Origin of the sequence: Methylobacterium symbioticum (assembly GCF_902141845.1) — a bacterium.
Taxonomy (GTDB): domain Bacteria; phylum Pseudomonadota; class Alphaproteobacteria; order Rhizobiales; family Beijerinckiaceae; genus Methylobacterium; species Methylobacterium symbioticum.
Genome location: NZ_CABFPH010000011.1, coordinates 1 through 56,111 on the forward strand (window position 1 = coordinate 1; position 56,111 = coordinate 56,111).

50 protein-coding genes and 1 tRNA gene (1 of these 51 running past the window's edge) are annotated in these 56,111 nt (G+C 68.7%); 25 read left to right on the forward strand and 26 right to left on the reverse strand.

The genetic code is table 11. The features are described from left to right. Positions 1-1,446 (forward strand): NAD(P)H-hydrate dehydratase (locus tag MET9862_RS05940; protein WP_142582190.1); only part of this gene is annotated, 1,446 nt, incomplete at its 5' end. Here the strand turns inward: MET9862_RS05940 and MET9862_RS05945 are convergent. Further along, positions 1,439-3,022, reverse strand: a complete 1,584-nt coding sequence (locus MET9862_RS05945; protein WP_142582191.1) for a multicopper oxidase family protein — start codon at positions 3,020-3,022, stop codon at positions 1,439-1,441. The two genes, MET9862_RS05940 and MET9862_RS05945, sit on opposite strands and share 8 nt — an antisense overlap. 222 nt (positions 3,023-3,244) lie before the next feature. Here MET9862_RS05945 and MET9862_RS05950 point away from each other — a divergent pair. The 6 genes from MET9862_RS05950 (at position 3,245) to MET9862_RS05975 (ending at position 10,644) form a co-directional block, all read left to right on the forward strand. Next, positions 3,245-3,329 (forward strand) — tRNA-Leu (locus tag MET9862_RS05950). 168 nt (positions 3,330-3,497) lie between these two features. After that, positions 3,498-4,886, forward strand: a complete 1,389-nt coding sequence (gene tig / locus MET9862_RS05955; RefSeq protein WP_142582192.1) for a trigger factor — start codon at positions 3,498-3,500, stop codon at positions 4,884-4,886. A 132-nt stretch (positions 4,887-5,018) separates the two neighbouring features. Next, positions 5,019-5,645 carry an ATP-dependent Clp protease proteolytic subunit gene (locus MET9862_RS05960; protein WP_142582193.1) on the forward strand — a complete coding sequence of 209 codons (627 nt, stop codon included), beginning with the start codon at positions 5,019-5,021 and terminating at the stop codon, positions 5,643-5,645. Positions 5,646-5,857: 212 nt separating this feature from the next. Then, on the forward strand, positions 5,858-7,129 hold the full coding sequence (gene clpX / locus MET9862_RS05965; protein WP_142582194.1) for an ATP-dependent Clp protease ATP-binding subunit ClpX: 1,272 nt from the start codon (positions 5,858-5,860) through the stop codon (positions 7,127-7,129). A 288-nt stretch (positions 7,130-7,417) separates the two neighbouring features. Continuing rightward, positions 7,418-9,838: an endopeptidase La gene (gene lon, locus MET9862_RS05970; protein ID WP_142582195.1), complete on the forward strand. Its 2,421-nt coding sequence runs from the start codon at positions 7,418-7,420 to the stop codon at positions 9,836-9,838. 74 nt (positions 9,839-9,912) lie between these two features. After that, on the forward strand, positions 9,913-10,644 hold the full coding sequence (locus MET9862_RS05975) for an aspartate/glutamate racemase family protein (RefSeq protein WP_142582196.1): 732 nt from the start codon (positions 9,913-9,915) through the stop codon (positions 10,642-10,644). Here the strand turns inward: MET9862_RS05975 and MET9862_RS05980 are convergent, their stop codons facing one another. Next, on the reverse strand, positions 10,645-11,241 hold the full coding sequence (locus MET9862_RS05980; protein WP_142582197.1) for a nitroreductase family protein: 597 nt from the start codon (positions 11,239-11,241) through the stop codon (positions 10,645-10,647). A gap of 70 nt (positions 11,242-11,311) precedes the next feature. Next, complete coding sequence (gene mepA, locus MET9862_RS05985) at positions 11,312-12,235, reverse strand: penicillin-insensitive murein endopeptidase (RefSeq protein WP_142582198.1); 924 nt, start codon at positions 12,233-12,235, stop codon at positions 11,312-11,314. 108 nt (positions 12,236-12,343) lie between these two features. Between mepA and MET9862_RS05990 the strand changes: the two genes are divergently transcribed. Further along, positions 12,344-12,739: a PRC-barrel domain-containing protein gene (locus MET9862_RS05990; RefSeq protein WP_142582199.1), complete on the forward strand. Its 396-nt coding sequence runs from the start codon at positions 12,344-12,346 to the stop codon at positions 12,737-12,739. 225 nt (positions 12,740-12,964) lie between these two features. On the opposite strand, the gene MET9862_RS05995 is transcribed toward MET9862_RS05990, so the two are convergent. Together MET9862_RS05995 and MET9862_RS06000 are read right to left on the reverse strand one after the other, a co-directional pair. Then, positions 12,965-13,582, reverse strand: a complete 618-nt coding sequence (locus MET9862_RS05995; RefSeq protein WP_142582200.1) for a ParB-like protein — start codon at positions 13,580-13,582, stop codon at positions 12,965-12,967. A 98-nt stretch (positions 13,583-13,680) separates the two neighbouring features. Beyond that, entirely contained in the window at positions 13,681-14,400 is a 720-nt protein-coding gene (locus tag MET9862_RS06000; RefSeq protein ID WP_142582201.1) for a cytochrome c biogenesis CcdA family protein, read from the reverse strand. A gap of 165 nt (positions 14,401-14,565) precedes the next feature. On the opposite strand from MET9862_RS06000, the gene MET9862_RS06005 reads away from it, so the two are divergent. Next, complete coding sequence (locus MET9862_RS06005) at positions 14,566-16,323, forward strand: carbamoyltransferase family protein (RefSeq protein WP_142582202.1); 1,758 nt, start codon at positions 14,566-14,568, stop codon at positions 16,321-16,323. Between the two features lie 47 nt (positions 16,324-16,370). Here MET9862_RS06005 and MET9862_RS06010 read toward each other — a convergent pair whose 3' ends face one another. The 5 genes from MET9862_RS06010 to MET9862_RS06030 form a co-directional block, all read right to left on the reverse strand. Then, positions 16,371-16,727, reverse strand: a complete 357-nt coding sequence (locus MET9862_RS06010) for a hypothetical protein (protein WP_142582203.1) — start codon at positions 16,725-16,727, stop codon at positions 16,371-16,373. Between the two features lie 93 nt (positions 16,728-16,820). Continuing rightward, a complete protein-coding gene (locus tag MET9862_RS06015) occupies positions 16,821-17,495 on the reverse strand; it encodes a haloacid dehalogenase type II (RefSeq protein WP_142582204.1) in 675 nt (224 codons plus the stop codon). A gap of 62 nt (positions 17,496-17,557) precedes the next feature. Beyond that, positions 17,558-19,087: a murein biosynthesis integral membrane protein MurJ gene (murJ, locus tag MET9862_RS06020; protein ID WP_142582205.1), complete on the reverse strand. Its 1,530-nt coding sequence runs from the start codon at positions 19,085-19,087 to the stop codon at positions 17,558-17,560. A gap of 177 nt (positions 19,088-19,264) precedes the next feature. Then, positions 19,265-19,933: a sigma-70 family RNA polymerase sigma factor gene (locus MET9862_RS06025; protein ID WP_142582206.1), complete on the reverse strand. Its 669-nt coding sequence runs from the start codon at positions 19,931-19,933 to the stop codon at positions 19,265-19,267. Positions 19,934-20,245: 312 nt separating this feature from the next. Continuing rightward, the gene (locus MET9862_RS06030) at positions 20,246-20,845 is read right to left on the reverse strand and encodes a superoxide dismutase (RefSeq protein ID WP_142582207.1); all 600 of its coding nucleotides are present in this window, start codon (positions 20,843-20,845) and stop codon (positions 20,246-20,248) included. A 314-nt stretch (positions 20,846-21,159) separates the two neighbouring features. On the opposite strand from MET9862_RS06030, the gene MET9862_RS06035 reads away from it, so the two are divergent. After that, complete coding sequence (locus tag MET9862_RS06035; RefSeq protein WP_142582208.1) at positions 21,160-22,047, forward strand: hypothetical protein; 888 nt, start codon at positions 21,160-21,162, stop codon at positions 22,045-22,047. A gap of 19 nt (positions 22,048-22,066) precedes the next feature. On the opposite strand, the gene MET9862_RS06040 is transcribed toward MET9862_RS06035, so the two are convergent. The 6 genes from MET9862_RS06040 to MET9862_RS06065 form a co-directional block, all read right to left on the reverse strand. Then, positions 22,067-23,791, reverse strand: coding sequence for a sensor histidine kinase (locus tag MET9862_RS06040; protein WP_142582209.1), 1,725 nt, complete (start codon positions 23,789-23,791; stop codon positions 22,067-22,069). Positions 23,792-23,906: 115 nt separating this feature from the next. Then, a complete protein-coding gene (trmB, locus tag MET9862_RS06045) occupies positions 23,907-24,653 on the reverse strand; it encodes a tRNA (guanine(46)-N(7))-methyltransferase TrmB (protein ID WP_142582210.1) in 747 nt (248 codons plus the stop codon). A 7-nt stretch (positions 24,654-24,660) separates the two neighbouring features. Continuing rightward, complete coding sequence (gene metK / locus MET9862_RS06050; RefSeq protein WP_142582211.1) at positions 24,661-25,839, reverse strand: methionine adenosyltransferase; 1,179 nt, start codon at positions 25,837-25,839, stop codon at positions 24,661-24,663. A gap of 144 nt (positions 25,840-25,983) precedes the next feature. Further along, positions 25,984-26,394, reverse strand: a complete 411-nt coding sequence (locus tag MET9862_RS06055; RefSeq protein ID WP_142582212.1) for a helix-turn-helix domain-containing protein — start codon at positions 26,392-26,394, stop codon at positions 25,984-25,986. Between the two features lie 643 nt (positions 26,395-27,037). Next, the gene (locus MET9862_RS06060; protein WP_142582213.1) at positions 27,038-27,253 is read right to left on the reverse strand and encodes a hypothetical protein; all 216 of its coding nucleotides are present in this window, start codon (positions 27,251-27,253) and stop codon (positions 27,038-27,040) included. A gap of 1,088 nt (positions 27,254-28,341) precedes the next feature. Next, on the reverse strand, positions 28,342-28,572 hold the full coding sequence (locus MET9862_RS06065; RefSeq protein ID WP_142582214.1) for a hypothetical protein: 231 nt from the start codon (positions 28,570-28,572) through the stop codon (positions 28,342-28,344). A 350-nt stretch (positions 28,573-28,922) separates the two neighbouring features. Here MET9862_RS06065 and MET9862_RS06070 point away from each other — a divergent pair, with 350 nt between their 5' ends. Beyond that, positions 28,923-29,465, forward strand: coding sequence for a DUF4142 domain-containing protein (locus MET9862_RS06070; RefSeq protein WP_142582215.1), 543 nt, complete (start codon positions 28,923-28,925; stop codon positions 29,463-29,465). 78 nt (positions 29,466-29,543) lie between these two features. Here MET9862_RS06070 and MET9862_RS06075 read toward each other — a convergent pair whose 3' ends face one another. Continuing rightward, positions 29,544-29,801 (reverse strand): hypothetical protein, encoded by a 258-nt coding sequence (locus tag MET9862_RS06075; protein ID WP_142582216.1) that lies wholly within the window; start codon positions 29,799-29,801, stop codon positions 29,544-29,546. A 78-nt stretch (positions 29,802-29,879) separates the two neighbouring features. Then, positions 29,880-30,170 carry a hypothetical protein gene (locus tag MET9862_RS06080; RefSeq protein WP_185156760.1) on the reverse strand — a complete coding sequence of 97 codons (291 nt, stop codon included), beginning with the start codon at positions 30,168-30,170 and terminating at the stop codon, positions 29,880-29,882. Between the two features lie 170 nt (positions 30,171-30,340). Here MET9862_RS06080 and MET9862_RS06085 point away from each other — a divergent pair, with 170 nt between their 5' ends. The 3 genes from MET9862_RS06085 (at position 30,341) to MET9862_RS06095 (ending at position 32,872) form a co-directional block, all read left to right on the forward strand. Continuing rightward, positions 30,341-30,547: a hypothetical protein gene (locus MET9862_RS06085; RefSeq protein ID WP_142582217.1), complete on the forward strand. Its 207-nt coding sequence runs from the start codon at positions 30,341-30,343 to the stop codon at positions 30,545-30,547. Between the two features lie 857 nt (positions 30,548-31,404). Further along, positions 31,405-31,578: a hypothetical protein gene (locus MET9862_RS29185; protein WP_185156761.1), complete on the forward strand. Its 174-nt coding sequence runs from the start codon at positions 31,405-31,407 to the stop codon at positions 31,576-31,578. 727 nt (positions 31,579-32,305) lie between these two features. Then, positions 32,306-32,872, forward strand: a complete 567-nt coding sequence (locus MET9862_RS06095; RefSeq protein WP_142582219.1) for a recombinase family protein — start codon at positions 32,306-32,308, stop codon at positions 32,870-32,872. 69 nt (positions 32,873-32,941) lie between these two features. Here the strand turns inward: MET9862_RS06095 and MET9862_RS30570 are convergent, their stop codons facing one another. Beyond that, entirely contained in the window at positions 32,942-33,211 is a 270-nt protein-coding gene (locus MET9862_RS30570) for a hypothetical protein (protein WP_142582220.1), read from the reverse strand. A gap of 739 nt (positions 33,212-33,950) precedes the next feature. Here MET9862_RS30570 and MET9862_RS29190 point away from each other — a divergent pair. The 8 genes from MET9862_RS29190 (at position 33,951) to MET9862_RS06130 (ending at position 43,421) form a co-directional block, all read left to right on the forward strand. Further along, positions 33,951-34,100 (forward strand): hypothetical protein, encoded by a 150-nt coding sequence (locus tag MET9862_RS29190; protein ID WP_185156762.1) that lies wholly within the window; start codon positions 33,951-33,953, stop codon positions 34,098-34,100. 228 nt (positions 34,101-34,328) lie between these two features. Beyond that, positions 34,329-35,492, forward strand: a complete 1,164-nt coding sequence (locus tag MET9862_RS06110) for a hypothetical protein (protein WP_142582222.1) — start codon at positions 34,329-34,331, stop codon at positions 35,490-35,492. Positions 35,493-35,543: 51 nt separating this feature from the next. After that, positions 35,544-35,885, forward strand: a complete 342-nt coding sequence (locus MET9862_RS29195; protein WP_185156767.1) for a hypothetical protein — start codon at positions 35,544-35,546, stop codon at positions 35,883-35,885. A 215-nt stretch (positions 35,886-36,100) separates the two neighbouring features. Beyond that, entirely contained in the window at positions 36,101-36,922 is an 822-nt protein-coding gene (locus tag MET9862_RS06115) for a tyrosine-type recombinase/integrase (RefSeq protein ID WP_244612593.1), read from the forward strand. A 627-nt stretch (positions 36,923-37,549) separates the two neighbouring features. Further along, positions 37,550-37,699, forward strand: coding sequence for a hypothetical protein (locus tag MET9862_RS29200; protein WP_185156763.1), 150 nt, complete (start codon positions 37,550-37,552; stop codon positions 37,697-37,699). A 751-nt stretch (positions 37,700-38,450) separates the two neighbouring features. After that, the gene (locus MET9862_RS06120) at positions 38,451-39,143 is read left to right on the forward strand and encodes a hypothetical protein (RefSeq protein WP_142582224.1); all 693 of its coding nucleotides are present in this window, start codon (positions 38,451-38,453) and stop codon (positions 39,141-39,143) included. Positions 39,144-39,467: 324 nt separating this feature from the next. Next, complete coding sequence (locus MET9862_RS06125) at positions 39,468-43,187, forward strand: TIGR02594 family protein (RefSeq protein ID WP_142582225.1); 3,720 nt, start codon at positions 39,468-39,470, stop codon at positions 43,185-43,187. A gap of 21 nt (positions 43,188-43,208) precedes the next feature. Continuing rightward, positions 43,209-43,421, forward strand: coding sequence for a hypothetical protein (locus tag MET9862_RS06130; RefSeq protein ID WP_142582226.1), 213 nt, complete (start codon positions 43,209-43,211; stop codon positions 43,419-43,421). A gap of 85 nt (positions 43,422-43,506) precedes the next feature. Here the strand turns inward: MET9862_RS06130 and MET9862_RS06135 are convergent, their stop codons facing one another. From MET9862_RS06135 to MET9862_RS06155, 5 genes are all read right to left on the reverse strand, one after another. Next, the gene (locus tag MET9862_RS06135; protein WP_142582227.1) at positions 43,507-44,175 is read right to left on the reverse strand and encodes a hypothetical protein; all 669 of its coding nucleotides are present in this window, start codon (positions 44,173-44,175) and stop codon (positions 43,507-43,509) included. 48 nt (positions 44,176-44,223) lie between these two features. Beyond that, the gene (locus tag MET9862_RS06140; protein WP_142582228.1) at positions 44,224-44,610 is read right to left on the reverse strand and encodes a hypothetical protein; all 387 of its coding nucleotides are present in this window, start codon (positions 44,608-44,610) and stop codon (positions 44,224-44,226) included. Positions 44,611-44,946: 336 nt separating this feature from the next. Next, positions 44,947-45,642, reverse strand: a complete 696-nt coding sequence (locus MET9862_RS06145) for a hemerythrin domain-containing protein (RefSeq protein WP_142582229.1) — start codon at positions 45,640-45,642, stop codon at positions 44,947-44,949. Positions 45,643-46,151: 509 nt separating this feature from the next. Beyond that, a complete protein-coding gene (locus MET9862_RS06150) occupies positions 46,152-47,540 on the reverse strand; it encodes an ATP-dependent nuclease (protein ID WP_142582230.1) in 1,389 nt (462 codons plus the stop codon). A 41-nt stretch (positions 47,541-47,581) separates the two neighbouring features. Next, complete coding sequence (locus tag MET9862_RS06155; RefSeq protein ID WP_142582231.1) at positions 47,582-49,387, reverse strand: site-specific integrase; 1,806 nt, start codon at positions 49,385-49,387, stop codon at positions 47,582-47,584. A gap of 509 nt (positions 49,388-49,896) precedes the next feature. On the opposite strand from MET9862_RS06155, the gene MET9862_RS06160 reads away from it, so the two are divergent. The 3 genes from MET9862_RS06160 to MET9862_RS06170 are packed head-to-tail and all read left to right on the forward strand — an operon-like array spanning position 49,897 to position 52,934. After that, on the forward strand, positions 49,897-50,727 hold the full coding sequence (locus MET9862_RS06160; protein WP_142582232.1) for a hypothetical protein: 831 nt from the start codon (positions 49,897-49,899) through the stop codon (positions 50,725-50,727). Between the two features lie 5 nt (positions 50,728-50,732). After that, positions 50,733-52,223, forward strand: a complete 1,491-nt coding sequence (locus MET9862_RS06165) for a M48 family metalloprotease (RefSeq protein WP_142582233.1) — start codon at positions 50,733-50,735, stop codon at positions 52,221-52,223. A gap of 30 nt (positions 52,224-52,253) precedes the next feature. After that, positions 52,254-52,934: a glutathione S-transferase family protein gene (locus MET9862_RS06170; RefSeq protein WP_142582234.1), complete on the forward strand. Its 681-nt coding sequence runs from the start codon at positions 52,254-52,256 to the stop codon at positions 52,932-52,934. A 122-nt stretch (positions 52,935-53,056) separates the two neighbouring features. Here the strand turns inward: MET9862_RS06170 and zwf are convergent, their stop codons facing one another. Both zwf and MET9862_RS06180 read right to left on the reverse strand, forming a co-directional pair. Next, positions 53,057-54,589: a glucose-6-phosphate dehydrogenase gene (gene zwf / locus MET9862_RS06175; RefSeq protein WP_142582235.1), complete on the reverse strand. Its 1,533-nt coding sequence runs from the start codon at positions 54,587-54,589 to the stop codon at positions 53,057-53,059. A gap of 101 nt (positions 54,590-54,690) precedes the next feature. Further along, positions 54,691-56,111, reverse strand: partial view of an efflux transporter outer membrane subunit gene (locus MET9862_RS06180; RefSeq protein WP_142582236.1) — the 3' portion only. Its footprint extends 85 nt past the window's final position; only the last 1,421 of its 1,506 coding nucleotides appear in the window; its start codon lies beyond the right edge, outside the window; the stop codon is at positions 54,691-54,693.

Below are 56,111 nucleotides of genomic sequence, written 5' to 3' on the forward strand. Positions count from 1 at the left end.
GCCGCCCGCGCCCGCGCGCGCCTCGCGGAGGGGGGCGCCGCGGAGAGCGCCCGCGAGGGCGGCGCCGTCCTTGTCCTGTGCGGGCCCGGCAACAACGGCGGCGACGGCTTCGTGGCCGCGCGCCACTTGGCGAAGGCGGGCTTCGCCGTGGAGGTGATCCTGCTCGGGCACCGTGACCAGCTTTCCGGCGACGCGGCCGGTGCGGCCGCCGCCTGGGCCGGGCGGGTGCGCGAGGGCGTGCCGGAGACGCTGCCGCCCTGCAGCCTCGTGATCGACGCCCTGTTCGGGGCCGGGCTCTCGCGCGACCTCGACGGGGAGGCCCGCGCCCTGGTCGAGCGCGTGAATGCCTCGGGCCTGCCTGTCCTCGCGGTGGACGTGCCGAGCGGCCTCGACGGCGATACCGGAGCGGTGCGCGGCGCTGCCATCCGCGCCACGGAGACCGTGACCTTCGTCGCGTTCAAGCCCGGCCATCTGCTCCAGCCGGGACGGGCGCTCTGCGGCGACTTGCACTGCGCCGAGATCGGCACCGGGGCGGCGCTCTCGGCCGGGCTGGCGGCGTGTCCCGCGCTCTTCCGCAACGGGCCGGATCTCTGGGGGGCGGCCTTCCCGCAACTGACGGGCGAGAGCCACAAATACACGCGCGGCCACGCCCTCGTCCTGTCGGGGCCGGCCTGGCGCACCGGCGCCGCCCGGCTCGCCGCCCGCGGGGCGCTCCGCGTGGGCGCCGGCCTCGTCACCGTGGCCTCGCCCGCCGACGCGCTGCCCGAGAACGCCGCGCAACTCACCGCGATCATGCTGCGCCCCTGCGAGAGTGCCGACGATCTCGACGATCTGCTCACCGACGAGCGCCTCAACGCGGTCCTGCTCGGCCCCGGCCTCGGCAGCGGCGAGCCGGCCCGGGAGCGCGTGATGGTGGCGGCCTCGGCGGGCCGCGCCCTCGTCCTCGACGCGGATGCGCTGACGAGCTTCAAGGGGCAGGCCGCCACCCTCGCCGCGCATATCCGGGACGGGGAGGCGCGGGCGGGGCTGACCCCGCATGCGGGCGAGGTCGCCCGGCTCTTCGCCGGGGCGGGGGCTGGGGGGGAGGGGCGCGGTAAGGCCGAGCAGACCCGCCGCGCCGCCGCCCTCAGCGGCGCCGTGGTGGTGCTCAAGGGGGGCGACACCGTGATCGCGGATCCGGACGGGCGCGTCGCCATCAACGACCACGCCACGCCCTGGCTCGGCACTGCGGGGGCGGGCGACGTGCTCGGCGGCCTGATCGCCGGGCTGCTCGCGCAGGGCATGGCACCGTTCGAGGCGGCCTGCGCCGGCGTCTGGCTCCACGGCGATGCGGGCCTGCGCCACGGGCCGGGGCTGATCGCGGAGGACATCCCCGAGCTGATGCCGCAGGTGTTGTCCGCCCTGCTATCGGGCTTGTCGTGCGGCCTCCCGCCGCGGGTCAGGTGACCTCGAAACAGGTCCACAGGCCCGTATCGAACCGCTCCAGCACCGTGGCGCTGATCAGCCAGCGCCCGGGATTGTCGGCGAGGAAGGCGATGCGGGCGGTGCGGCCCTCGAGCAGCTGGAAGGTGTCGAGCCAGTAGGGCTCCCAGCCGTCGTCGAGGGGGTGGAGCAGGCGGAAGACGTGGCCGTGCAGGTGCAGGCCCTGCGGGAAGGCGGTGTCGTTGCGCAAAGCCAGCACCACCACCTGTCCACGCTTCACCGAGAAGATCGGCGCGAGGCCCGGCGCGCCGCTCGCTCCGTTCACCGACCAGACCTTGGCCGGGTCGCCCGTGAACACCGGCTCCGGCTGCGGCCTGTCCTTCGGCGCGTCCTTCGATATGTCCTTGGGCGCGTCCTTGCCGGGATTCTGGGCCCCGTCCTTGGGGACGATCGCCCCGCCCGTGAGGATGACGTCCCGGCGCACGGCGTTCTGCAGCTTGATCTCTGCGGGGAGCAGCTTGTTCTCGCCGATCGGAGCGATCGGACCGCGCTTCTCGGAGATGGGTTCGCCCTTGGTGACGACGCTCGCCAGGACGAGTCCCTGGCCGATCAGGGCGCTGATCGCCCCCTTGGCGCCCGGTTCGGGGGGCAGGTCGACCAGGAGGTCGTAGCGCGTGCCCGGCGGAAACGGCAGCGTGGCGCGTAGGGGCTCGAACGTGTCCGTCGGTTGCCCGTCCACCGCCGCGACATAGACCTTCATCCCGTCGAAGCGGATGCGGGTGCCCCGTGCATTGCAGGCATTGGCGATCCGCACGCGCACGCGCGCGCCGGGGCGCGCCTCGAAGATGTCGGGGACCGGCCGGCCGTTGACGGTGACGAGGTTGCCGAGCCGGCCGTTGGAGGCGGCAAGCAAGGTCTGCCCGAAGGGCATCAGGCTCGCATCGGACTCCAGGCGCCAGTCCTGCATCAGCAGCGCGACATCCGCATCGACAGCCGGCGGCGCCTTCTCCTCCACGATGAGCAGCCCTGCGAGGCCCCGTCCCGAGGGCTCGCTCGAGCCGCCCACCACGAGCGGGCGCATCAGGAAGGTGCCGGCATCGGGCGGCGTGAAGGCGTAGGTGAAATCGCCGCCGGGCGCGATCGGCGCCTGGGTCACCCCGCCGACGCCGTCCATGGCGTTGCGGTTGCGCACCCCGTGCCAGTGCAGCGAGAGCGGCTTGTCGGTGCCGTTCTCGACCTTCAGGCGCAATTCCTCGCCGAGCTTGATCCGCAGCACCGGCGGTGCGGCCTTGCCGTCGAAGCGCCAAGCCGCAGTCTCGGCGGCGGGCTCGTCGCGCAAGCGGAGCTTGCCGGGCCCGGCGGTCAGCGTGCGGGCCGGCGCCTCGGCGGCGGCCTCGGGCTTCGGGGGCTCGGGCTTGGTCTCTTTCGCCGCATCCCCGGCGGCGGGCCTGCGTCCGCCCTGGGCCAGGGCCGCGCCCGGCGCCAGCCCGAGCAGCGCCGCCCCCTGGAGGAGCGTCCGGCGCGTGGGTGTGCCTGTGGGCTCTTCTGCGATCGTCTCTGAAGCCGGATCTGCGGGCCTGCCAGCGGAGGAGAGCCGCATTGTGCAAGGCGGCGTCTGACGAGGCGGCGTCTGGCGAGGCGGCATCGGAATCCTTGCGCGAGCGGGGCCGTCGCTTGTAGCCGCGGCGTCCCTCCGGCGCCACCGCCGCTGCTCCTTCGCGAAGCCCATCGACGCCCGGTGCAAGTTTTTTGCTGCTTGCCGCGGCGCGCGTGCTATAGAGCCGCCCTCCGGCGGCCGGATTCGCGCCGGGCGTCGGCGCGCGCGGGCGTGGCGGAACTGGTAGACGCGCTGGATTTAGGTTCCAGTGTCGCAAGACGTGGGGGTTCGAGCCCCTCCGCCCGCACCAGCGCCGCCGCAGGGACCGGTATCGGCTTCAGCCTCGAGTGGGACGCCGACCGCCGACCCGTACCGTTCCGCCCCGCCCGCATCCGCCGTCCCGATGCGCGCCCGAAGGGCGGCGCATCACCGACGTTTTAAGACCCGACCACACGGACCGTTTTTGAGAGCGACGACGATGCAGGTGACCGAGACACATTCCGAGGGGCTGAAGCGCGCCTATCAGGTTCTGCTCCCGGCCAAGGACCTCGAGGATCGCCTGAATTCCGAGCTGACGGGCCTCAAGGACAAGGTGCAGCTCAAGGGCTTCCGCCCGGGCAAGGTGCCGGTGGCGCATCTGCGCAAGGTCTACGGCCGCTCCGTGATGGCCGAGGTCGTCCAGAACGCGGTGAACGAGGCCAACCAGAAGATCATCACCGACAACAACCTCAAGCTCGCTCTCGAGCCGCAGGTCGAGTTCCCGGAGGACAAGGCCGAGGTCGAGAAGGCGCTCGAGGCCAAGGGCGACTTCGCCTTCAAGGTGAACCTTGAGGTGCTGCCGACCTTCGAGCTCGCCGACCTCTCGGACGTGAGCCTGACCAAGTACGTCGCCAAGCCCTCCGACGCGGAGGTGCAGGAGGCGCTCGACCGCATGGCCGGCCAGTCCCGGCCCTTCGCGGAGCGTGACGAGGGCGCCGAGGCGCAGTCCGGCGACCGCGTCACCATCGACTTCGTCGGCCGCATCGACGGCGTCGAGTTCGAGGGCGGCAAGGGCGAGGGCATCGACCTGGAGCTTGGCTCGAACACCTTCATCCCGGGTTTCGAGGACCAGCTCGTCGGCGCCAAGGTCGGCGAGGCCCGCGTCGTCAAGGCGACCTTCCCGGAGGCCTACGGCGCTGAAGCCCTGGCCGGCAAGGATGCCGAGTTCGACGTGACCGTCACCAAGATCCAGGCGCCCGGCGAGGCCAAGATCGACGACGAGCTCGCCAAGAATCTCGGCCTCGAGAGCCTCGACAAGCTGAAGGAGGCGATCTCCCAGGCGATCGGCTCGGACTACGAGGCGGCCTCGCGGCGCAAGCTCAAGAAGGGCCTCCTGGACGCGCTGGACGGCAAGTACGCCTTCGACCTGCCGCCCTCCCTGGTCGCCCAGGAATTCGCCAACGTCTGGGCCCAGGTCGAGCAGGACCTGAAGGCCCGCGGTAAGACCTTCGAGGACGAGGGCACCACCGAGGAGGCCTCGCAGGCCGAGTACCGCAAGATCGCCGAGCGCCGCGTGCGACTCGGTCTGGTGCTTGCGCAGGTCGGCGAGAGCGCCGATATCAAGGTCTCCGACGAGGAGGTGAACCAGGCCCTCATCGCCCGGGTCCGGCAGTTCCCGGGCCAGGAGCAGCAGGTCTGGGACTTCTACCGGAAGAACGCCCAGGCGCTGGCCGAGCTTCGTGCGCCCCTGTTCGAGGAGAAGGTGGTTGACCACGTTCTCTCGCAGGTCAAACTGGTCGAGGAGCCCGTCTCGAAGGAGGCGCTGTTCGCCGACGAGGATGCGGAAGCCGACGGCGCCGAGGCCTCGACCGAGTCGAAGGCCGACTAAGCCCGGCGTCTGTCCTGACTGGCAGCGGGCTGTATCGTTAGGCGGCGTTAAGCACCGCCGGTGTTCGCTGACATGCCCGGCCGCCGCCTGATTCGCGGCGCCGGGCCCCTTGGAGCCCTGGGGCAGGACGTGATGAGAGATCCGGTCGACTTCTACAACAGCGCGCTCGTGCCCATGGTGGTCGAGCAGTCGAGCCGCGGCGAGCGCGCGTTCGATATCTACTCCCGGTTGCTCCGCGAGCGGATCATCTTCCTGACCGGCCCGGTCGAGGATCAGGGCGCCTCGCTGATCGTGGCGCAGCTGCTCTTCCTCGAGGCCGAGAACCCCAAGAAGGAAATCTCCTTCTACATCAACTCGCCGGGCGGTGTGGTCACCTCCGGCCTGTCGATCTACGACACGATGCAGTTCATCCGCTGCCCGGTGACGACGCTTTGCGTCGGCCAGGCGGCCTCGATGGGCTCACTGCTGCTCGCCGCCGGCGAGCCCGGCCATCGCTTCGCCCTGCCCAACGCCCGCATCATGGTGCACCAGCCCTCGGGCGGCTTCCAGGGCCAGGCCACCGACATCCTGATCCATGCCCGCGAGATCGAGGCGCTGAAGCGCCGCCTCAACGAGATCTACGTGAAGCACACGGGTCGCGACTACGACACCATCCATCAGGCGCTCGAGCGCGACAACTTCATGACCGCCGACGCGGCCAAGGAGTTCGGCCTGGTGGACGAGGTCATCCACAAGCGGCCCGAGCCCGCCGCGGCCTGAGCCACGGAACCTCGCGTGCCCCCGGCGGCGTTTGCCGGCTGAGGGCACGCCCGCCATGGCCTTGATCCCGCCACGGCAGCGTGTTTGCATCGGCGTTCCGGGAGGAGCCGTCACAAGCGCGCAGGTGACTTTTTCTTTAAGCGGATTCCCTTACCTGTGAACGATGCGCGTGCGCCCCGGGCTGGCAGCGCACGACACGATCGGAGACCGATATGAGCAAGACTGGCGGCAACGACTCCAAGAGCACGCTGTACTGCTCGTTTTGCGGCAAGAGCCAGCACGAGGTCCGCAAGCTGATCGCGGGCCCGACGGTGTTCATCTGCGACGAGTGCGTCGAGCTGTGCATGGACATCATCCGCGAGGAATCGAAGTCCTCGCTGGTCAAGAGCCGCGACGGCGTACCCACGCCGAAGGAGATCCGGCGCGTCCTCGACGACTACGTCATCGGCCAGGACTTCGCCAAGAAGGTTCTCTCGGTGGCCGTGCACAACCACTACAAGCGGCTCGCTCACGCGACGAAGCACAACGACGTCGAGCTCGCGAAGTCCAACATCATGCTGATCGGGCCGACCGGCTCGGGCAAGACGCTGCTCGCGCAGACGCTGGCCCGCATCCTCGACGTGCCCTTCACCATGGCGGACGCGACGACCCTGACCGAGGCCGGCTATGTCGGCGAGGACGTCGAGAACATCATCCTCAAGCTGCTCCAGGCCTCCGACTACAACGTCGAGCGGGCGCAGCGCGGCATCGTCTACATCGACGAGATCGACAAGATCTCCCGCAAGTCGGACAACCCCTCGATCACCCGCGACGTCTCGGGCGAGGGCGTGCAGCAGGCGCTCCTGAAGATCATGGAGGGCACCGTCGCCTCCGTGCCTCCGCAGGGCGGCCGCAAGCACCCGCAGCAGGAGTTCCTGCAGGTCGACACCACCAACATCCTGTTCATCTGCGGCGGCGCCTTCGCGGGGCTGGAGCGGATCATCTCCCAGCGCGGCAAGGGCACCTCGATCGGCTTCGGCGCGAGCGTGCAGGCGCCCGATGACCGCCGCACCGGCGAGATCTTCCGCTCGGTCGAACCGGAGGACCTGCTGAAGTTCGGCCTCATCCCCGAATTCGTCGGCCGCCTGCCGGTTCTGGCGACCCTGGAGGATCTCGACGAGGCCGCGCTCAAGAAGATCCTGCAGGAGCCGAAGAACGCGCTCGTCAAGCAGTACCAGCGCCTGTTCGAGATGGAGAACGTCGACCTGACCTTCCAGGACGAGGCGCTCTCGCTCGTCGCCCGCAAGGCGATCGAGCGCAAGACCGGCGCCCGCGGCCTGCGCTCCATCCTGGAGACGATCCTCCTCGACACGATGTACGACCTGCCGGGTCTCGACTCGGTGGAGCAGGTCGTGATCGGGCCGGAGGTGGTCGAGGGCAAGTCACGCCCGCTCTACATCCACGGCGACCGCAACAAGGAAGCGCCGGCTAGCGTCAGCGCGTAGGGCTGGGCTGCCCTCCGTGCATGCGTAACGCCTTGAGAGGGCAGGCCGAATTTGGATTCGGCCCCCTCCGCGGCGGAGGCGGCGGCATCTTGAAAACGGTGCTGCCGGACATCACCTGAGGCTCAGCGCGGTGGCCGTCAGCCCACTCCGGGGGACGGTGCCGCGCCACCAGCCGCAAAGTTCTCGTACCTTTTTTCCGACCCTCGCGGCCCGGTCGGCGCCTGGCAGGGTGCTTGCTCCCCGTATCGGAGGAGCGCGAGCCCGGCGTCCATCATGAGGAAGTCAGACATGACTCAGTCGAAATCGCGCCAGCCTGTCGTCCCGGGCTCGACAGGGACCTACGCGGTCCTGCCGCTGCGCGACATCGTGGTGTTTCCGCACATGATCGTGCCGCTCTTCGTGGGGCGCGAGAAGTCGATCCGCGCTCTCGAGGAGGCGGTGCGCACGGACCGCCACATCCTGCTCGCCACCCAGATCAACGCGGGCGACGACGACCCGGCCACCGACGCCATCTACACGATCGGCACGCTCGCCTCCGTTCTGCAGCTTCTGAAGCTGCCCGACGGCACCGTGAAGGTGCTGGTCGAGGGAGCCGGCCGTGCCAAGATCACCGGATTCACTCGCTCGGACGAGTTCTACGAGGCCGAGGCCGAGGCGCTGCACGACGAGCTCGGCGACAAGGTCGAGGCCGAGGCGCTCGCACGCTCCGTGCTCTCGGAGTTCGAGAATTACGTCAAGCTGAACAAGAAGATCTCGCCCGAGGTCGTCTCCGCCGTCACCCAGATCGACGAGCCCTCGAAGCTCGCCGACACGATCGGCTCGCACCTGCTCGTCAAGATCTCCGACAAGCAGGGCATTCTGGAGACCCCCACGGTGGCCCAGCGCCTGGAGCGCGTGCTGTCGCTGATGGAGAGCGAGATCTCGGTCCTTCAGGTGGAGAAGCGCATCCGGACCCGCGTCAAGCGGCAGATGGAGAAGACCCAGCGCGAGTACTACCTGAACGAGCAGATGAAGGCCATCCAGAAGGAACTCGGCGACGAGGACGGTCGCGACGAGTTGGCCGAGCTCGAGGAGAAGATCGAGAAGACCAAGCTCTCGAAGGAGGCCCGCGAGAAGGCCACCGCCGAGCTGAAGAAGCTGCGCCAGATGTCGCCGATGTCGGCCGAGGCTACGGTCGTGCGCAACTACCTCGACTGGATGCTCGGCATCCCGTGGGGCAAGCGCTCGAAGATCAAGAAGGATCTGCTCGGAGCCCAGGCGCTGCTCGACGAGGACCATTTCGGCCTCGACAAGGTCAAGGAGCGGATCATCGAGTACCTCGCCGTGCAACAGCGGGCGAACAAGCTCACTGGCCCGATCCTCTGCCTCGTCGGCCCTCCCGGCGTCGGCAAGACCTCGCTCGGCAAATCGATCGCCAAGGCCACCGGCCGCGAGTTCGTGCGCATGTCGCTCGGCGGCGTGCGTGACGAGGCCGAGATCCGCGGTCACCGCCGGACCTATATCGGCTCGATGCCCGGCAAGATCGTGCAGTCGATGCGCAAGGCCAAGACCTCGAACCCGCTCATCCTGCTCGACGAGATCGACAAGATGGGCATGGACTTCCGCGGCGATCCGTCCGCGGCGCTCCTCGAGGTCCTGGATCCGGAGCAGAACGCGACCTTCAACGACCATTACCTCGAGGTCGATTACGACCTGTCGAACGTGATGTTCGTGACGACGGCCAACACCCTCAACATCCCTGCGCCCTTGATGGACCGCATGGAGGTGATCCGCATCGCCGGCTACACCGAGGAGGAGAAGCTCGAGATCGCGCGCAAGCACCTGATCCCGAACGCGCTGAAGAAGCACGGCCTCGACACCAAGGAATGGTCGGTCGACGATGAAGGGCTGCTCATGCTCATCCGCCGCTATACGCGGGAGGCGGGCGTGCGCAACCTGGAGCGCGAGATCTCGAACCTGATCCGCAAGGCGGTGAAGGAGATCCTGATCACCAAGATCAAGCAGGTCGTGGTGAACGTCGAGACCCTGCCGGTCTTCCTCGGCCCGCCGAAGTTCCGCTACGGCGAGATCGACGCGGACGATCAGGTCGGCGTGGTCACGGGTCTGGCCTGGACCGAGGTCGGCGGCGAGTTGCTGACGATCGAAGGCGTCATGATGCCCGGCAAGGGCAAGATGACGGTCACGGGCAACCTGAAGGACGTGATGAAGGAGTCGATCTCGGCGGCGGCCAGCTACGTCCGCTCGCGCGCGCTCGACTTCGGCATCGAGCCGCCGCTCTTCGAGCGTCGGGACATCCACGTCCACGTTCCCGAGGGGGCGACCCCGAAGGACGGCCCGTCCGCCGGTATCGCCATGGCGACCGCCATCATCTCGACGCTCACCGGCATCCCGGTGCGCCGCGACGTGGCGATGACGGGTGAGGTGACCCTGCGTGGCCGCGTCCTGCCGATCGGTGGCCTGAAGGAGAAGCTGCTCGCCGCGCTCCGCGGCGGCATCAAGACGGTGCTGATCCCGGAAGAGAACGCCAAGGACATCGCCGAGGTGCCCGACAGCGTGAAGAACGGCCTGGAAATCGTGCCGGTCGCTCGGATGGATCAGGTTCTGGAGCGGGCGCTGGTGCGCCAGCCCGAGCCGATCGAGTGGGACGAGCCGCTGCCCGCGGCCAAGCCCGCCCGCGACGAGGACGGCGCCGCCTTCGTCGCCCATTGATCGCCCGATCGGGCCTCGCCTGAGACCGGCCCCCGGAGCATGCTCCGGGGGCCTTTTTTCTGTCCGGACCGGACATGCCGCGCATCCTGCTGATCAACCCGAACACCACGCAATCCGTGACCGCGCTGGCCGTGGAGCATGTGCGCCGCATCGCCGGGGAGGGGGCGGAGATCGTGCCCGTCACCGGGCGCTTCGGCGCGCGCTACATCGCGAGCCGGGCGGCCGCCGCAGTCGCGGGGCACGCGGCCCTCGACGCCCTGGCAGAGCATGGGGCCGGGTGCGATGCCGTCTATCTCGCCTGTTTCGGCGATCCGGGCCTTGCGGCTCTCAAGGAGGTCTCGCCGGTGCCGGTCGTCGGGATGGCGGAGGCGGCCTGCCAAGTGGCGGCGGAGGGAGGACGCCGGTTCGGCATCGTCACCGGCGGCGCGCTGTGGCCGGCCATGCTCACCGAATTCGTCACGCTCCTCGGTCTACGCGAGAGCCTCTCCGGTATCCGCGCGGTGGCGCCGACCGGTGGCGAGATCGCCCGCGACCCGGACCGGGCGCTGGCAGGGCTCGCCGCCGCTTGCCGGGCCTGCGCCGCGGAGGACGGAGCCGAGGCCGTGATCCTCGGCGGCGCCGGCCTCGCAGGACTGGCCGCGCGGATCCAGCCGGACGTGCCCTGCCCGGTGATCTGCTCGGTCGAGGCCGGGACGCGGGCGGTGCTCGCAGCGGCCGGCACCCGGGTTCGACCCACGGTGCCGCCGGTTCAGAGCATCGGGCTCGGGGCCGGGCTGACGCGGCTCCTGGCGCGCGGCCCCGTCTGATCAATCCCGCGCCGGGAACGGTCCCGCATGGGTGAAGTCGGTGATCGGGCGGCGGCCGTTCGGCTGCTCCCGGCCCTGCTGCTCATCACCGAGCTGGTCCCAGGGGATCGCCCGGCCGACCGCGTAGGCCGCCTCGACACGGTGGTGTTCGGGCAGGTTCAGCACCTCCGGCGCGCGGGCATGGTCGAACCCGCCCATGCCGTGGGCGTGCCAGCCCTGGCGGATCGCCTGCAACTGGAAGGCGAGGGAGGCCGCGCCGGCGTCGAGAGAGTGGCTGTAGGACGGCTTCAGCTCGTCCCCGACCTTCATCCGCGTGTTCGAGACGAGGAACAGGATCGCGCCCGTATTGGCCACCCATTTCTGGTTGCCGGGCACGAGGAGGCCGAAGAAGGTGTCCCAATGCGCGTCCCCGCGCAGCGCGTAGAGGAAGCGCCAGGGCTGCGAGTTGTAGGAGGAGGGCGCCCAGCGCGCGGCCTCGATCATCCGCATCAGCTCTGCTTCCGGCAGAGCCTCGCCCGTGAAGGCGCGCGGCGAGCGCCGCTCCAGGAAGAGCGGGTCGATGGCGTGGTCGGGCTGGCGCGGTGTCGGTTCGGTCACGGGCGGTCTCCGGTGGGCGCCGCGCGGGCAGCGCAAGCGTGACCGGAGGATCGGACCGCGCACGGAAAAATCAAGGCGCCTTCAGCACGCTGCGGCAAGCGGCGGGCAGTGCGGCCATGGTCATCGGGGGCTTGGGCTTCGGTTTCACCTTCGGCGGCTTCGGATTCAGAACCGCGTCGCTGAACCAGTAGGCGAGCTCCTCGCCGCAGCCGTCGCCGCCGGGCGGGGGCGCCTGATCCTCGCAGGCGCCCTGGCCGTCCGGGCAGGCAAGGCGGATATGGAAATGGTAGTTGTGCCCGTACATCGGGCGTACCTTGGAGAGCCAGGAGCGGCTGCCCGTGGTCTCGCGGCAGAGCGCCTTCTTGATCGCCGGGTTGACGAAGAGGCGGGCCACCTCGGGCTGCTCCGCGGCGAGGCGGATGATGCGCAGGTGCTCCGGCGTCCAGGCCTCCGGGTCGATGTCGAGCCGGTCGGCGCGCACCACGTTGGTGGCCGACATCTCCTCGCGCTCCTGCCGCGTGAGGCGGCGGTTCGGCATCGGCGTCAGCCAGACATCGGCGTCGAGGCCGAGCTGGTGCGAGGCGTGGCCGGTGAGCATCGGCCCGCCGCGGGGCTGGGACATGTCGCCGACGAGGAGCCCCGGCCAGCCGACCCGCGGCGCCTGCGCCGCGAAGCGCTCCAGGAAATCCACGAGGTAGGGAGTCCCCCACATCCGGTTGCGCGAGAGGCGCATCACCTGCCAGTGGGACCCATCCACGGGAAGCGCCTCGCCGCCGGCGAAGCAGCCCTTGGCATAGGAGCCGTAGGCGCGCACCGGCCCCGATGCGGGGCTGGTGGCGCGGCCGAACAGGGCCTTGGCCGGCGTGGCGGGATCGTCCGGATTGGCGAGCGGGGGCAGCGGCTTCGGGGTGAGCGTGCCCCTGTCCTGCGCCGCGGCGGAACCGGCGCCGAGCAGGAGGAGGGCGGCGGCGAGGAGGCGCGGCGTGATCGGCATCGAGGATCCGTCTCTCCGGTCGGCGTTTTCCGGGGGTGGCGGTATAGCGGCTGAAGCTTGCCGGAACGTGGCGTCCGCTCGGGGCGTTTTTCAGGCGGACCCCGACGCATGTGGGAGACAGGCATGGAGGCCGAGGTCGAATCGCGGCGCGAGCCGCGCAGCCTCATCGCCAGCGACCGGGTGATCGGCACGGATGTCCGCCGCCCGGACGGCGCGCGGGTCGGGGTGATCGAGCGGCTGATGCTCGACAAGGTCTCGGGCCGCGTCGCCTACGCGGTGATGAGCTTCGGCGGCTTCCTGGGACTCGGCAGCGACTTCTACACGCTGCCCTGGAGCGTGCTGCGCTTCGATCCGGGCCACGACGCCTATGTGGTGGACATCACCGAGGACCAGCTGCGCGCCGCGCCGCCGCGCTCGCCGGAGGGGACGGATCCCACCGACGAGCGGGCCTGGGAGGAACAGGTCCACCGCTACTACAACGCGGCGCCCTACTGGGGGATCTGACCCCGGACGGCGCGGGTCTCGACGCAGAGCCTGATTGAGCAGATCGCTCGGGTGTTTATCCCGCGCATTCCCTCCTCCACCTCGTCCTGAGGAGCCGGAGCGAGGCGGAGGCCTCGAAGAAGCCTCCAGACATCCCTGTGATCCCTGGGGCCTCCTTCGAGGCCGCTGACGCGGCACCTCAGGATGAGGTTGTTTGATGGGATCGGCAGAGTGGTCCGAGGGCGCTCAGCCCGAAACCGGGCCGCACCAGCCCGGCAGATATCCGGCCTCGGGAGACTTGGCGAGGCGAAGCGCCTCCTCCAGCGCCTCGGCGAAGTCGCCCTCGACGCGCTTGGCCTTGATGTTCCGGCGCAGGTAATCGGCCCAGAGGAACTCGCTGAACGGCGTGGTGTCCTTGGCGAAGCCGCCAGCCCGGCGCAGCTCGCCCGCGAGGCTGCGGAAAGGGTCGTCGACGAGGTCGGCGATGCCCTTCGGAATGTCCTTGAAGGTCTGGCGCGTGCCCTCCGCGTCGTAGGGGTGCGACCAGGCCTTGTGGTCGCACACGGTCCAGAAGGCGTCCTTGTCGAGCTTGTGCAGGTCGGCCACCACGGTGACCTGGATTGCCTCAACGCCCTCCAGCTGGAGGGCGCGGGAGAGGTGGTGGTGATCGATGACGTAGTGGCGCTTCTTCGGCCCGAGCAGGGTCGGGATCGTGTGCGAGCCGAGGAACTTCTCCTTCTTCTCCGGGTCGTGCTCGCGCCAGCGGCGGCGCTTCTCCTCGACCTCGCGGAAGCCGACCGTCATCTGCGTCGGGCGCAGCTCCGCGATCGGGACCAGGGTCAGGATGGGTTCGCGCGGGGCCATGGCTCGGATACTCCGGTCGAAACGTCGACGAGTCCCGATCTGTCACGGCCTGCCGGGGACGGCCAAGGCTTCCCCGTTCACGTTCCCGGGACCGGATCTCAGTAGCGGGTGGTGAGCGTGGTGAGCCAGTCGGGCGAGGCTGCAACCGCCCAGGCCTCGGCGCGCTTGTCGAGTCCGCCGAGGACGAGGAGGCCGAGCGCCACGAGCACGGCGCCCATCGCCGCCCTGGCGCCCCGGCCGGCACGGCCGAGATCCCGCCGCCAGGCGAGCAGCGCCTCGCGGGAGATCAGACCGAGCAGCGCGAGCGGCGCCGCCGCCCCGATCCCGAAGGCGAGCATGGTGAGCGCCACCGCACCGAGATGTTCGCCGCGCGCCGCGAGCAGCGAGGCGGCCCCGAGCGTCGGCCCGACGCAGGGGCTCCAGGCCGCACCGAGCAGGAGCCCCACCGCGAACTGGCCCCCGAGCCCCCGGCCCGCGACGCCGCCGAGGCGCCGCTCGCCCCAGGCGCCGACCGGTCCGGCGAGCACCGTGGCGCGGGCCTGGAGCGCCGGGATCAGGAGGACGAGGCCGACTAGGACGAGGAGGACCGCGCCGAGACTGCGGAACAGGTCGCCGTCGAGACCGATCGCGAAGCCGACCGTCGCGACGAACAGCCCGATCCCGGTGAAGGACAGGGCGAGCCCGGCGGCGAGCGCCACCGGCCCGAGCCGGTGCTCCGAGGCCGCCGTGGCGAGCACGATCGGGAGAAGCGGCAGCACGCAGGGCGAGAGCGTCGAGAGCAGGCCGGCGAGGAGGGCGAATCCGATGGTGCCGAGCATGACGGGGTCCGCGACCGGTCCAGATCGGGGCGGGTCCGGCCGGACGCCCCATACCCCGTTCGCTCGCACGCTCACGCGGGTTTCGCCAGCCGCGTGAGACCGAACCACCCGCGACGCTCACGGGTCCGCGTTGCGGCCGCGGCCCACGCGGACTAACCCGGAGACATGCGCTATTATCTCGGTCTCGCCACCACGTTCCACGACCCGGCACTCGCCCTGATCGGGCCGGATGGGGGCGTGCTCTTCGCCGAGGGGGCGGAGCGCGTCCTGCAATACAAGCGCGCCCCGAATTGCGAGCCGGATCCCGCGAGCCGGATGGTGGGGCTGCTGGAAGACTATGTGCCCCGCGGCTCCGAGATCGTGGTGGCCTCGAGCTGGGGGGCGCAGTTCAGCGAGTTCCTGCGGGGTCAGGAGCGCAGCGGCGCCTTCGACCTGATGGCGCTCGCCCAGCACCCGACGGCTCTCAACCGCTCCTTCGTGCCGGAGCGGGCCGAGCGCATCTTCATCGCCGACCTGGCGCTCGCCCAGGCCCGGGCCGGCTACGGCACCCTGCTGGCCTTGAACCAGGAGACGCGGGGCACGGGCCGGCCGGCACGGGCCGAGATCGTGGCGCAGCACCGCTTCCCCCACCATCTCGCGCATGCCGCCTACGCTCTCTGGGGGAGCCCATTCCGGGACGCCACGGCGCTCGTCGTCGACGGCATGGGCGAGACCGGCGCGGCGGCGATCTACGCCCTGCGGGACGGGCGCATCGCGGAGGTGCGCCGTCAGCGCGGGCGCGGCTCCGTCGGCTTCCTCTACGGCCTCGTCACCGATCTCGCCGGGTTCGACCAGATCAAGGGCGAGGAATGGAAGATCATGGGGCTCGCCCCCTATGGCCGGCCCGATCCGGAGTTGATGGAGCTTCTGCGCCGCCTCTATGCGGTGGAGAACGGGCGCCTGCGCTTCGCCGACGACGCCACGGTCCAGGCGGTTGCCGCCGAGATCCTGGCGCGCCGCCCGGCCGCGGCCTCGGAAAGCGGCTGGGCTGACCTCGCCCGCAGCGGCCAGGAGATCTTCTGCGAGCTCATGGACGTCCTCGTGGCCGAGGCCCACGCGCTCAGCCCCCACGAGAACCTCGTCGTCGCCGGCGGCTGCGGGCTCAACTCCTCCTATAACGGGCGCGTCCTCGGGCGCTCGCCGTTCTCCCGCCTGCACGTGCCCTCGGCACCGGGCGACGACGGCAACGCCATCGGCGCGGCGTGGCTCGCCTATGCCGAGGATCACCCGGACTGGACCGGCCCGGCGCCGGAAGCGCGACCGCTCAGCCCCTATCTCGGCTCGCGCGTCTCCACGGAACCGATGGAGCGGCTGGCCGAGCAGGAGCCCCGCGCCCGGCGCCTCGGCCATGAGGGCGTCACCCGCGAAGCGGCGCGGATCCTCAGCCAGGGCGGCCTCGTCGGCTGGGTCCAGGGACGGGCCGAGTTCGGGCCCCGGGCGCTCGGCAACCGCTCGATCCTGGCCGATCCGCGACCGGAGGGTGCCAAGGACGCGCTCAACGCCAAGGTGAAGTATCGCGAGGCGTTCCGCCCCTTCGCGCCCTCGATCCTGGCCGAGGCCGGCCCCGACTGGTTCGAGGACTACGCCGACAGCCCCTACATGGAGCGGACCCTGGTCTGGCGGGACGCGGTGCGGACGCGCGTCCCGGCCGTGGTGCACGCGGACGGAACGGGCCGGCTTCAGAGCGTCACGCAGGCGCGCAACCCGGCCTATGCGGGGCTGATCGCGGCCTTTGCCGAGATCACCGGCGTGCCGATCCTGCTCAACACGAGCTTCAACGTGATGGGCAAGCCGATCCTGCACAGCGCGGAGGACGCGATCCTGATGTTCTACACCACCGGCCTCGACGCGCTGGTGGTGGAGGATTGGATCGTGGTGAAGTGAGAAGCTTCCGACCCTCCCCCGCAGAGGGGGGAGGGAAGACAGTGGCCCTACTCGCAGACCTCGACGCGCTTGTAGGTGAAGTCCTCGTCGTTCAGCCACACCTTGCGGCGCTCGTAGTGGCAAATCGGCCCGCGGGGGCGACGCACCACGACCTCTTCGGGCTCCTCCCCCACGACGCGGCGGGGGCGGTATCCCGGCGGCGGCGGGGGCGGCGGCTGATTGGCGCCGTTGATGAGGGCACCCGCCGCGACGCCACCGACCACGCCTGCGGCGAGGCCGCCGATGATCGCGGCGTTCTGGCCGTCCCTGGCAGAGCCCGGCGTGACGGCTGCGATGAGGAGGGCGCCGACGAGCGCGAGGCGCGCTCCATGCCGGATCGGCCCGAGGACAGGGATGGTGCGCACGCTCGAAATCTCCCGCTGGGGTCGCAGGAGTTCAACGCCCGGATGTTTAAGAATCCGCCAACGCGACGGGCACGATCGACTTGTGCAGGAGCATCAGGCGAGCAGCCCGTCGAGGCTGCCGAGCACCGCGGCGGGGGCGAGATCCGCGTACTCGTCCGGCAGGCCCCGGCGGTTGATCCAGGCGCAGCGCAGGCCGAAGGCGGCAGCGCCTGCGATGTCCCAGCGGTTGGAGGAGCAGAACAGCACGCGCTCCCGCGCCGCGCCGGCCCGCTCTACGGCGTCGGCATAGGCGGCGGGCGCCGTCTTGAAGGTCTGCGCGGTCTCGACCGAGAGCAAAGCGTCGAGATGCGGCCCGAGGCCCGCCGAGGCGACCGCGCGCTCCAGCATCGCGGCGTTGCCGTTCGAGAAGACGCCCGTGCGGATCCCGCGGGCGCGCAAGGCGCGCAGCACGTCCGGCACCTCCGGATAGGCGTCGAGATCGCGATAGGCGTCGAGCAGGGGCTCGCGCAGGGCAGGGTCCACGTTCGGGTGGAGCGCGAGCGCGTAGTCGAGGGCCTCCTCGGTCAGCGACCAGAAGCTGCGGTAGCGTCCGCTGAGCGCGCGGATCCAGCTATATTCGAGCTGCTTGTTGCGCCAGACCTCCGAGAGATGGGGGGCGTCGGTCCCGATCGCCGCGGCGTGGCGCTGAACGGCCGCGTGCACGTCGAACAGGGTGCCGTAGGCGTCGAACAGGACGCAGTCGGTGCCGTCGAGCAGGGCTTGAGTCATGGGCGGGTTCCAGTTCCGTGCCCCCGCATCTGGGGCCGGACCAGGCCCGCGGCCAGCCCCGCTCAGCGCCGCCGCAAGCGCACCCCGACGCCGTGCAGGAAGCCGAGCAGCAGGATGCCGTAGAGCGTGGCGCCAGCGAGGCCGAGCAGGCCGAGTACCGCGATCTCGCGTCCGTGCGGCAGGGCCGGCACCAAGCGGTCGGCGACCGGCAGACCGTAGAGCGCAAGGAGGGCGAGCGCCGCGCAGGCCAGCGCAACGCCGAACACGGTGAGCCCGAGCGTGCGCCCCGGCGCGGTCCAGCCCCGGCGCCAGGCGAGGCCGACGAGGATGGCAAGGTTCACCCATTGGCTGATCGCGGTGGCGAGCGCCAGACCGGTGACGCCGTAGGGCCCTGTCAGGACCAACTTCAGGGCCACGTTGACGAGGATGGCGCTGAGGGAGGCCCAGAGCGGAGTCATGGTGTCCTGCCGGGCGGTGAAGCTCGGCACGGCGCTGCGCACCAGCACGACCGCCGGGAGGGCGAGGCCGTAGGCGGCCAGCACCTCGGCCGCCCGGGCGGCATCCTCCGCCGAGAAGGCGCCGCGCTGGAACAGAGCCGCCATGATCAGGCCGGGCAGGGTGAGGAAGGCCACCGTGAAGGGCGCCGACAGGGCGAGCGAGAAGCCCGCCGCCCGGTTCTGCGCCGCGTGCGCCCCCGCCACGTCCCCGGCGGCGATGCGGCGACTCATCTCCGGCAGCAGCACGGTGCCGGCGGCGATGGCGATGACGCCGAAGGGGAGCTGGTAGAGCCGGTCGGCGTAGTAGAGCGCCGAGACCGCGCCGGTCGGCAGCAAGCTCGCGATGATGGTGTCGGCAAACGCCGCGATCTGGAAGCCGGCCGAGCCGATCACCGCGGGGCCGAGCACCTTGAAGAACTTGGTCATGGCCGGGTCGCGCAGGCTCGGCCGTGCGAGGCTGGGCGCGATGCCGGCCCGGCGCGCATCCCACCAGACCAGGGCGAATTGCAGCACGCCCGAGACGGCAACGCCCCAGGCGGCGGCATAGGCCGCGTTCGGGAACAGGACGGCCAGCGCCAGCGCTGCCAGCATCGCGAGGTTGAGGAGCACCGGCGCGCCGGCGGCGGCCGCGAAGCGGCGATGCGCGTTCAGGATGCCGGAGACGAGTGTCACCAGCGTCATGAACAGCAGGTAGGGGAAGGTGATCCGCGTGAGCGAGACCGCGAGCGCGAAGCGCTCCGGATCCTCGGAGAAGCCTGGGGCGAGGGCCCGCACCACCAGGGGCATCAGCGGAAGGGCCAGCGCCAGCAGCGCGAGCTGCACGATGAGCATCAGGGCGAAGATGCGGTCGGCGAAGCCCTTGGCGGCGCCCGGCGCGCCGGCCTCGGCGAGCCCCGCATAGGCCGGCACGAAGGCGGTGTTGAAGGCACCCTCGCCGAAGATCGCCCGGAAATGGTTCGGCAGGCGGAACGCGACGACGAAGGCGTCGGCCATCGGCCCGGCGCCCATCACAGCGGCCATCACCACGTCGCGGGCGAAGCCGGTGACCCGCGAGACCAGGGTCCAGCCGCCGACGGAGAGGATGGAGCGGATCATCGCGCGCGGCCCCCGGGCTCACGCGCCGGAGACGAGGGCGCGATCATGGCCGAGCCCTATCAGATCGGAGGGCGCCCGCGTGCCGGTGCCTGGGCCACACCCGCCGAAAGATCGCACGCGCCCTCGGCGCCCGTTCTTCGGAGCGATGGGGGGCGTGGCCGACGAAGGGGCGTCGTGTCAGAGCGAGGGCTGTTCGATCCGGTCGAGGCCGAGCGCCTCGGTGAGCCAGGCGCGGGCGCGGCTGACGCGGCTCTTCACGGTGCCGGTCTGGCAGCCGATCACCGCGGCGGCGGCCTCGTAGGTGAGGCCCTGCGCGCCGACCAGGATCAGCGCCTCGCGCTGCGCCGCCGGGAGCTTCGCCATCGTGGCCCAGACGTTCTGCAGGGCGATGTGCTCCACCTGATCGGGTAGGCTGACGAGGGCTGAAGCGGCGGCGCCGTCCACGTCCTCCACCTCGCGGCGGTGCTTGCGGATCTCGCTGTAGAACTGGTTGCGCAGGATCGTGAACAGCCAGGCCGTGAAGTTGGTGCCGGGCTGGAACCGGTTCCGGTTCGCCCACGCCTTGAGCAGCGTCTCCTGCACGAGATCGTCCGCACGCGCCGGGCTCACCGCCAGCGACAGGGCGAAGGCGCGCAAGGCCGGCAGAACCTCGATCAGATCCTTGCCGAACCGGGACTCCGAGGCGGCGTCCTGGCCGTCGAGCAGCGTAGTGAGGCGCTCGATCAGCGCGACGAGATGGGCGGGCCGCTCCTCGATCAGTCGGGCATAGGTCTCGCGCAGCTGCGCGCCGAGATGGTCGCGAACCGCCGCCGTGAGCGCCGCGCCGGGCGCGCCGGGTTCTGCCATGCACGACATGTCCTTCGGTTCGGTCACGGGCCGAATCCTCCCTCGCGCGCTGTCTCGCCCCGTTCGACCGGGACAAATAAGAAAAATTCGAAAGAGGTTTTGGCTAGTGAATTATGAACACGCGGTGACGAGTTCCCGGCGAAGTTGCAGAAATGCAGGAGCCGCCCGCCTGCGGTGCAGGGGGCGGCTCGGGGACGTGATCCGCTCGATCCCGCTCGGACGCGGATCCCGGAGCGGCGAGGTCGGTCGGGTCGGTTCGACCCGACCGGATCCGCATTCCCGAGGGATTCGGCCGGATGCGGGCAGCCCGCCTCAGGCGGTCGCCTCGGCGTACATCTTCTCCACGTGCTCCCAGTTCACGAGGTTCTCGATGAAGGCCTTGAGGTAGTCGGGACGGCGGTTGCGATAGTCGATGTAGTAGGAGTGCTCCCACACATCGACGCCGAGGATCGGCTTGGCGCCGTGCACAAGCGGGTTTTCGCCGTTCGGGGTCTTCAGGATGGCGAGCTTGCCGTCCTTGACCGCGAGCCAAGCCCAGCCCGAGCCGAACTGGCCGATGCCGGCCTGGATGAAGTCGGCCTTGAACTTCTCGAAGCCGCCGAGGTCCTCATCGATCTTCTTGGCGATCGCGCCGGGCGGGGTGCCGCCGCCGTTGGGCTTCATCCAGTTCCAGAAGTGGATGTGGTTGTAGTGCTGGCCGGCGTTGTTGAACAGCGCCTGGTTGGTGTTGTAGGAGGCCTTTACGATCTCCTCCACGCTCTTGCCCTGGAGATCGGTTCCTTCGAGAAGCTTGTTGCCGGTATCGACATAGGCCTTGTGGTGCTTGTCGTGGTGAAACTCCAGGGTCTCCTTCGACATGTAGGGGGCCAGCGCGTCGTAGGCGTAGGGCAGTTCCGGCAGGGTGAAGGTCATGCGTCCGTCTCCGTTCTCGGGCTCGTCGGCGTCGGTATCCGGCTGCGATCTCGGCGGCCCAGGCGGGAGATCCCGCGCGGCGGCCCGGCCGGGGGGCCGTTCATCCAAGACCCGTTCCAGGGGCCGTCGAGCGACGACGGCCCGGTAGGTAAGTCGGCGCGCGCGCGGCGGCAACGTGGCGCATCTCCTTTTCCCCGGCGGCGCACCAGGGTTTTGCAAAACCAATGCAGGTGCTTACTGTGCGCCGCGCCCCGGTTCGGGGTCCGGGCCGATGTCCGGTCGCCTCGCCGGTCGCCTTCTAAGCTGAGAGTTCCATGATTGTTGCGCTGTTCGCGCTGGCCGCGGCCCTGGTGATCGGCGGGAGCGCCGCCGTGGTGCAGGGCTTTCCCTTCGTCCGGCTGGAGAGTGGCCTGGCCATGGTGATCGCGGGGGCGAGCACGGCCTCCGCCGGCGCGATCCTGTTCGGGCTCGGCGTGGTCTGCCTCGGCCTCAAGCGGATCGAGAAGGGACTCAAGATGCGCCGGGAGGCGGAGGCCGGGCCGGTTCCCGTCCCGCCGCCGGTCTCGTCGCTCGGTGCCGTCTTCCCCGAGCCGCCGCGCCCGTCCCGCCCGATCCTGCCGGGTCTGACCGGCCTCGCCGCCGGAGCCCTGGGTGGGACAGCCGCCGCGACGGCCGAGAAGCGCCCGAGCGAGCCGACCTTCGAGGACAGCCTGTTCGCGCCCGCGCCGCCGGATCCGCGTCAGCCCGAGCTTCCGATCCCCGCCCCCGAGCCCGAAGCCTCGCCCGAGGCGCATCGGCAGGGGCGCCAGGAGCCCTTCCTCGAGGAGGCCCCGATCGACGAGCCGCACCGTGAGCGACCCGCGCACGCCGCGGAGCCCGACGACGGGATCGCGCCGGAGGACGACCTCCTCGCCGGTCCCGTGCCGCCCGAGCCCGCGCCGGCCGAGACGGAGGCCCCGGCCCTGCGTTCGAGCCTCGATGCCGCGCCCGAGACCGCCGCGCCCGAGGCGGAGGAGGCTGCGGAGAAGCCGGCGCGCGAGGTGGTGGGCAAGTACGCCTCGGGCGGCAACACCTACGTGATGTACGCGGACGGCTCGATCGAGGCCGAGACCCCGCGCGGCCGCTTCAACTTCGCGTCCCTCGATGAATTGAAGGCCTTCATCGACGCGGGTGGGGAGGGGGCGGCGCGCGGGGCGGCCTGATCCTGCCCGGACCCCGACCTCAGATCAGCGGGTTGAGCGCCTCGTTCCGGGCCGGGATCGGGGCAACCATGGTGAGGGCGAACCCGTCCGGGGCGTAGTCGGTGGTCACCTCGGCCTGGACCTGCGTGGTCAGCACCCGCTGCAGCAGGCGGGTGCCGAAGCCCTGGCGGCGTGGCGCCTGCACCGCGGGGCCCTCGCTCTCGCGCCAGGCGAAGTGCAGGATTCCCGCCTTGCCCCCCGGCTCCAGCGACCAGCGCACCGCGACCCTCCCGCGACGGTTGGACAGCGCCCCGTATTTGGCGGCGTTGGTGGTCAGCTCGTGGATCGCCATGCCCACCGGTACCGCCATCTCGGAGGGCAGCTCGATATCCGGCCCCTCGAAGGTGACGCGGCCGTCCGCGCCGCCCTCCGCCTCCGCCTCGGCATAGGGACGCAGCTCGTTGGCGAGCAGGTTGCGCAGGCTCGCCGTCTGCCACGTCGCCTCGGTGAGCACCGAATGGGTGTGGGCGAGCGATTTGATGCGCCCGACGAAGGCCTCGTAGAAACTCTCGATGCTGGAGGCGGTGCGCGCCGTCGAGCCGACGATTGCCTGGACCGTGGCCAGGGTGTTCTTCACCCGGTGGTGCAACTCGCGGATCAGAAGCGCCTGCCGCTCCTCGGCGCGCAGCCGGTCGGTCACGTCGGCAACCACGCCGATCAGCCTGCGCGGCAGCCGGTTCGGCGCGTCGCGCTCGAAGCGTCCGGCCATGTCGATGGTCCGCCAGGCCCCGTCGTCCTTGCGTCGGATGCGGACGGTGACGTGCAGGATCTCGTCCTCGCGCAGGGCCCGCGAGATCGCCTTCCGCACGGCATCGCGGTCGCCCGGATGCAGCACGTCGTCGAGGAACTCGGTCTTGCCGATGGTGCCGTCCTCGGGCGTGCGCCCGAAGATCTCGAACATCCGCTCGTTCTCCCAGATCGCCTGGTCGTCGAGCATGTGCCACTCGAAGATGCCGAGCCTGGCGATCGAGGTCGCGACCCGCAGGCGCTGATCGCGGGCGATGAGCTCGTCACGCGTCTGGACCCGGGTGGTGATGTCCTGCAGCACGCCCGCCAGCCCGCTGACGGTGCCGTCCGGCCCGCGCAGCGCCTGACCCCGCGACGCGATGACGACCGGGCGCCCGTCCCCGATCCGGCCGAGGGTGCCCTCGAAGCTGTAGGCGCCGCCCTGGGCGAGCGCTACGCGCACGCTCTCGGTGAGGCGCGCGGCCTCCGCCTCCGGCATGGCCGCGCGCAGCACGGCCCAGGTCACCGGCTCGCCCGGCGGATGGCCGAGGATCTGCGCCGCGCGGCGCGACAGGTTGATCCGGCCGCTCGCCCGATCCCAGCGCCACTCGCCGAGGCCGGCGGCGAGAAGGGCATCCCGGTTCTCGTCGGAGCGCGCCGCCTCGTCGGGATCGACGCCTTCGACCACGAGCGTGGTGCCCGCGCCGCGCACCCGCACGTCCACGACGCGGCCGTCTGCCTGCTTCCAGCGGCGGATTCCAGCCTCGATCGACTCGGATTCGGGCAGGAGGTCGGCGACCGCTCGCCCGGCGAGGGTGCCCGGCGCGTGGCCGAGCAGGCGGCAGAGGGCCGGGTTGGCGTCGCGGATGCGGCGGCGATCCTCCGTCAGCACGGCAAGCCCGATCGCCGCCGCCTCGAAGGCCGCGCGATGCAGGTCCCCGGCCCCGGCGGCCGGACCGTGGTCAACGCCCTCGCCCAATCCCGACCTCGAACGTGCCGCCCGCCGCGATGCTACGGCAGCGCGGCGCGGCCAAGATGGCGAGAGCGGCGGGATGGAGCAAGGTTCGAGGCGGGGCGACGGATCGAAGCAACAGCTAAGTTCGTGCCACCCGCGCGAATTCGAGGTAGGTCGGGCGCCGTCCAGCGGCGATCGCCTTGGCCTCGTAGCGTGTGCCGGGCCAGCCCGGATAGGGCTGCCGCCAGTCCGCGGCGCGTTCGGCGGTCCAGGTCAGGGCCGCGCAGCGGGCGGCGCGGGCCAGCGTCCAGCCCGCATAGTCGTCGATGTCGCTCGCGAAGCGGAACAAGCCGCCATCCTTCAGGACCCGCGCGATGGCGGCGAGGGACGCCTCGGAGACGAAGCGGCGCTTGCGCTGGCGCCGCTTCGGCCAGGGATCGGGATAGAGCAGGTAGACCCGGCTCAGGCAGGCATCGGGCAGGCGGTCCAAGAGGGCCGTCACGTCCTCGTCGCGGATGCGGACGTTGCCGAGAGCCTCCTCGTCGATCGTGCGGAGCAGCTTGGCCACGCCGTTCACGAAGGGCTCGGCGCCGATGATGCCGACCTTGGGATGGGTGCGAGCCTGGGCGGCGAGGTGCTCGCCGCCACCGAACCCGATCTCCAGCCAGATCTCGTCCGGGTCGAGGTCCGGGAAGAGTGCGCGCGGATCGAGCACGGCGCCACCCGGTGGAAGCACGACGCGCAAGGTCGGCAGCAGCCGCGCAAGGCGCTCCTCCTGGGCATCGCGCAGGCGCTTGCCCTTGCGGCGGCCGAAGAAGGCGCGCTCGGCCTCCTCCGCGTGGTCTCTGCCCTCCGCACCGGGAGGGGTCTGATCCCTCCCGGTCATGGGCGGATCAGGCGAGCGCCGACTTCAGCTTGGCGGCGAGGTCGGTGCGCTCCCAGGAGAAGCCGCCATCCGCGTCCGGCTCGCGGCCGAAATGGCCGTAGGCCGAGGTACGCGCGTAGATCGGCTTGTTGAGCTGGAGCGCCGTGCGGATGCCGCGGGGCGAGAGGTCGAGGGCGTCCATCAGGACCGCCTCCAGCCGGCTCTCGTCCACGTTGCCCGTACCGTGCAGGTCGACATAGATCGACAGCGGCTTGGAGACACCGATGGCGTAGGACAGCTGGATCGTGGCGCGGCTGGCGAGCCCGGCGGCGACCACGTTCTTGGCGAGGTAGCGGGCGGCGTAGGCCGCGGAGCGGTCGACCTTGGTCGGATCCTTGCCGGAGAAGGCGCCGCCGCCGTGGGGCGCCGCGCCGCCATAGGTGTCGACGATGATCTTGCGGCCGGTGAGGCCGCAATCGCCGTCGGGGCCGCCGATCACGAACTTGCCGGTCGGGTTGATGTGCCAGACGGTGCCCTCGGTGATCCAGGCCTCCGGCAGGGCGGCGCGGATATAGGGCTCGACGATGGCGCGCACGTCGGCCGAGTCGAGGGACTCGTCGATGTGCTGGGTCGAGAGCACGATCTGCGTGGCCTCCACCGGCTTGCCGTTGGCGTAGCGCACGGTGACCTGGCTCTTGGCGTCCGGACCAAGCTTGGCGGCTTCCCCCTGGCGCGCCTTGCGGGCGTCGGCGAGATCCTTGAGGATCTTGTGGGCGTAGAAGATCGGGGCCGGCATCAGAGCCGGGGTCTCGTCGGCGGCGTAGCCGAACATGATGCCCTGGTCGCCCGCACCCTCGTCCTTGTTGCCGGCGGCGTCGACGCCCTGCGCGATGTCGGCGGACTGCGCGTGCAGGTGGATGGCGACGTCGTTGTTCTTCCAGTGGAAGCCGTCCTGCTCGTAGCCGATGTCCTTCACGGCCTCGCGGGTCAATTCCTCAAGATCCTTGAAGGTGACCGAGTCGGGGCCGCGCACCTCGCCCGCGATGACGATGCGGTTGGTGGTCGCCAGCGTCTCGACGCCGAGGCGCGCCTCGGGCATCGCCGCGATATAGGCGTCGACCACCGTATCCGAGATGCGGTCGCAGACCTTGTCCGGATGTCCCTCGGACACGGATTCGCTGGTGAAGAGGTAGTCGGAACGCGGCATTGCGAGCCCCTGAAAAATGTGCAGGCCCACCTTCATGCGAGGCGTCCGGCCCGGACTGACGATGGCGTTCTGGCACCCGCTTTGTTGCAAGGTCAAGCCGAAACAGCGAACGCTTCCGTTATTCCGGACAAAGTGGCCGGAAAATCAGTCGCTCAGTCGCTTGCTCAGAACCTGGGCGGCGGCGGCGATGTCGCGCTTCACCGCATCCGGGAAATGATCGCTGACATGCTTGGCGACCGCCTCTGCGAGGCTCTGCAGATTGCTCTCGGCCCGATAGGTCTGCTGGGCGGAATCCCCGAACCCGTTCTGCGGGAAATCGTCGAGTCGGGGCGCGCCCTGGAAGAAGTACTCGAGCGGGACGCCGGTCATGCGCGAGAAGATGTCGAGATGGACGGCGCTGATGCGGTTGGTGCCCTTCTCGTATTTCTGCAGCTGAGCGGCCGACATGCCGAAGCTTTCCGCCACGCGCCTCTGGGTCAGTGACGCCTTACGCCGCTGCTCGGCGATGCGCTGTCCGACATAGACGTCACGCTGATCGGTCTTCTGGCCTGCCATGAACGCTCTCGCAGTGTGCCCTAGTCCGCATCTGCCCGCGAACCCGGAACGAGTTACGGTCGAGCTTAGGCGCGCCGCTCGGGTTTGTCACGGCGCTCCCCACCCTGAGTAAGCGAATTGCATTCAAATTACTAGGATGACTGCGCCCGGGCGATGCGTTGGAAGTTCTCGAGCGGGCTGACCAGACCGTTCGGAATTATCCTTTTTGATCAGTGGTTAAGGTCCAGATGCCTCGGGCGCGGACCCGGCGATACCGGGCCTGGGTACGGAAGGCTGTGGGCAACCTGGAGGAAGTCAAGCGAATTCGGGCGTGATCCCGTCCGATTCGCCGGGTCCAGGGACCCGCGGTCTCGGCTGCGAAATTGGGCCCTTGCCGGTCCCGCGGCCGGCCGTCACGGCGCGTGGGGCGTGGCACGCTGCATGCAATCCGACCTGCGCCCCGCCCAAGTCTCAACCCCAGGGATCCGGGGCCGCGGGTCGGCCGGAGCGGCTTCGTCTCCTCTCCCGGTCGGCCCGTCGCGAACGGCCGACGGCGTCCCAGCCTGCCAACAACGCGGCAGCTCGAGCCCCTCAGAACTCGAAGTCGGATATGCCGGTTCGGCGCAGGAGAACCGGCCAAGCAGCTATCTCCTCTGAACGGCGCCTATCCCGCCGTGCCGCAGGGCTCCTCGTCGCGCTCGGCCGGTTCGTAGGCGCACCACTCGCACACGCCCTTGTCCGCCATCCGGTCCCCGTTCCGTTGGGAGCAGAGGGGGCAGACCAGAAGCGTCAGCTTGGTGGCCGTCCTCAGACCCAGTCCCCGGCCGAGAAAGGTCACCGTGCGGCTGCCGTCATCGGTGCTGTTGCGGTTCTGCCCCATTGCCTCCCTCGGAAAGACCGTAAGAGTCCCAGCCTCAAGCCTGGAGCAGGCTCCAGGCTTGAGCTTCGATCAAACAACCGGGAGCGGCCGAGGTTGCTCGGCATCCACAAGCAGCCACGCGCAGATGAGCGCCCGCAGCGAAGGTCGCGGCCGGCTCGGGACGTGCGTCGGAACAGGCGCCGCGGCCCGGAACTCGGCCCATCGATGGCGTTCGGGAGCGGTCAGAACTGCCGAGCCGACCCACATGGCTCGGCCTTGACGGGAGGCGAGACGCGCCCACCGGAGAATCGGGTCCGAGAGGCTCCGGCAGGCGCGTGCGGTCAGGGGATCGGACCCGGACAGGCGGGGACGCTACGCTGGCGCCATGACGCCTGCACGACAAACGTGTTGGGCGGCTCGGCCGCTGCGGTGACGAAAAGGACGCGGCGCGACCGATGACGGTCGCGCCGCAAGGTGGTCCGTAGTCTCGGTTACGAACGCGGGCGCCTGAGCAAGCTCCGGGCCAGGTTTGGTGGGAGCAGCGCCGCTTCGGGGCTAGGTTCAGACAGCACAGGGAGGGGGAGGCGTGCGGCGGCCACCCCGGCCTCGGGCGCGGTGCTGGCATGGGGCCGGCACGTGCGGACCCTGGCTGTGGAAAAACCATGCAGGGCAAGAGACCGGCTCGGCACGATCTTGCTTGCGCCGCAGGCGGAGGCCTGATACCTCGCGCTTGGCCTCAAGCCATAAAAAAGGCCACTCCCGAAGGAGCGGCCCGAAGTCTAGGGAGGAAACGCCCAGTGAAGGGCTGCCAGGCCGCGACGCCATCGCCGCCTGACCTCACTGGTATGCCATCCCGCGGCGCACAACACAATCGGGTGCGACGCACATCGCCCTTGCAAATGGTTCATGCCTGAACCGTCCGGTGCGGTAACGCACCTGGGCTGGGTTTGCCGCATGTATCCGGGGCAGTTCGCGGCGGCTGCCGCGTCATCCGCCTGTCAAGATCCGGATGGGTGGCGCTGCGGCGCCCGGCACGGCACTGGCGGAGCAGCCTCGGCACGGCGGCGTCGAGGCCTCTTGCGCACCGGTTCCTCAGCCGCCGCAGTCCCTCAGGTGGACCTGCTCTGCGGAGGCGCGGCGTGCAGGCTCCAGATGGCCCGCCCCTCCTCGTTGGTCAGGTAGACCGCGTTGGCTCCGAGGGCTTCCATGTCGATGTCGATGGCCCGCGCCACGGCGACCGCGACGTGCTTGTCGGGAGCCTCGACGCGCTGCTCGTAGAGGGTCGGCCCGAGGATGCCATCGGGCTCGCGGCGGAGGGCGCGGAAGGTGAAGACGGGCATGATGTTCGATCGCGGCTGACGGGCCGGCAGCTAGGGCTGCCGCCGAGCTTGGCCAGGGCGCCTGCCTGCGAACAGTCAAGCCGATCGCTGCCGGTATGGCCGAGGCTGCCTCTCGCCGGGCCGTCCGTCACTGAACGGGAGCGTCCTGATCGGTGGCAAGATTAAAATAGTTTAGTCCTGCCTGTGATTGTAATCGAGGTCGAATTGTCTCGATAATAGTCTGCGTTGCTGAAGTATTGTTCACTTAAAATCAGCAGCATCAGTCGGCAAGGCAGGTTGCGCCTGAAGTACATCCGCGCTGTCCGTCGGTCGGAGCCTGGGTGCTGGATATCACCGGGAGCTAGGGCAGCATGCGCCGCCGCGATTTCCTGACCAGCATGATGACGGCCACCGCCGCGATAGCGGTGACCCGTACGGCCATCGTGCAACCGACACCGGCGGGGGCGATGCCGACGCCAGTCCATCTCGACATGGCGACGAAGGGCGGCCTGTTCCTCGAGAACACGGCGTGCGACGCGCATGCGAAGACCAGCAATCCTCGCGTGAAGACCTTCAGCCGGGCCGAGGTCGTCGAGCAGGTCGGCCTCGCCAGGAAGCTCGATCCCTCTATGGGCGCGGGTGCTCCCCCGCCGAGCGGCATGACCTCGGATGAGCAGAAGGCGCGGATCCTGGCGCAGCTCACCGGCACACAGGGCGGCCCCGAATACGACGCGATGTTCGTCACCGCATCCCTTCAAGGGCACCACGAGGCGTACGACATCCACGGATCCTATGCCCAGTCCGGCGAGGACCCGGCTCTGCGCCGCATCGCGCACGCAGCACTGCCCCTCATCAGGCTGCACGTCTCGCAGCTCTCGCGGATGCAGGCGATGATGGGCGGTGCGAGAGGGTGAGCGCGGCCCGTCTCATGAAGTTCAGGCGACGGCGGGAGTACAGACGCCCGCCGCCGATGCTTCATGGTGGGTATGGTTTCAGCCGTGGGCCGTGCCGTGCCAGACCGGCTCGAAATGGGCTGTGGCCCTCGCGCGCGTCGCACGCTTGGTCCGAGGGCTGTTGCCGAGGCCGATCCAGGCGGCAAGCCCGAGCGTCACTGCACTGGCGGCGAGTGGGCCCGAGACGACAGCGGCCAGAATGCCATGGGATGATGCGATCGCGGCTGCGATCGGGCCGACGACCAGGGCCGGCAGGACCGTGCCAAGCATCGTGGGTGAGTTCGATGTGATGCTCATGCAGCGCTTAACGTGCTGTCCGCACGATTGTTGCGGCTGAGCATTGCTGAATGTGTGTGCAGATTAGAGCTTTACTGTTCAGAGGGCGAGTTTTGATGGTCGCGACTGTCGTAATGGCATGCCATCCTCGACCCGCCCCGGAGCCATCAGGCCGCGCAGGTCGGCCACCATGGCGTCCGTCTGGGCCTCGAGGGCTGCTTCGAACCGCCAGGTGGGCTCGTTGCGCTGCAAGTTGACCAAGCCGGCGAGCACCGCGCTGAGGCTGCCGCCGAGCGGAGCAGCCAGGAGCGCGACGAGAAGGCCGTGGGGGATGAGGGCTGCGCCCGTCACGAGACCACCGGCCAATGCGGCGAACACCACCAGCAGCATGCGTGCTCTCCCTCGGGCGACGGAATGTGCTGCGTGAATGGTTAAGGTCCCCTTCTTCGTGAGCGCCTGGCCACGCGTCACAACCGGACATGTCAGATCAATGCGGGCATCGCCTGGAAACCTTCGCCGTTCCGCGCGTTAGACAGGGCTGCCCACCCCGGGAGACCGCGATGCCGCCCTTGCTCGAAGTCGCCGCGGAGGAAGTCGAGGCGTTCGCGAAGGCGGCGCGGGACGCCATCGATTCGCGCCTCGGCACGCTGCCGGAGGAGGCCGCGAGCGGCTTCTGGTCGGCCGTCGCGAAATACTATGCCGCGGGCTTGGCGGTGGCTGGAGCCGCGGTGGCGGAGGTGTCGGCCGGGCTCGACGGCGAGGCGTAAACGCCGGCGCGGATAGCGGCCGGATCCCCGCCCGGCAAGGACTTGGGAAAAGATGGCGTCCCCGGCAGGGAGGATCGACCGTCCTGAATTTCTGTTTCAGATCAACGCTTAAGAGCGGAGGCCTCGGTTCGGTTTGTAGGACCTAGGTGCTGATCTGGCAAGCTGATCTCAGCTTTCCGGGCGAGACCAATCGCTTCGTGTGCTCTAGGTCCGGGAGATGACGAAGGCCCCCTGACTGCCCGCAGGGGTCACACATTTCACAGGCCATACGAGACACGCGGGAACAGGGTTTCCCCCTATGCCTGGCCTGATGGCCCTCCAAGCGAACGCGAGGCCGGGCCCGAGCCTGGGTCCAGCCGCACGGTCAGCTTGCTGCTACAAAGCTAGCGGGTCGGCGCCGTGGTGCCCTTGCCGGCTGCTCCAGGCGTGGACCCCGCGCCTGCGTCATTGGCACCCGTGCTGTTCGACGTGCCGGAGCGGCTTTTGTCACCCGTAGAGGGGCCGCTGCCTGCCGCACCGGGAGACGACCCGGCGCCTGCATCATTGGCACCCGTGCTGTTCATGGTGCCTGACTTGGTGGTTCCCGAGCCGCCCTCAGCAGCGTAGGCGGCCGATCCGAGGGCCAAGATGCTGGTTAAGGCAAGAGCTGTAGCTTTCATGGCGTTCCTCCGTGGTGATTGTCGTTGAGCACGCTGAAGCCAACCCACGCTGAGGTGCTGCGTTCCGGCACAGCTCAGGCACCTCTCTCAGGTGGCGGCGAGGTTTAGCTCACGTCGATGCCACTCTGCGGCACGGGAGACGTTAACCTCGGAGCAAACCTGCGTCGCGCCCTGAGGCCCCCGATGAAGAATCCTGCGATGAGCTTCTGGCTGTCTGCTGCGAACCAGGCTGCTGGCTGGTGGCTCGGCACCGCAACCTCCCTGGCCCGCCGTCAGCAACAGCTTGCCCTGGCGGAGATGACCAAAGGTCCGCGGACAAAGAGGCGTTCGAAGATGCGGATGGGCAAGGCGAAGCGTCGGACGAAGGCATAAGGCGTCTGCTCACTGCCGGACCAACTGCACCCCTGAGCCTACTACTGGCACATGATGCCGACTGCCGTGGGTGAGCAGGCCGGCGAGACGAAGCGCGGCGACGAAGGCGAAGTGCGCACCATGCAGGGGCAACATGCGGGCGTGCTCAAGGTTCGGCCTGAGGTGCGACCCGAAGTACCCACCGGGTCACGCACACGACAGGCCATACCTGGACGCGAGCGGCGAGGTTTCCCCCCTAGGCCGTGACCCGATGGCCCTCCAGGCGAGCGCGAGACCGGGGCTGGGTGGGCTTGTCGGCATGCCGATTGGGCAAGGAGCCCAGAGGTGAGTGGCCGCGCTGAGCGCGGAGTTTGCATGCCAACAGTGTCTCTGCCTGGAGACAAGGATGCTCGTCTTCCTCCGCCGCCTTCACAACCAAGTGCTCCTCCAACTCGCCAAGCGTGACGTGATCGGTGCTGACCGAGCCGATGCGAAGGGTGATGCGGAGCAGTCGGCGAGATGCCTCGCTCGTGCCGATGTGCGGCTAAAGAAGGCTTGTGGGCTGAGCGGATGGCCAAGCGAGCGGTGAGCAACGCCAGTGCCTCCGCGTTCCAATAGGGCTTGCCCTAGCAGAACGTTCCACATAGGAGGCAGAGCGGTTCCAAAAGAAACGTCTTGCATTCTGGAACGGGCTAAGGCTTCATGTCTTAGACTTCACTGGAACGACAAGCCCGGGACCATCGCCGTCATGCTCATCGGATACGCTCGCACGTCCACCCTAGAGCAGGAGGCCGGGCTCGATGCCCAGCTCCGAGACCTCGCCGCCCTCGGGTGCGAGAAGGTCTTCAAGGAGCAGGTCTCATCGGTCGCGCCTCGTAAGCAGCTCGATGCCGCCCTGGAGTTCGCCCGCTCCGGAGACACGCTGGTGGTGACGAAGCTCGACCGGCTGGCCCGCAGCGTGACGCACATGGGCAGCATCTTGGCCGCCCTGGAGGCGAAGGGCGTGGCGCTCCGCATCCTCAACCTCGGCGTCGATACCGGCACGCCCACCGGCAAGCTGATGCTCAACGTCCTCACGGGCGTGGCGCAGTTCGAGCGGGAGATGATGTTGGAGCGCCAGCGCGAGGGCATCGCCAAGGCCAAGGCGGAGGGCGCCTACAAGGGCCGCAAGCCGACCGCACGGGCCAAGGCGGAGGAGATCAAGGCGCTGGCGGCGGAGGGTCTGAGCATGGGCGCCATCGCCACCAAGCTCGGCATCGGCAAGGGGTCTGTGCATCGGGCTCTTGCCTCGGGCAAAACCGCTGTGCCGGCTTGAGGCGCACAGCAAAACAAACGGCGCGAACCCATTGAGGCCGCGCCGCTTGGGTAACTCTGCGTGCTGCGATTAGCGTGCTGGGCGCTCCCGGACAGTGCGCTCCTCGCGCCGCTCGATACGCTCCCCGCGGCGTGGCTCAGGATCGACCCCGAGCACACCCCCTACAGTGCCGGTCGCTGCCCCGACAGCACCGCCCACGACGCCACCCACTGGGCCGGCTGCACGGTTGCCGTCTTCCGCGCCACGCTCAGCGCCACGGATGGTCCCTTGAGCCTGGACCGTGGCGGACAGCGCGAGCGGGGAAAGGACAAGGGCAGAGGCAAGCAATAGCTGCTTCATGAGGTTGGCTCCTGGATTTGGTGCGTCGGCAGGAGGCCGCGCTTCATAGGACCAACGATCACCAGCGGCGATGGTGCCGGGAGCGGCTCCAGAGTGCCAAGAATGACGAGAAGCGGGCCATGCATCGGCGCCGCTTCGAATTTACAGTGACGCAGCGACGGACCTGGAGGAGCGGGTTAGGCACCTGAACACCGGGAAGGGCGATTAGTGCAACCGCGAGTCCACGAAAGGAAACGGCGCGAGCCCGTGAAGGCCGCGCCGCAAGGTAGTCCGTGGTCTCGGTTTACGAACTGCTGGTTGCATAACCCATCTGGGTTAAGCCTAGGTATGCCAGATCAGCAACACCCTCAGCGGCTGCTGCCGCCACCGCCCTGAGGAGCCACACGCGAGGGCTGGCCCGCATTGCCAGCTGCCGAGGAGTCGTTCGACATCGTGTCAGCGGGACGGCCGGTGGGCGAGTAGGTGGCAGCACCGGGCGAGCCCGTTGAGCCTGTGGTCGGGGTGGCAACTCCGGGGGTACCTGGAGCGGGCACTGCCGGTGTTGTGGGAGGGGTGGTCTGAGCGGACGCCACTGCGGTGAGCGACAGAGCCAGCGGAATGGCGAGCAAGACGGAGCGCATCGAGTAAGCCTCTTGTTGATGTGCGGTATGCAGGGCGAACGCACGGTAGAGGCAAAGGTTCGTGCGCTAGGACCGGATGCAATCTATTTGGGAGGCGGTCGATTGCTTGAGGCGGGACCTTGAGCCGTAGCCTGTCCAGCCTCCCGCCGCTCGACCTCAGCCACGACAGCATCGCGGATGAACTCGGCGCGGTGGCCTTTGCCCGCTATCGCGTCGATCCGCTCGGGAATGCCAAGGGGCAAGCGCACCATCGTCGGCTTCACACCTAGCGCTGGCCTGCCGCCACGCGACGGCTTCTCATCATCGGGCTCTATCGCCACCGCAGCACCAAACCGTTATCGGTAATTGACCAGGTTTCCGTTATCGGATACCCCGGGGACGTTAAGGAGCCGTCACCAACCAGCCCCTTCTCTCACCATCCATACCGGCAGGACCACCGCGAGGGCCCCTCAAGCCCGCGCACGGCGGAGCTTTGCCCACAGCCTGGAGCCACCCTGATGCTGCGCGAGACCACCTCTGCGGCCAACGATGCCGCACGCCTGGACGCCATCGAGACCGCCGACCTCGACTGCCCGGGAGCCGACTTCGGTGCCGAGCTTCGGGGCCCCTCGCTGGAGATCCGTGCCGCCGCCGCAGTGCGGTCGCGCCGCATCCCGGGGCTCGATGCGGTCCTTGAGGCTTGGTCCCGGCTGCCGCCCGCCACACAGGACCAGCTTGGCGTCCAGGCAGTGGCCGTAGCCTTCTACGGTTGGCTGGCCGGTGATGCGCTGTCGCCGACAGACGAAAGATGGCTCACAGATGCGGCGGCCAGCAAGAGCAGCGTCCGCTCCGACAAGGCCCTCAATCTCCTCGCCCAGATCGCCGAGCGCTCGATGCCCGAGCTATACGGCACCAAGAAGCGAGACCCGGCATGGGCGCGACTCGATGCCGACACTGCGGCACTGGATGCGGTCTGGGAGGCTGCCCTGCCGTCCCCAGTCCACTTCGCCATCGCCCTTCACCGCCGCACCTGGCAGGCGCTCCAGGCCAGCGCTGCCTTCCTCCGGGCCGCTGGTAAGGCTGAGGAGCGCGAGGACGTGACGTGGCCGGCGGAGGATGCCGAAGACGAGGCGCTGACGGACCTCCTCATGCTGTCTTGCCGGGACCGTGCGGACGCGGAGGCCATACGGGCGCACCTCACTTGGTACCTTGGCGTGCGCCCGCAGCACCCGAAGCGGCCGGCACTGAGCGAGGCCGAGGGCTCTTTCATCGCGGTGCGGCTGCGGGACCTCGGGATGGTCCTCGGTGCGGAGGGGGCGGGCGCTGCCCCTGTGCCGGAGCCAGGCGCCATGCTCGGGCTCATCTTGGCCCACCGTGCCGCCTGGAGCCTCTACAGCGCGACGCCGCATGCGGAGGAGACCGGGTGGGACGCCCACTTCGCCCTAACGGATGTCGCAGGGGCGGGATCGGAGGCGGTCTTGCTGGCGCCCTGCGCCGACCAGGCGGAGGCCATCGTCTTTATCGAGCATGCCCACTGGTACGCCGCCGAGCTGGAGGCCGTGGGCGAGGCGGTGGCCGACTGCTTCGGCTACGAGTCCCGCCAGATGCTGGCGCGGGCGGGGGACCTCGTAGCCTACCTCGGGGACAGCGCAGTGGCCGGGGTGCCGGCGGAGCGGACCTGAGGGCTACGCTGGGCAGGCGTAGAGCCGCTCAGCCGCGAGGGAGAGCCCGAGATGCAACCAACCATCCCCGCTCCCCTTGCGGCTGCCTTCGAGAAGCAGGTGACCATCTCGGCGGCCGAGCTGTGCGCATTGCTGCCCATGGACCGAAAGACGCTCGGGCGGCACATCCGCTTCGGGCACATCGAATTCGTCCAGATGGGCTTCGGAGACAAAGCGATGCGTCGAGGCTTCACGCTGGAAGCCGTCATGCGCTTTATCCGAGAGAGGAGTGCCACAGAATGTCAGTCTATAAGCGCCCGGGCTCGGATGCCTACAGCTTCGACTTCTGGCGCGGTGGGCGGAGGTTTTCTGGCTCAACTGAGCAAACGGAACGCCGAGCTGCGGAAGCGATAGAGCGCCGTCTCAAGGAGGAAGCCGCGGCGGAGATTCGCGCGATGAGGGCCAGACGGGGCCGCAGTCGGGGCCTCACATTTGATGACGCGGTTGAGCGTTACTGGATTGAGGTCAGCCACGCGTGCGCCTCGCCGCGGAAGGAACTGAATGACCTTGCACGCCTCGCCACAGCAATCGGCCCGACAACGCCCCTCGCTGCCATCAACGATGACTTCGTGGCGCAACTCGTCCTCAAGCGCCGCCAGGATTTCGTGAAGGGTGACCCTCGCCGGGGCCGCATCTCGCCGGCCCAAGTCAATCGTTCAACCACTCAGCTTCTCCGCCGCATCCTCACCCGGGCCCGCGTGGCCTGGAAGCAGACACTCCCAGAAGAGCCGAACTGGCGGGCGCACATGCTGGCCGAGCCCAAGGGCCGGGTGCGGGAGCTGCGCTACGATGAGGAGGGCCGTCTCGGGGCTGCCGAGCGGGACGACTACCGGGCGCCGCGCCTATTCGCCCAGCTTACGGGCCTGCGGCGCCGTGAGATCGCTGGCCTAACATGGGACCAAGTGGACTTCGGCGCCGAGACCATCAGCGTGGTGGGCAAGGGGGACAAGCCGCACGTTTTGCCCATCACGGACGAGCTGCGGGCCCTCTTAGAGCCTCTACGCGCCCACCACCCCGCGGCGGTCTTCACCTACGTGGCACAGCGCAGCCGGAAAGTGCCCAAGAGCGGGCATCGTGTGGTGCGGGGCCAGCGATACCCGATCACCTACGAAGGACTGGGCACGCAGCTCGGCCGGACCTTCGCCAAGGCGGGCCTCAAGGACTTCCGCATCCACGATCTTCGGCATACCGCCGCCACGCGGACCCTCCGGGCCACCGGCAACCTGCGCATCGTCCAGCAGCTCCTCAACCACGCCTCTCCGACGATGACGGCGCGGTACGCCCATGCCGACCTCACGGACCTCCGCGAGGCCATGGCGGCTGCTGCCAGCGACACGGCGAGGCGGCTTGAGGCTGCCGGTGTGCAGGGAGGCCCCTCAGCGACTCCGTAGCGCCTGCCGCCTCTCCCAGTCCCGTCACTCCGCCGTGAAGCTTCGTGGCCGCCTACGGGCAGCCTGGGGCCGCCTAAGGGGCATCCCGAAGCTGCCCGAGATGGGTCGCTCCGCTCGCGAGCTGCGCCTAAAGCTCGGCGACGTGCTCTCCAGCGACTACTTTTTCGCCTGATAAAACAAGGAGTTGGAATTACCCTGCGTTATGAGAAGACCGCAGCGCCCAGTTGACCTCTAGGCCCCTGTTCGCTCCGACGACGAGTACGGGATGCCGAAGGTCGGCTTGGCTCGCTCGCGTGGCAAGCTGCGCCGAGTGGACAAGCGTGCGGCGGGCTTGAAGCCGACCTCGCGGTGATCGGCAGAGGCCGATCTGTGAGGGGCCAAAAGCGGCCTCAATAAAATCAATGACTTAGACCCCCTAATACCCTGCGTATATGAGGGGGAGACATAGAGCCCGCCCCTAGGTGTATGCATAGAGATGATAGTGATGGGAAGACCTCCCACCATCTCCTGCACCTAGTGGGCTGGGTGCGATAGACCTGATGCTGACCTGAAGCAGGGTGCACAAGGTCATCACCTAGCCAGCTCTCCTTCTCACCTCAAGACTCAACCGAGGGGGGATTGGCGAAGATGGTCGAGAAGGTAGAGGCAACCCTTCGAGTGCTTGGCGACTTCGCGCTCAGCCTCATGCCGTTCCTCGTGGTCACCGTGCTGGAGCGCCTGAGGCGGAACCGCAAGCTCAGCCGGTGGTGGGCCAAGCGGAGGGAGGGAGTCGAGTAGGGGGATCGGGGGTCTGTGAGCTGGAGGCTGGCTCCGGCCCTCGGCAAATAGGTGCGGTTATGAGGAGAGCCAGCTCCAGGCCGGACCCAATGCCACCCCGGCGGGAATTACCCGAGGTAATGAGGAGAACTAGCGGGAGGCCCATCCCGGCGGCCTGGCGGAATCACATCGGGTTATGAGAGAGGCAGGCCCCTCTGGCGGAATTACCCATAGTTATGAGGAGAGGTAGCCTCCAGCCGGCAATTTCCCCGTATAATGAGGGGAGACAGCCCCGAGGCCGGCTCCAGGCCAGCCCGGTGGTGGTGCTGGTGCACAGCCCCTCCGCCTTGGACTCCTCCCGGTCACCTTGAGCACCCACCCCGAGCCCCGCTCCCTGCCCTTGTCCGAGGATGGGTGGTCTATCCCAGCATCAGCGCCCCGCAGGACCACTCTCCGCCAGCGTGAGATACCATCGGTCGGCGCCAAATCGGCGCATCGGTTCCTGATGCCGCCACCTGACGCCCTCCCAACCTGAAGCCCCGGCATCTCGCCCGCCTTCAGGCCACTCCCTTTCGGCTGCCCCACTGACGCCTCCGAGGCCCCCGGCAGCCCTCCGCCATCACAGTCCGCACCTCGCCGACCTCCAGCAACCTGCCGCCCGTCCTCGGGCAGCGGGATGGGGGAGCTGTGACTGTGATCCACCGGCCCAGCTCCAGGGCTTGCCCGCAAGCTGCGCCACCCCTCACCACCCTGTCCGAAAGTCACCCCGACGATGACAGCACAGCCCACTATCGAGACCCCCGCCACCCCGGCCACCCGAAGCGTCCCCCGAGGCCAGCACGAGCCGACCTCCCGCGCGGCCGTCCAGGGCTGCCTCACCTTCTTCAACGACGCCGTGGCCCACTGCCAGGGCCCGACGGTCGTCTCCGCGCCGAAATCCGAGCACCTGCTTCTTGGCTTGCCGCACGGATCGATCAACGCGGCGTTCCTCCAGGACCGGCCTCAGGGCCCCGTGATCGGCTGGAGGATCGGGGATCGCAGCCCGCGCTTCACCGTGCCGACCGGCTTCCTGATCCTCCGAGCCCTCTGCCTGTTCGGCGGCTTCCCGTTCATCGACACCAACAAGAAGGGCGGCCGGGAGCAGCACTACGTCGAGGTCTTGGCCGAGGGGTACACCCTCCAGCGCCTCATGGTCGGCGCCGAGCCCGGCGAGGTGGTCCGGCTTCTCGGCGACCATCACGACCTCCTCCCCTGGTGCCTGTCCGTCGAGGGCAGCCATCCGCGGGCCAAGCGGGACCGGCGGGGCGCCATCAGGCTCGCCCTGGCGCTGTACGACAAGAACGCGGCGGACTGGGGCTTGGCTGATCTGCTGAGCCGGGCGCAGTACGAGGCCCTGCTCCGAGGTGCCTTCCGCCTGTATGACGCCGAGCACGCGCACCACCTGCTCCGCCCGATCGGCAGCTAGCGCACAGACCCCTGCCCGAGATCCCCGCCTCGCTGAGCCCGAAGCCCTTTCGCGGGGCCGGCATCGAGCGCGGGGTGAGGCGGGCCCGGGAGGTCTCCAGGGGTGGCGCCTCTCGGGCCCTAGCAGCCTGAACCCAAGCCCAGCCGCCCCGCACCATCACCCATCCACATCGCCAGTCAGTGCGCCCCGAGGCCCCTTCAGGCCGCGGAAGCTACCCCTTTGCCTATCGGTACGGGGGTCTCGGGAACGCATGCCCAATGCAGGACCACCCCTTTGGCCAGAGCACCCTACAGACCCGTTGAGCTGAGCGAGGCCCTGCGGCCCGTGGCAGCCCCCGTTGACACCTTCGTCCAGGCACAGGCCCCCTCCCGAGACACCTCCCTTCAGGACCTCGCACGCTCCCTCTCCGGCCTCGGCGGCAGCCTGGCGGGTCTCGTCGGCCAGCGGGACAAGCAGACCGAGGAAGAAGACAAGATCCGCGGCGAGGCGGCCTTCTGGCAGAGCAATGGCACCGGGGCCGCCGATGCCGTCTCCAAGGGCCTGATGCCCGCCCAAGCGTCCCCCGCCTTCATGCGCGGCTGGAAGCAGGCCGAGGGCACCGTGGCCGGTGGCGTCTTGGAGCAGAAGTTCTCGGCGGCCTACGATGCTTGGGAGGGGAAGACCTCCGCCGACCCGAAGGCATTCGACGGCTTCCTCCAGGGCTTTCTCAAGGAGAACGTCAAGACCAACGACCCGGATGTGCTCCAGGGCCTTCTCCCGAAGGTCCGGCAGCTCAACGCCAACTACCTCCAGCGGCACATCGGGGACGCCTCGAAGGCCGCCACGCAAGGGCTGCTCCAAGCCTCCGCGGCGCAGGACAGCCAGGCACTCGAAGCCGCCAACACTGCGGGCCTCGCGAGCCGCAAGGGCACCGACTACGAGGCGGTCTTCAAGTCCATCGAGGCGAACCGCGAGGCCAAGCTCAAGCTCGGCGCCAACGCCCAGGACTACGACAAGCAGGTGGTGGTGGACGGGATCACCGCTGCCGCCGTCCAGCTCCGGGACCCGAAGATCCTCGACTTCCTGGACCGCAAGGTGCCCGGGACCGACTACGCATGGTCCAACACCCCGTACGGCCGGGAGCAGCGCCAGAAGACCATCGACACCCTGGAGACCATGGGCCGGCGGTCCATCGGGGATGACGAGAAGCGGCGCCGTGAGGAGAAGGCGGAGGCGAAGGACTCCGTCACCCGAGACACCATCGCCGCCATCACCAAGGACCCGCGAGCCCCGATCCCGGAGGAGCTACTGGCCCGCGGTGAGAAGGTGGACCCGGACTTCCGCATCAATGCCATCCGGTGGCGCGACACGATCGGCAAGCAGGGGCAGACCTCCGACCCCGAGGACCTTCTCGCTGTCACCTCCGACATCCTCAATGGGGGCGGTCTCCAGCGCGTCCAGCGGGCCATGCGGGACGGGGTCTTCAGGAACCCCGAGGATCTGACGCGGGCCTACAAGCTCGCCGAGGGCATGAAGGAGCACGGCCCAGCCCTCACCGCCATCTTCTCCTCCGACCAGTCCAAGACCATCGAGCGGACCATCCGGGAGCGCACGCTCCGACAGAACGATCGGACGGCCATCCTCGACCCGGACGGCATGTCGGATACCGGCTTGGCGGCACGTCACGACTACCGGATGCAGATCCTTGCGTGGATGGCGGCCAACCCCGGTGCCGATCCCATTCAGCAGCAGGAAGCCATCTCGAAGATCGGCGCGGCGATCCTCGGGCGCCTCGGGACCAACGACGACGGGGACAAGACCTATGACCGGGCTGGGCTGACGGGGGGCAATCCTTTCGAGAACCGCGAGCCGGCCGCACCGGGTGCCGTAGAGGGCGGACGCTCCAACCCGGGGGCCACCAAGGTGCCAAACCGTTCGACCCCGCCAGGTGCCCCCGCTGTGCCGCCCGCGCCTACGCCCATGCCGGAGACGGACGCGATGGGCAGCCCGATCGGAGGGACCGAGATGACCACCGACCCGGGGGCCCGCCCTGCGCATAAGCGGAGCACCTACGATGGTGCCGCAGCTTGGTTCAAATCGCTCTCACCCGAAAGCAAGGCAGTCGTGGAGAGAAAGGCGGCGCAAGCGGGCATAGATGTGCGCCAAGCGTCGCAGATTCTTTATCAGCAGGCCCTCGACGCTGGGCTGATCGCATCCGACGATGATCCAACCCCGGTTTCCCGTCCCAAGCTGGCTCCGGTTCAGCCGCCGGCCGCTCCCGTTCAGACCGTCCCCGCCACGCCAGCTCCCGGCCGCCAGTCATCCGCGGAGCCGGGCTCGATGCCGCCTGCCCGCGCACCGGACGGCACGCCCATCGAGACGGCCTCGGCGAGCACGACCACAGCCCCCGGCGCCCCCGATCCGACCGCCGAAGCCGTCTCCGGGTTCCAGCGTGTCGTCAGCGGCGCCTACTCGGGCCAGGCCACCTTCGACGGCATCAAGGCTACCCTCAACGGCCGGACCTTCACCGGCCCCGCCAGCCCGGAGCAGGTTGCGCGGCAGTTCGAGGGCCTGGACGAGACCAACCCGAAGCACCGCGCGGCCCTCACCGCATTCCTGTCCAAGGCCGCGGGCCAGCGCATCGACCCCGCCAAGGTGCCATGGTGCGCGGCCTTCGTGGACAGCGTACTGGACGCCTCCGGCCGGCAGACACGCGGCTCCCTTCGGGCAGCGGACTTCCTCGACTACGGCACCGCCACCGACCAGCCCACCCGCGGGGACGTGGTGGTCTTCAAATCCATGGCCCGTGGCTCCAGCGGCCATGTCGGCTTCGTGGTCGGCATCGAGGGCGATCGGGTCCGCTACCTCGCCGGCAACGACGACAACAAGGTACAGGAGGATACCCTGCCGCTGAGCAAGGTGGCGGGCTTCAGGCGACCGCCCGAGGCCGGCACGCGTGGCCCCTTCGCGGTGGGCGCCCGTGATGGTGGTGGCGCGAGTAAGGAGGTCTCGGCGGCCTTCGTGCGGGCTCTGAGCAGCACGGGCAAGGCTGCGGGCACCTTCGCGGCGCCCGAGGTCCAGGCCGACCCGAGAGCCGCCCGCATCCTCGACCTGGTGAGCGGGGCGGAGCTGAAGGGGACCGAGGCCGGCAACTACAATGCCGTCTACGGCAATGCCGCTGCCACCGAGGACCTGAGCCGGCGCACGCTGGATCAGACCATCGCGTGGTCGCAGTCCCGCGGCACCTCATCCTCGGCGACCGGCCGCTACCAGTTCCTCGCCAGCACCCTGGAGAGCCTGAAGTCGGAGCTGAAGCTGTCGGGAAGCGAGCCCTTCAGCCCGGCGCTTCAGGACCGCATGGCGCTGGCCCTGCTCAACCGCAGGGGTTTCCGGGAGTGGACCGTGGGCAAGCTCACCGACGACGCCTTCGCGGCCAACCTCGCGAAGGAGTGGGCCTCGCTGCCGAACCCGGCCACCGGCAGGAGCCACTATGCGGGCGACGGGGTGAACAAGGCACTGGTCTCGCCCTCTCAGGTACGGGCCGCGCTGACAGGCACCGGGGCGTTCCCGGCGGCTCGCCTGGAGCAGGCCGCGCAGACCCTCGCGAAGCAGGCAGGCGGGCCGGAGTTCACCCGGAAGGTCCGCACCATGTTCGGCGGCGGCAGCGGTGCGGGTGGGCAGCAGGCCGGGCCGGCAGTGGACGCCTATGCCAACGCCCCGAGCCCGGACCTCGCGGCCCGGCTCCGAGCGGCCAACCCGGACCCTGTCGGCAACAGCGCGGCGGTCCTGGCGGAGGTGGCGCCCGACCTCGCGGCAGTGATCCGCAGGGCCCAGGCGGAGAACCCGAAGCTGCGCTTGGCGGTGGTCTCGCGGAAGGGTGAGGCGGGCGCCGAGGTCTGGCCGGTGGATGCCGAGGGCCGGATCTCCTTCGATCCCGCCCAACAGGATGCCGTGGGCGCAGCCGTGCGGAGGTCGGCCACGCAGCTTGGCTTCGGCGTGAACATCGGCGGCGGCTTGGGCGGTGGCCGCACTCACATCGAGATGGCCCCGACGACGCGGGCGTGACGGAACACGGAGACGGCAGCGATGATGAGCGACGACAGGACCGAAGGCGAGCCTACCGTGGCAGAGGGCATCGTGCGGATGTTTGAGGAAGCCAATGCGGCCGGCACCGAGACCACGCCTCCTGCTGCCGCCACGCCAGCCGAGAGCGCCCGCCTGATGGATGAGGCGTTCGAGCGGTGGGAGCGGGCGAAGGGTCTCAACGTGGTGCCGTTCCCGAGGCAGGCGGCGCGGTAGGGGTCAGAGCCAGACACGAAGGTGGCGGAGGGCTTCATGGGCTCTCCGCCGCCGCCGTCCTGAGGTTAGGGCTCTTGGTGAGTCCTCAAGGCATCGTTCTAGTATCGGGATAGGACCGAACCCGGGTCCGACCCTCGACCATGCCAGCGGGCGAGAGCGTTGCGCTGGAGGCTGTGGGATCAAGCTCAGTGGTCGTTGCGGTCGGCGCGGCCCAACCCTCGTTCCGCCACTGTTGCGTCCGCTCGTGCATGTCGAGGGAGCCATGCTGCTCTAGGATATCCATCACCATCAGTGCTTGGGCGTCGTCGGCCCGTACGGTGACCAGCGTGCCACCTCGGCGCACGCCCTCCGAGTAGGCGTGGGCGTCAGTCTCGCCCATACCGGCGCCAGCAAGACTGCCGACCAAGCCGCCCGCCGCCGCTCCGATGCCGGCGCCGGTCAAGGCGCTCACAAGCCAGCCGGCGGCCACGACAGGCCCGACGCCCGGTATGGCGAGAAGTCCGAGACCGGCGAGGAGACCCGCGCCACCGCCGACCACTGTGCCGAGCGTTGCACCTGTACCGGCTCCGGTCTCCGCCCCCTGCTTGGCCTCATGGTGATTGCCCGAAGTGACCCGCCCGGCGTGGCGGTCTCCCTCGTTGTTGCTGACGATGCTGATGTCGGAGTGCGGGATGCCGCCTGCTTCAAGCTTGCCAACTGCGGTGCTGGCGTCCTCGTAGCGATCGAATATCGCCGTGACCATTTGCTTTGCCATGGTGGCCTCCTGGATGATGATCGTGGTTGGGTGTCAGGGTGCCGCTGCCTATTGGACGGCGACGTTGCCCTTGAAGTCCACGCCGACGTTGACGGACTTGCCGTTCATCATCGCGGTGCCGCGCCAGATGCCCTTGTCGTCCTTCTTGAGGTCCTTCGCCTCCTTGTAGCCGGCATCCTCCAGACGCTTGCGGATTTGCGCCTCGGTGAAGCTGTTGGCGCCTTCCTCAAGCTTGGCGCTCGATGCCGTGCCCGTGGTGCCCGGATTGTTGGCGTCAGGCCTGTCGGTGTTCGGCCGAGTGACAGCCTGCTGACCGCCCGACTTCTCGCTGGTAGCGGCGTCAGGGGCAGGTTTGCCGGTCACGGTAGTCTGCGCGACAGCGGGGCTCAGGCCCAGCAGAGCGAGCAGTGTCAGGGCGGTGAATGTCTGGCGCATTGCGCTTCTCCCGAATTATCTCTCGGAAGAAATTCTAAGTGCGTGCGGAGCGTTCCAAAAATAAAGACCCTCACTCAGGCTTGACCTTGCAAGGATCTGTATGCCAGCTCAGCATTATTCTTGCGGACGGACTGAGATCTGCGGCAGTGATTGTTCGCACTGCTCGCTGCCGCCGGCATCGACGCTGGTTAACGTTCACACCCTGTGAGGAAATCCATGCGGCACCGCAGCCGTGGTGGGTGCTTGCTCACTCGTGGCGGCGGGGAAGCCTTTCGCTGGCACCTCCCGCCGTCGCTCGGTCAGCCTAGCGCCTCCGCCTTCGGAGCGCTGAGGCGGCTACTTGGTGAAATGCCCAGGTGAAATGGGATCGCTTGCCGGGAACGTATCCTCGACCGCCTCATCAAGCTGACGCTCCCGGCGCTCGGCGTGCCTCTCCTTCGGAGATCCGCTTCGGGGCGACCTGCCGCGACCGAAGACGCCGTAATGCCACGCCAACAAGCCGATCCCAGTCGCGGCTGCCGTGAGCGTGGCGATGAGGGCGGTCTCGCTCGACAACACCCCGCCCAGCGCAACCCGCTGCCGGCTTTGAAGGGCACCAGTCTTGGCGCGGATAAACGCTCGGGTCGCGGTGTTGACTTCCTGAGGCGAGAGCAGCTTGCGAGCCGCGGGGATCAGCTCGTGCGTATGGCGGTGTAGGTGTTGGTCCACGAGAAAGGTGGCGTCCTCGAATGTGTTGAGCCAACCCTGCGAGCCTTTCTGCCGGTGCCGAGCGAGAGTCTTGAGGTGCCGCATGAACTCAGAGTGGCCGTGATGCAGATCCTCGATGAGGTCTCGCGTGCCACTCTCACGGCTCAGAGGCGCGTAGAGGCTGGCATCGAGCCCGACAGCATGCAGCTCAAGCTCACCCATCAGGTCACCCAACATGCGCTCACGGCTGCGAACCACACCGGGGCCGTTCAGGGCATAGGGGATCTCACGGATGAGTTGGGCGATGTTCTCGTGGTCGCGCTCGATGAGCTGCCAAAGGTCCATACGCGGTACTCCTGTAAGTAGCACCACCCAAACTTCCTGCACCTTCTAGCTGTTCCAAGGGCTGCTGCCGGTCGGCGCCAAGCTCGCTCCCCGTGATTGTCGGTCCTCTGCTCCGGGCGAGACCAACACTCACGGAGACCGGCCCGCCTGACCTTCATCGGCGTTTTCGCACTGAGCCTAATGCCGTTCCTCCTGGCGCACCTGCGGGAGCGACGAGGCCGGCGGCAGAGGATGAAGCGGGAGGCCGAGGAGCCTCCTTAGATAGAGTGCGGAGGTGCTGCCCACCATCGACGTGGCTTTGGGCGGCACCCCATACTTTCCTTCACGGTCACCCTGAGCACTACTGCCTCGACAACACGAGACCGTCCTTCCTGTCCTGTTGATGAAGGGAGTGGCCGAAAGCCCAGACCCTCATGCTTTCACCAGCCCGCCCATCGTCATCTTGGATCGGGGGTCTCAAGGGCCGAAGGCCCGCCCCAAGGCAGTTCGAGGTAATTTGTGGGAAAGCGTCAGGACTTGATATCTGCTTTTGCTCCATCGATATAGGTGGAAATATCGGCCAACATTTTACGGGTGCTCTCTATATATTCCGTCCGAACTTCGAGCTTATCATCGAAAAGCCCTTCAACCGCCTCGGAGGGCTTCCTTGCGCTTTTGGTACGGATATCTTTCGCTGGTATGCAGGCGAAAAAGAAATCAGGAAACTCGGTTTGAAGCTTCTGTTGAACGTCCTCCTTATCGCCATCCAGCAAGCCAGCAACTTTCTTAAAGCCGAGATCTCGGAGTATTAAACACAAGTGCTGCATGTTTCCAGCTCCGCCGACACCCCATCCGAAGAAATCACCGCTTATCTCAACGCCTAGTTTTTCGGCTAACTTGGGGTACAGCAAGACATCTTCTTGGCCCTCGGTGAGTATAATTCCTTCTTCTTGAAAAAACAACTCTCGCGCATCAAGACCAAAGACGTGCGGATTATATAGATTACCGGCGGATAGTCGCCTGATTGATTCGATCGATTGCTCGGATAGCTGGTATAGCTGCGTTCCGTCAGTGCCAGTCGTTACGCGGAGGAATTGTCCGCCTGATAGAAGGATTCGAGGGTCAACAAAATACGGAGAATGAGTCGAAATTACAATCTGCCGATCCGAAGACAAACGCATTAAAAGTCTTGCAAGTCTTTTTTGGAGTGCGGGATGAAGAGAAAGCTCAGGCTCATCTATAAAAATTGCCTCTCCCGGATCGGAATCATAAAGAGAATCAACTATTGAAAATATACTTACGATACCTTCTCCCATACCATCGCTTGAGTGTGAGTTTGGGCCATTAAAAAACTTAAGAAAATACGCCCCCTGGTCAGATTGATCTATCGTCCAGACGGGCATAAAGCCTAAAACCTCGCCCAGCATTCTGTTAAAAGCTTCTGGATTTCTCAGCGCGTTAAACAGACGCTGCTCGAAATTTGTCAAATTCGAAGATCTTTGTGCGGGCAATGTCAGACTCTGTACATAGTTAGCACGATTTTGCTCATGCTTGCTGAAGTATGGGGCGAACGACCTCCTGGACGGGAGAACGAAAATCCTGTAGCTTTGATCTACGTTTACTTTTACTGTCTCACTCGACCCCTTCGAGACGGAATGAATTCTCTCAATTTTTCCGTTTATCTCGTATGTGATCTCCACATATTCAAGTTCTGGATTTCTTGTGCCAGCGGTAAAACTTACTGACTGGTATCCAGATCTTGCTCTTACAGCCTCAAGGACAGATGACTTTCCGGAGTTGTTCGGCCCGGTTAATACCGTAAGCCCGCCCCCCGGAGTTCCGTTTGGCTGAGCGAACCTAACTGTGCCAGTATTTTTGAATCCGCGATATCCAGAGATTTGCACAGAAGATATTGCCATTGCCAACAGCCTCGGTCATAGATATTTTCGAAATCATTGTATTAGGGAAGATGTCGAGATATTTCTCGGACGTGCCACCTCAGGCCCCGCACCGCGTCCGGCGCCTCGATCCGCGCCAGCTCCTGCGCCAAGACCTTCAAGCCGAACCCGCTGCCGTACTCCCTGCCGACGCCTCCGCCCGTATGCCCCGTGAGCGCATCATGCATCTCCTCCGAGATCCGAGCGTCACGCGCCAGCCGCTTGAAGGTGTGCCGGAAGGAGTGGAAGACCTTGCGGCGGTCCTCGATGCCTGCCCCCTCGCGCAGCAATCGGGTGAACCACTTCGACCACGCCCCCGCCGGCTGAGCTGTGCGCCCGAGCTTCAGGTCCGGCCACAGCGAATCGCCCGGCGTCGCCCCGCCGTCCACCAGCGCCTGCCGGTAGCGGAGGAGGCCGATGCGCTCCAGTTCGGGATGCACAGGTACGCGCCGCAGGGAGCTTGCTGTCTTCACCCGCCGGCCGCCCGTTACGCCGATGTCGAGAAACCAGACGCCCGACTCCGGGTCCTGCGCGAGGTCGGCCACGCGGAGCTGCGCAAGCTCGCCCTGCCGGCCGCCTGAGAGGAGGGCCATGAGCGGCAGCCAGAACGCCGCCTCGCCCCCGCCGCCGAGCGGCCTAGCACCCGCCCGGAAGACCCCCGTGCTGAAGATGGCCGTGAGGTCGGCCTTGGTGAACGGCTCGCGGCTCTCCTCCGCCCGCTCATCCACCACCTGCTTCACGCCCTTCCCGAAGGGGTTCCGGAAGTTAGGCACCGCGTCGAGCTTGCCCGTCGCATCGGCATGGCTGACGATGGCGGAGAGGATGTTGAGGGACTTGTTGACCGTCGAGGCGTGCACCGTTGGGTAGGCTTTGAGATCCCGGCGCAGCAGTTCGCGCATAGGCAGACGCCGCAGGGTGTCGGGGAGGTGGGTCGGCAGCCGGGCTAGGTTCAGAGAAAACTCCCGCCCCTTCTCCCGCGTGAGGTCGCCGAGACGGATATCGCCGTGCCACTCCGTGAGGAGGCGAACAGCCCGTCCGGCCTCAAGCAGCGTCTTGGCGGCCGGCTTCTTGCTGCCTCTCGCCCCCGAACCCGCCTTCCAAGCCTCGAAGGCATCCGAGAGCTTCGGCCCGCGGTTGGCGCTCGGCGGGGGAGGGGTGGGCACCGCATCGCCGCGCTGGCGGCCAAGGATGAGGTCGTAGGCCCGCACATGGGCTCGAAGGACCGCGAGGGCAGCCCGGCGGTAGTCCTCCGAGTTCGGGACTATCGGTGCTTGTTTTCGCCGGAGGTAGTCCCGCACGGCTCCGTCCACGATCTGGATGTTGCCTTTGGACTGTGCCTCCCGGAACTCCAGGGACAGCTCCTCCGCCTCCAGGCCGTAGGCGTGGTGGTGATCGTCGGCCATGCCGGAATCAGGGGCGGGCACCTCTAGGAGGTCGGGCCACTGCGCCCGCTCCTCGGCGGTCTGAAGCTGGCGCCGGGCATCCCCGTCCAAGCGCTCCGCCTCGTCCTCCGCGAGCAGCCGCGCCAACTCCTCCGCCTCGATTTCCTCAGGTTGCGGCATGGCGGCGGCGAAGCGGTGAGGAGGCCGTAGGGGAGGGGGCTCACCTCGGGCCGCCCGCTCAGCCGTCTCGAAGTCCTCTACGCAGTCCGCGAGGCAGCGTACCGCCGCCTTCTTAGCCGCCGCCGGGTCCTTGGTCCGAAGCGATTTGGTCCAGGCGCCCTTGCCCTTCCAGTCGCCCGGCATGAAGGGGCGCAGGGCCTGCGGGATGATTCGTCGGAAGTAGTAGGTGCCGTTGCGGTCGCGGATCAGGTACGACATCAGAGCCATGGCGATTGCAGCACCGGATTGTAGGACCGGCGACCGCTAAGGCATTGATATCGGCAGAATTTCCGCCCTGGCAAGGGCTTAGGAAAAGATGGCGTCCCCGGCAGGGCTCGAACCTGCGACCCCAGGTTTCTTACCACTTCGGCTTTCGCCGCCGCCCGCCTGAGAGGCGGGCGTTCGTGGTCTGGACTATCCCTTCGCCCTAGGCCCGCCTCCCCGAAAGGATCGGCCCTTAGGCGCCGCCCGTCTAGTCTCTACACCTTCCCGAGCAGCAGGTGCCGTCGGGCTTGGCTCGGGATCGGCAGGGCGCTGGTCCGCGCCTGAAGCTTTCCCCGACTTTGAGCGGATCCGCCGCGCGGTTTCCCGGCGCGACGCCCAATTTGACGTTTAGGAAACCTGTGCTCTGTCCAGCTGAGCTACGGAGACGTTCCGCTCCGAGCTATAGCATCGATGCCGGAGCGGGCCAACCTTGGCGGGACCCTCTCATCGGCAGGCTCATCGGCGAGCGGTCCATGAACGCGCGATTCGCTTCGGCGATCCTGATCGCAGCAGCGCTGCCCGGCCTCGTCCGCGCGGCGTCCGCCTCCGAATGTACCCCCGGCCCGGAGCGAACCGACGCGGTCGCGGCCGTGGCCGAGCGCGGCGAGATCCTGCTCGCCTCCGGGGCCCGCGCCCTGCTGGGCTCGATCCGCTGGCCGGAGGAGGCGGGGGCCGAGCGCGCGGCGCGAGCCTGGCTGACGGCACAAGTGGGTCGCCCGCTCGCGGTGCTGCAGAGGGGGCCGGCCGACCGCTGGGGACGCGTGCGGATCGATGCGAGCGCCGGCGATGTGGGCCGCGCGGACGAGGCGCTCGATCTCGCGGGTGGCCTCGTGGCGGAGGGGCTCGTCGCGGTCGATGCGGGCGAGCTCGACACGCTTTGTCGGCCCGCTCTCCTGCAGGTGGAGGCGGGGGCCCGCGCGGCGGGGCGCGGGCTCTGGGCCAAGGGGCCGCTCGCTGCCTCGGACGGGCCGGCCCTGCGTGCCGAGGCGGGCCGATTCGTCGTGGCCGAGGGGCTGCTGCGCCATGTCGGGGAGCGCTCCGCCTGGACCTATCTCGACTTCGTGCGCCGCGGCGAGGACGGGCTCACGGTCACAGTGTCGAAACGCACTTGGCGCAGGATGCGCGAACATGGTTTGAGTGCTGCCGGGCTGACCGGTAGGCTGCTTCGGGTGCGCGGCGTGGTCGAGGTCCGGCGTGGGCCGACGATCGAGATCGCGGCGCCCGAGCTGATCGAGCTGGTCGAGAGCGGCGGCGCGCAGGCGACCGCCGGGGATTCGGACGGAGGACGGGCGCTGCGGCGCTGAGGGGCATGGGCACGGGGGCGACAAGGGCCGGCACGAGGATCGGCGCGACGGTTCGGGCGGGATTGCGAGGCGTGCGCTGGGCCGCCCTCGCCCTCGCCCTCTCGGCATGTGCCGCGGAGCAGACGGGGGCGGTGCTGACGCCGGCCGTGGTGCGGGTCCCGGCCGACGCGCCGCGCACCACGGGACGCGGCGCATCCTCGGATTCGGACCACGCGAAGCTCGTCGCCTCTTTCGGCGGCGAGTATCGGGCGCCGGCCGCCCAGCACCTACTCACCGAGGTCACCGACCGTCTCGTTCGGGCGAGCGACCGGCCGGACCAGTCCTATGCGGTCACCCTGCTCGATTCCTCGGTGATCAACGCCTTCGCGCTGCCGAACGGGCGGCTCTACGTGACGCGCGGCCTGCTCGCGCTCGCCTCCGACACGTCGGAGATCGCGGCGGTGCTCGCCCACGAGATCGCCCATGTGACGCTCAGCCACGCCAATGCCCGCACCGAGCTGGAGCTGCGCTCGCAGCTCGTCAGCCGGGTGGTGGCTGACGTTCTGAACGACCCGACCACGGGCGCGCAGCTCCAGAGCCAGTCGAAATTCGCCCTCGCCCGCTTCTCCCGCGAGCAGGAGCTGGAGGCGGACGGGGTCGGCGTCCGCACGCTCGCGAAGGCCGGCTACGACCCCTATGGCGCCGCCCGCTTCCTCAACAGCCTGAACCGGACGCTGGCGCTGAAGACTGGCACCGGCGCTCCGGGCGAGCCCGACATGCTCGCGACCCATCCGGGCACGGGCGAGCGCATCACTCTGGTCACGCGGGCCGCGCGCCGCACCGGCGCGCCGGGCGTCGGCGTGGACGAGCGGGCGCGCTACCTCACGGCGATCGACGGCCTGACCTACGGCGACAATCCCGGTGACGGCGTGGTGCGCGGGCGGCGCTTCATCCATCCGAGCCTCGGCATCGCTTTCGAGGTGCCGGAGGGCTTCACCATCGACAACACCCGCAGCGCCGTGCTCGGCACCACAGGCGAGGGCAGCCGGCGCCTCCTGTTCGACCAGGTCGAGGCGGAGCCGGGCCGCAGCCTGGAGGCCGTGCTGCGCGCGACCTGGAACGACGCCATCGAGCCGACCTCGGTCGAGACCCGCGAGATCGGCGGCCACGCTGCCGCCACCGCCCTCTCGCGTGGCAAGGACTGGACCTTCCGCCTCGCGGCGCTGCGCGTCGGGGACGCCACCTACCGGATGATCATGGCCGCCAAGGGCGCGACCGATCCGGAGCCGGCCTTCCGGCGCTGGGTCGCGAGCCTCGCCACCGTCACGCCCGCCGAGACGGCGGCCCTGCGCCCCTTGCGCCTGCAGGTGGTGACGGCGGCCTCCGCCGATCCGGATGAGCTCGCCCGCCGCATGGCGGTGCCGGACAGGGCGCTGGAGCGCTTCCTCGTCCTCAACGGCCTGGAGCGCGGTGCGACCCTGAAGGTCGGCGAGGCCTACAAGATCGTGACGGAGTGACGGGCAAGCCCGTCCATTCCGGAGAGCCCGATGATCCGCTTCTATTACAACCTGTCCCCGAATCCGATGAAGGTGGCCCTCTGCCTTGAGGAGCTGGGCCTGCCCTATCAGCCGGTGCCGGTCGACGTGCGCCGGGGCGAGCAGTTCGCGCCCGCCTACACGGCGATCAACCCGAACGCGAAAGTGCCGGCGATCGAGGACGGGTCCGTCACGGTGTTCGATTCGAACGCGATCCTGCTGCATCTCTGCGAGGCGGCCGACCGCTTCCTGCCCGAGGGCGAGCAGGCGCGGGGCGAGATGCTGTCCTGGCTGATGTTCGTCGCCACCGGGATCGGGCCCTTCTCCGGGCAGTGCGTGCATTTCCGCCATTTCGCGCCGGCGGGCCAGGATTACGCGGTCGAGCGCTACACCTTCGAGGCGCGCCGGCACTGGGGCATCGTCGACGCGCATCTGGCGGAGCGTCCCTACATGCTCGGTCCGGATTACGGCATCGTCGACATGGCGCTGTGGGGCTGGGCGCGGATGGTGCCCTTCATGCTCGGCGAGGGCGCCTTCGCGGAGCTGCGCCACGTCAAGCGCCACCTCGACGCGGTGAACGCGCGGCCCGCCGCCCAGCGGGCCGAGGCGCTGAAACAGCGCCACACCTTCAAGGCCGAGATGGATCTGGAAGCCCGCCGCTTCATGTTCCGCGCGGTCAAGCCCGAGGCCTGATCCGGGATTCCAAAGGGATCATCCCTTTGGCGGGTCCAGGGCGGAGCCCTGGTCATCGAAGATCAGGGCTTCGCCCCGGTACCCTACCAAAGGGACAATGACCTTCGGGATCCCCGAGCGGCTCAATCCGTCTTTCCGTCGAGGCCGAGCCAGTGGCGCCCGTCGCGGGCGAGGAGGTCGTCGGCCTCGCGTGGGCCCGCGCTGCCGGCCGGATAGAAGGCGATGTCCGCCTGCGGCCAGCCCTTGAGCAGGGGATCCACCGCGCTCCAGCCCGCCTCGATGTTGTCGGCCCGCTGGAACAGGGTCGCGTCCCCGGTCATGCAATCGTAGAGCAGGGTCTCATAGCCGACATTCGGGGCAGTATCGAAGAAGTCGGCGTAGCGGAATCGGGTGACGACGCGCCCGATGCGCATCTTCGGGCCGGGAACCTTCACATTGATCTCGGTGGCCGCGCCGTGCTCCGGGTCGATGGTGATGCGCATCACGTTCGGGGTGAGCGGGTCGATGCCCTGGCCCTCGAAGAGACGGAAGGGGGCGGGCTTGAACAGCACCGCGATCTCTGTGCGCCGGCTCGTCATCCGCTTGCCCGTGCGCAGGTAGAAGGGCACGCCCGCCCAGCGCCAATTGTCGATCCCGAGCTTTAGCGCGATGTAGGTCTCGGTCACCGAGTCCTTGGCCACGTGCGGCTCGTCGCGGTAGGCGACGTGGTCGGTCTCGCCGATGCGCCCGGCGGTATACTGGCCGCGCACCGCGTCGCTCGGCGGAATCGGCTTCACGGCCTCGGCGAGCTTGGCCTTCTCGCCGCGCACGGCCTCGGCGTCGAAGGAGTTCGGGGGCTCCATCGCGACCATGCAGAGAAGCTGGAACAGATGGTTCGGCACCATGTCGCGCAGCGCCCCGGTCGGCTCGTAGAAGCCGCCGCGCTCCTCGACGCCCACCGTCTCGGCCGCCGTGATCTGCACGCTGTCGACATATTCGCGCCGCCAGATCGGTTCGAGCATCCCGTTGGCGAAGCGCATCGCCATCACCGACTGGACCGTCTCCTTTCCGAGGAAATGGTCGATCCGGTAGAACTGGCTCTCGTCGGCCTGTTTCAGGATGCGGGCGTTGAGCGCTTTGGCAGAGGCGAGGTCCGAGCCGAACGGCTTCTCGATGACCACCCGGCGGAAGGCGCCGTCCTCCTGCTTCAGGAGGCCCGCTCGGCCGAGTCCCTCGACGATGGTCCCGAAGAAGCGGGCGGCCACCGCGAGATAGAAGACGACGTTGCCGGAGAGCCGGTCCCTGAGGGCGGCGAACAGGGCCGGATCCTCGAAATCCCCCTTCAGGAAGTGAATCCGCTCGCGCACGAAGCCCCAGCTCTCCGGGTCGATCCGGTCGGCATGGAACTCGGAGGTCGGATCCTTGGCGAAGCTCTCCATCGCCTCGGTGAGGGCCGCGCGCAGGCCCTCGTCGGTGTTGTCGTTGTGGTCGATGCCGAGGATGCCGAAGCCCGGATCGAGAAGCTTCGCGCCCGCGAGATTATAGAGCGAGGGCATCAGCAGGCGCTTGGTGAGGTCGCCCATCGCCCCGAAGATCACCAGGGTGCAGGGCGGCGCCGGATCGGTGCCGCAGGCGGCGCCGTCCTTCAACTCGGCCGTGTCGACAGGTTCGGGCATGATCGGGCTCCCGCGCGCCGCGCCGCAGCAAACTGCGACGTTAACCGGAAGCCCCGGCCGACGTTCCGGGCGGCGATGCGCCGTCCTCCGGAAAGGCCGCGCTACTCCTCCACCCGTACCGCGGGGCTGAGGTCGATCGGCAACCGCGCGCCCTTCAGCTCGGCATCGCTCGGCAGGGAACGCGCGTCCCAGCCGCCGCCGAGCGCCCGGATCAACGTGACCGCGGTGGTGAAGCGGTTGAGTCGGATCTGGAGCGCGGCGACCTCGTTCGTGAGGGCGAGATTCTGCGCGGTGACGACCGTGGTGAAGTTCTGGGTGCCGGCCCGGTACTCGTTGAGGGTGATCTCGACCGCGCGCCTGGCCGAGGTCACGGCCTCGTCCTGGGCCACCTGCTGGCGGGCGAGGATGCGCACGCCGGCGAGGCCGTTCTCCACCTCGGCGAAGGCTGCGAGCACGGTCTGCCGGTAATTGGCGACCGCGGCGTCGTAGCCGGCCCGCGCCGCCTGCAGGGCCGCCGAGCGGGCGCCGCCATCGAACAGCACCTCGGTCCCGGCGGCCGAGACCGACCAGACCTGGTTGGCCGCCGAGAGGAGACCGTTGCGGGTGGCCCCCGAGATGCCGCCCGAGGCCGAGAGCGTCACGGTCGGGTAGAAGGCGGCCACCGCCACGCCGATCTGCTCGCTCTGCGACTGCACGAGGCGCTCGGCCTGGGCCACGTCCGGGCGCCGCTCCAGCAGCGTCGAGGGAATGCCGACCGGCACGGCGGGTGGCCGGACGGCGAGGAGCGACACCGGCAGGGCGAGCTCGGAGGGCGGCCGCCCGACCAAAGTCGCGATGGCGTGCTCGAAGGTCGCCCGTTGCAGGCCGACCGCGATCGCCGAGGCCTGCGTCGTCTGCACCTGCGTCTGCGCGGTGATCACGTCCGAGCGCGCGGCCACGCCGGCATTGTACTGGTTCTCGGTGATCTGAAGGGTGCGCTTGAAGTTCTCGACGTTCTCGTTGAGCAGCCGCTGCAGCGAGTCGGCATAGCGCAGCGAGAAGTAGTTGGTCGCCACCTCGGCCTGGATCGCGAGGCGGGTCAGCGCGATTTGCGCGGCATCGGACTGGGCGAGCGCCGTCTGGCTCTCCACGTTGCGCCGGACGCCCCCGAACAGGTCGAGCTCCCAGCTCGCCTGGCCGAGCAGCGAGACGGTGGTGCGCTCGGCGCCGACGCTGCGCGACCGGGTGATGGTCGGCGCCCCGACCACCGTGGGGTAGAGGGCGGCCCGGGCCTGCTCGACGATGGCGCGCGCCTGCCGGTAGGCGGCGACCGATTGCCGGAGCGACTGGTTGTCCACGTCGACGAGGCGGATCAGCCGGTCGAGGGCCGGATCATTGAAGACGCGCCACCAGTCGCCGCGCTCGGCCCAGTCGCTCGGCGCGGCCGGGCGCCAGTTCTTGCGGGCGGCGACCTGCGCCACGCTGTCCTCGCGGGCACCCCCCTCCTTGAAGGCCAGCGGCGTCTCGACGGAGGGGCGGGAAT

Bases quoted from the DNA above. Each gene is read 5' to 3' on its own strand.
- MET9862_RS05945 (WP_142582191.1), bottom strand. From the start codon at position 3,022: ATGCGGCTCTCCTCCGCTGGCAGGCCCGCAGATCCGGCTTCAGAGACG.
- tig (WP_142582192.1), top strand. From the start codon at position 3,498: ATGCAGGTGACCGAGACACATTCCGAGGGGCTGAAGCGCGCCTATCAG.
- MET9862_RS05960 (WP_142582193.1), top strand. From the start codon at position 5,019: ATGAGAGATCCGGTCGACTTCTACAACAGCGCGCTCGTGCCCATGGTG.
- clpX (WP_142582194.1), top strand. From the start codon at position 5,858: ATGAGCAAGACTGGCGGCAACGACTCCAAGAGCACGCTGTACTGCTCG.
- lon (WP_142582195.1), top strand. From the start codon at position 7,418: ATGACTCAGTCGAAATCGCGCCAGCCTGTCGTCCCGGGCTCGACAGGG.
- MET9862_RS05975 (WP_142582196.1), top strand. From the start codon at position 9,913: ATGCCGCGCATCCTGCTGATCAACCCGAACACCACGCAATCCGTGACC.
- mepA (WP_142582198.1), bottom strand. From the start codon at position 12,235: ATGCCGATCACGCCGCGCCTCCTCGCCGCCGCCCTCCTCCTGCTCGGC.
- MET9862_RS05990 (WP_142582199.1), top strand. From the start codon at position 12,344: ATGTGGGAGACAGGCATGGAGGCCGAGGTCGAATCGCGGCGCGAGCCG.
- MET9862_RS05995 (WP_142582200.1), bottom strand. From the start codon at position 13,582: ATGGCCCCGCGCGAACCCATCCTGACCCTGGTCCCGATCGCGGAGCTG.
- MET9862_RS06000 (WP_142582201.1), bottom strand. From the start codon at position 14,400: ATGCTCGGCACCATCGGATTCGCCCTCCTCGCCGGCCTGCTCTCGACG.
- MET9862_RS06005 (WP_142582202.1), top strand. From the start codon at position 14,566: ATGCGCTATTATCTCGGTCTCGCCACCACGTTCCACGACCCGGCACTC.
- MET9862_RS06015 (WP_142582204.1), bottom strand. From the start codon at position 17,495: ATGACTCAAGCCCTGCTCGACGGCACCGACTGCGTCCTGTTCGACGCC.
- murJ (WP_142582205.1), bottom strand. From the start codon at position 19,087: ATGATCCGCTCCATCCTCTCCGTCGGCGGCTGGACCCTGGTCTCGCGG.
- MET9862_RS06025 (WP_142582206.1), bottom strand. From the start codon at position 19,933: ATGGCAGAACCCGGCGCGCCCGGCGCGGCGCTCACGGCGGCGGTTCGC.
- MET9862_RS06030 (WP_142582207.1), bottom strand. From the start codon at position 20,845: ATGACCTTCACCCTGCCGGAACTGCCCTACGCCTACGACGCGCTGGCC.
- MET9862_RS06035 (WP_142582208.1), top strand. From the start codon at position 21,160: ATGATTGTTGCGCTGTTCGCGCTGGCCGCGGCCCTGGTGATCGGCGGG.
- trmB (WP_142582210.1), bottom strand. From the start codon at position 24,653: ATGACCGGGAGGGATCAGACCCCTCCCGGTGCGGAGGGCAGAGACCAC.
- metK (WP_142582211.1), bottom strand. From the start codon at position 25,839: ATGCCGCGTTCCGACTACCTCTTCACCAGCGAATCCGTGTCCGAGGGA.
- MET9862_RS06055 (WP_142582212.1), bottom strand. From the start codon at position 26,394: ATGGCAGGCCAGAAGACCGATCAGCGTGACGTCTATGTCGGACAGCGC.
- MET9862_RS06060 (WP_142582213.1), bottom strand. From the start codon at position 27,253: ATGGGGCAGAACCGCAACAGCACCGATGACGGCAGCCGCACGGTGACC.
- MET9862_RS06065 (WP_142582214.1), bottom strand. From the start codon at position 28,572: ATGCCCGTCTTCACCTTCCGCGCCCTCCGCCGCGAGCCCGATGGCATC.
- MET9862_RS06070 (WP_142582215.1), top strand. From the start codon at position 28,923: ATGCGCCGCCGCGATTTCCTGACCAGCATGATGACGGCCACCGCCGCG.
- MET9862_RS06075 (WP_142582216.1), bottom strand. From the start codon at position 29,801: ATGAGCATCACATCGAACTCACCCACGATGCTTGGCACGGTCCTGCCG.
- MET9862_RS06080 (WP_185156760.1), bottom strand. From the start codon at position 30,170: ATGCTGCTGGTGGTGTTCGCCGCATTGGCCGGTGGTCTCGTGACGGGC.
- MET9862_RS06085 (WP_142582217.1), top strand. From the start codon at position 30,341: ATGCCGCCCTTGCTCGAAGTCGCCGCGGAGGAAGTCGAGGCGTTCGCG.
- MET9862_RS29185 (WP_185156761.1), top strand. From the start codon at position 31,405: ATGAGCTTCTGGCTGTCTGCTGCGAACCAGGCTGCTGGCTGGTGGCTC.
- MET9862_RS06095 (WP_142582219.1), top strand. From the start codon at position 32,306: ATGCTCATCGGATACGCTCGCACGTCCACCCTAGAGCAGGAGGCCGGG.
- MET9862_RS30570 (WP_142582220.1), bottom strand. From the start codon at position 33,211: ATGAAGCAGCTATTGCTTGCCTCTGCCCTTGTCCTTTCCCCGCTCGCG.
- MET9862_RS06110 (WP_142582222.1), top strand. From the start codon at position 34,329: ATGCTGCGCGAGACCACCTCTGCGGCCAACGATGCCGCACGCCTGGAC.
- MET9862_RS29195 (WP_185156767.1), top strand. From the start codon at position 35,544: ATGCAACCAACCATCCCCGCTCCCCTTGCGGCTGCCTTCGAGAAGCAG.
- MET9862_RS29200 (WP_185156763.1), top strand. From the start codon at position 37,550: ATGGTCGAGAAGGTAGAGGCAACCCTTCGAGTGCTTGGCGACTTCGCG.
- MET9862_RS06120 (WP_142582224.1), top strand. From the start codon at position 38,451: ATGACAGCACAGCCCACTATCGAGACCCCCGCCACCCCGGCCACCCGA.
- MET9862_RS06130 (WP_142582226.1), top strand. From the start codon at position 43,209: ATGATGAGCGACGACAGGACCGAAGGCGAGCCTACCGTGGCAGAGGGC.
- MET9862_RS06135 (WP_142582227.1), bottom strand. From the start codon at position 44,175: ATGGCAAAGCAAATGGTCACGGCGATATTCGATCGCTACGAGGACGCC.
- MET9862_RS06140 (WP_142582228.1), bottom strand. From the start codon at position 44,610: ATGCGCCAGACATTCACCGCCCTGACACTGCTCGCTCTGCTGGGCCTG.
- MET9862_RS06145 (WP_142582229.1), bottom strand. From the start codon at position 45,642: ATGGACCTTTGGCAGCTCATCGAGCGCGACCACGAGAACATCGCCCAA.
- MET9862_RS06150 (WP_142582230.1), bottom strand. From the start codon at position 47,540: ATGGCAATATCTTCTGTGCAAATCTCTGGATATCGCGGATTCAAAAAT.
- MET9862_RS06155 (WP_142582231.1), bottom strand. From the start codon at position 49,387: ATGGCTCTGATGTCGTACCTGATCCGCGACCGCAACGGCACCTACTAC.
- MET9862_RS06160 (WP_142582232.1), top strand. From the start codon at position 49,897: ATGAACGCGCGATTCGCTTCGGCGATCCTGATCGCAGCAGCGCTGCCC.
- MET9862_RS06165 (WP_142582233.1), top strand. From the start codon at position 50,733: ATGGGCACGGGGGCGACAAGGGCCGGCACGAGGATCGGCGCGACGGTT.
- MET9862_RS06170 (WP_142582234.1), top strand. From the start codon at position 52,254: ATGATCCGCTTCTATTACAACCTGTCCCCGAATCCGATGAAGGTGGCC.
- zwf (WP_142582235.1), bottom strand. From the start codon at position 54,589: ATGCCCGAACCTGTCGACACGGCCGAGTTGAAGGACGGCGCCGCCTGC.